This window comes from Brevibacillus daliensis (assembly GCF_021245735.1).
Classification (GTDB): domain Bacteria; phylum Bacillota; class Bacilli; order Brevibacillales; family Brevibacillaceae; genus Brevibacillus_B; species Brevibacillus_B daliensis.
Window position 1 is genome coordinate 1 of sequence record NZ_JAJISB010000012.1, and the last position, 57,671, is coordinate 57,671.

Consider the following 57,671-nt stretch of genomic DNA (forward strand, 5'->3'; position numbering starts at 1 on the left):
GTGTGAGAGGTCGGGGGTTAGTCACCCCCTCCTACTCGATTACAGGGAGCAACAATACCTAGTTAGCCCCACGCTTACTCAATCGTTTTTCCAGCCTGTTTACTATAGCTGTAAAGATAAGGACAATCACCAAATAGTAAAATGCAACAATCAAAAAGTAGGTCATTTCATCGAAAGTCTCGGCAGATAACCTGCGAGCCATTGCGAATAATTCGTCCATGGCGATGAAGGCGGCAAGCGAGGATTCTTTCAATGATAAAATAAATTGGTTGCCAAGTGGCGGAATAGAGCGTTTTAACGCTTGTGGCAAAACGATATGTCGCATAGTTAAAGCAGGTGACATTCCAAGAGATAAACCTGCTTCTGTCTGCCCTTGATCGATAGATTGAATCGTTCCACGGAATATTTCAGCAATATAAGCACCGCTATGGATAGCTAATGCCAGTGTAGCAGACCAAAATTGACCTAAATCTACGACTTTATAAAATCCAAAGTAGAGAACGAAAATCTGAACGATTAAGGGAGTTCCACGTATAACCGCAATATATACGTTGGCAATGAGTCTGGCAATTGGCAAACGTGACACCTTTAATAAAGCGAAGAATAGCCCAATTACCGTTCCAACCACAACAGACGCAACAGTCAATTGAAACGTAAGTAGTAGTGGCTTCAGAAAAAACGGAAATGTTCGAATGAATTCTTCGATGAGATGGTTGAGGTTCGGCAAAAGTAGCCCTCCTTTCGTTTATGTTATTCCTTCTTGCTGATGTCCCGACCAAAGTATTTTTCACTTAGTTTTTGATACGTACCGTCCGCTTTCATTGCGGCAAGGGCTTCATTAATTTGTTTCAATAGCTCTTCGTTCTCCTTGCTAACTGCAATTCCGTGCTGGACTTCAGATAGAGGGGAACCGCTTTTCTTGATTTTTAGCCCTTGTTGAATAGCAATCTCGCCAACCACGCTATCCGTTATGACGACATCGTGTTTGCCTTGTTCTAGAGCACGAAGCGCTGTTACATCGCTGTCATAGGTTTTGATATTGTCCGTATATTCACGAGCCATCTTTTCATGTGTTGTTCCTAGGGCAACTGCAACTTCTTTTCCTTTTAATCCATCTAACGTAGAGGTTGTCCCATCAGGGCGTATAAATAACTGACCTCCAGATAAATAGTAGGGTTCAGCGAAGTTTATCTGCTGTTTTCTCTCATCAGTGATTGCATGGCTAGCAATAGCTGCATCATAGCGCCCTTCCTTAACACCAGCGATAATACCTGAGAAGGGGGATGTTACTGCTTTTGGGGTTAGATTCATTCGTTTTGCCAACTCGTTCCCCACTTCAATGTCAAAGCCAGTCAGGACTCCATCCTTGAAGTAGCTAAAAGGTTGATACTCTCCGGAAGCAACGTAGGTGAACACACCTTGGTCTTTTGTCATAGCTGAACCGGACTTACCTTCTGCATTCGTTGAGGTAGACGCTGCACCACAACCTGTTACTACAACTGAAAGGGATAATAGCAAGGGAACCACAACTCTTGAAAAAATAGGCTGCATTTTCATTTCTCTTTTCCTCCTAATATATGTTGGTATAAGGTAAGCAAGCTGACCTAATGTGGTCAGGTATTGAACTGAACATGAAACAAAGCTGATGAGGCATAGGCAAGAAACGGCTAAAAGGCTGCATGTAAGCCAATTTTACGTGTGATCAATCACGAATAATGAGGAACATGAATTTCAAAATAGTCAATTTTGATAGAATATTCAGAATATAACTGAGAATCAGCTGATCGCAAACAATTCTTAATCTGTTCCATGAATTCATGCACGTTTTTTTGAATCTCGGCGATTTTTTTCCTTATTAAACACTTCTTACCCTCATCAAGCTCTTTGTTTTCTTCCATTGATATCACTCATCCATAGAGTGGTCTTCACTAATTCGACATTTAATTATAAAATCCCCTTCTAAATGAAGGGGAAATAATTTTGTTCATCTTATATAGATCTGAAATAATCAGGGAATTTTTGGGACAACAGCGAGCGAAAGAATGACCCGACGGCGTAGTGGTCACGAATCATCGGACTTCATGTTAATCTTCTTCGTTCACCTCCCCCTTGATATACTCTAACAAATCGCCAGGTTGACAATCCAGCGCTTTGCATAGTGCATCAAGTGTCGAGAAACGAATTGCTTTTCCTTTCTCATTTTTAAGTACTGACAAGTTAACGGGAGTAACGCCAACAAGTTCCGACAGTCTGTTCAATGACATTTTACGCTCAGCCATCATGACATCAAGTTTTATTCTTATCATTATGAGCCGCCTTCTTCATATTCAAATTGTGTTCTTATTTTCTTCTACTGCATGTACAGCTGTTTTCAAGGCAGAAGCAATAATAATAAGTATTATTCCTCCAAGAATGCTATCCACAAACGAAAAATCTGACAATGTTAGTTGTGCATTCGTAATCTCCAAGGCAGTAATCGCTTTCGATAATAGAACGCCGTCTATATAGATATAAGCTGTTCCTACAACCAAGATCGTCAGCCCTAACTTGTATAAAATAGAGACATTTTCATACATAAAGAGGTCGTCAATGTACATGTTTTTTAAAAATTTATGGAAATACCATAGGAATAAAAGTCCAAATAAAAGCGCTGCTGTATTGCAAGCTAATGATAGCATCAGAAATGATTTATCCGTGTACAGCTCTGGCTGCTGAAAAAAGTCTACATTCACATATCCAAATATCGGCTTAAATTCCCCAAAGGATTGAGTGAAGCTGCTCTCAGGTTGCCATATAAAGAAATAATGTTCTGCTACTGCAAATAACGCCAATAAAATAAGCAGGTAAAAAAGGATTAAACATAGTCTCGATCCCATTTTATATACGATTTTCAAATTCATCAACAAGGTCTCCTTTAGGCGAAAATCTATGATTTCATGATTATAAGTTTATGCTAATTTTTAATCTTAATCAATATATTTTTATCGTTTATCATTAAAAATATATTGATTAAGATTATACCACCTGCTATATTTATAGTATGAGACAACCAAATACTACAAAGACGTTTTGAACACACAGAGGTGATGATATGTATTCTCAAATTAATGAACCGCAACAACGCTTAGCAAAGGATTTTATTAAAGTAACAATCATAAACGACACGATTGAGAATATCGTCTGGTACATTATACTTGGTGTATTGTTTTATCTTGATCATATGTTGGAATGGAAAGAGTGGATTGGCTGGGTGCTGATCAGCATAGCCATCATTTCTGTCATAGCCTCCATATGGTCATTCATCAGTCCGTTCCTTGTCTATAAGAACTGGCGCTACGATGTAAGTGAAGAATTTGTCCAGTTGAAATCAGGAGCAATACGAGAAGATCATCACCTTATTCCGATGACAAAAATACAGGCGGTATCAACGGTACAAGGACCGCTACTTAAAAAATACGGACTTTGCACCATATCCATTAAGACGATAGGAACTTCTCACACTATTCCCGCACTGCCTAAAGAGGCAGCCGTCGAGTTAAGAAATCAGATTGCAGCTTTCGCAAAAATAAAGGAAGTGGAGTAATGAATGACATAAAGCGATACCACCCGCTCATTATTGTTTTTGAGTTATGGAAATTAGTTAGGAACTCAGCTTTCTTTGCTCTTTTTTTATTCGTATTAAAGTATAATTCGGAGGCTGCTTTTGTAAGGTATGGAAGGATCGCGTTTATTGTCATTTTGGGGTTTTCCATCGTTCATATCTTCATAAAATGGTTTACCCATAAATACAAACTTGATGATACTTCCTTTCATATTTACAAAGGAATATTCACCAAGTCGAAGCAAACGATACCGTTTATCAATGTTCAGAACGTAAACCGTCACACTTCTTTATTCCATCGGATATTCAAGGTTACTTCCCTTCGATTGGCAACCGGCATGGAAGGTTCAGATGCTACTATTGAATTTACAGTCATTAGTCCGACGGAAGCAGACAACATTGAAAGGCGTATGTGTGTCCCTATACTCGACGAGGCGAAGACGACTCAGCCTAGTGAGGGTGAGAAGGGGGTATCTCCTTCTGGGGTACAACCTGAGATGCAACATGCGGATCGTACAGCCCCACATCGAATGATTCATTTTAAGCCAACAAAAAAGGATGTTCTAAAAGCTTCCTTTACATCGCTGAGCTTTCTAATCCTGATACCTTTACTTGGTTCGTTATATACCAAAGTAGATGAGATCTTCAATGTGGAAAAAGAAGCGGAAGGTTTGTTGTCCACTATCTTAAGCTCTTGGTGGCTGGTTACGAATGTTGTTATTGGGCTCATCGTTATTTCTGTATCAATCGGAATCATTCGAACATTTTTAAAATACGGAGAGTACGAAATTTCTTCAGATACAAATCGCATTTACATTAAGAAGGGTGTAGTCGATTCGACTTCTTTTTCTATTTCCAAGCAAAAAGTGCAGGCTATTGAAATTACTCAATCAACGATGAAGCGTATGCTCGGGCTCGTCGAAGTGAAGCTGATTAGTGCAGGAGGAACCAATGATGAGGAAGATAAACAGGAGATTAACACCCTGTATCCTTTCTTGCCTGTTACTCGTGCATATAAGTTGATATCTGAAATATTACCGTCCTATGAAGTGACAGAAGAGATGACTCGTCTCCCACAAAAATCGTTGTGGGTTCGCATGTTAAAACCAAGTTGGTTCTGGCTCATTTCTACAGGAGCCCTCTATTATTTTAAACCAAAGCTTCTAGGATGGGAGCATACGTGGTGGGTTCTATCTATCGTCTTATTTGTCTGTGTCTATGTATCTAGATTGTTTGATTTCTTTCATACACGCTTCACATTGAACCATAATTATATTCAGATCAAGACAGGAGCCCTGACTACCTCGTTATTCGTTTCGAGACGGGATAAGGTTATTGAAGTGAAAGTAACCCGTAATCTGCTTCAACAACGTCTTGGCCTCGCTTCAATTGAAACTGTCCAGCAGGCCAAACCCGTTTGTCGCACTACTATTAATGATGTGCCTATCGAAATGGCTCGAGCGTTCTATACGTGGTATTTGGGACGCACGAATGAGATTAATGTGAAATAAATGTTTTAAAATATGCGGCCTCTGACCTCTCTCGCCGAAATGGCAGTGAGTGTAGAGGACCGCGTTACTATTTTGTCATGGGAATGAGTCTCTCTACATCTATTAGAGTTATGACAAATGTTTATGAGAATAGCATGATATTTACTGCAATATTAGTAAGTTGACGTATACTAGTAGATAGTTTGAATTTTATAAAAATCATTCTTTTTCAAAGGAGGACGAGGGGAATGCATCGTGTTAGCAACAAGCATTTGATTTATGCCATGTCACCAAAGAACGAACCCGTACTGACAGTAGAAGCAGGTAGTGTCGTTACATTTGAGACATGTGATTGCTTCGAGGATCAGATTCAATCAGCTGATGTTGTCTTTAACGAACTGGATTGGAATCGTGTTAATCCGGCAACGGGACCTGTCTTTGTAGAGGGAGCCGAGCCAGGAGATATTCTAGCGGTAGAGATACAAAAAATCAAGATAGGTACGCAAGCAGTTATGGTTACAGGACCAAATTTAGGTGTCTTGGGCTCCGTTTTGACCGAGAACATTGTTAAAGTAATACCTGTTACGGATAATCACGTTCAGCTTGATTCCTTTTCAATCCCATTAAATCCAATGATTGGTGTTATCGGTACTGCACCAAAGGAAGGCAGTATTTCCTGTGGGACACCTGATATGCATGGCGGAAATATGGATTGTAAACAAATGCGTGAGGGAACGACTTTACTATTACCAGTTAATGTACCGGGGGCACTTTTTGCGCTTGGTGATCTGCATGCTGCGATGGCAGATGGGGAAGCCTCTGTGTGCGGAGCGGAAATCGCTGGGGAGGTTACAGTTAAACTAACTGTGATCAAAGGTAAAAAATGGCCTCTGCCAATGGCGGTAAATCAGGAGCATGTAATGACGATCGTCTCTCACAAAGAGTTGGATGTGGCTGCTGATCAAGCTGTCATTCATATGGTTAACTTCTTGCACGATGAATATCATGTACCTAAAGCAGATGCCATTTCGCTCATTTCTCTTGCTGGTGATGTACGGATATGTCAGATTGTTGATCCGCTAAAAACAGCACGGGTAGAGCTTCCGATCCAATATCTTGAGCAGGTTGGATTTTCAAGAGAAATGTTGAAATAAAAATCATACAAAACGGTCATGACCGTTTTGTTGGACCGCAAGCGGTCACATCCAATTTCATGAAAAACGTCGAGACGTTTTTTACAGAAAAAAACGAGTAGAAAAGGGCTAAAACCCGATCCTACTCGTTTTTCATTCAGCTATTATTCTTTACTATGCCTAATATTACTTATTAAACACCGCAGTCACTTTGAAATAATCACCATCAATATCTATAAAGAGTTGACCACCTTGCAATTCTACGATACTTTTCGCAATCGCGAGTCCTAGGCCTGATCCTTCAGTGTGGCGGGATTGATCACCACGTTTAAAGCGTTCGAACAGTTCATCTATATCGAAATCTATTTCATAAGCAGATACGTTTTTGATAGTGAAGAAAACGTGATAATCGTCTTCTGTTAACGAAAGATAGACTCTGGTGTTAGGAAGAGAATACTTTACTGCGTTGCTGATAAGATTTTCAAAGACCCTCCATGTTTTGCGTCCGTCTAGCGTCGCATAGATGTTTTGATGTTGTACCTGTAAGCGGAAAGTCAGGCTTGATTTTTTAATTGTTTCATTAAATTCAGCCAAGGCCTGATTTAACAAGGAAACTACATTGAGTCTCTCCGTGTGTAGGTCAACAGTTCCGCTTGCTACCTTGGAGGCTTCAATTAAATCGTCAATCAGGATCTTAAGACGTTGTGTCTTCTTATCGAGGATATCCATGTAGTTTTTCTTCTCTTCTTCAGTAATATCCTCTCGTTTTAACAGGTCCACATAATTGATGATCGAGGTAAGCGGAGTGCGTAAATCATGTGATACGTTCGTAATCAGCTCTGTTTTTAGCTTCTCACTCTTTATCTGATTCTGCATCGATTTTTGCATACCGACTCGCATATTATTCAGATTGCGGGTAAGATCCACAAAGTTCTTGTCTTTCGGTTCTTTTATCGTCATCTGTAGATTACCTGACGCCATCTCTTCCGCTGCTCTCATGATCTTATTTAAGGTACTGATTTTTCGTAGTGTAAGAGGCACAACGACTATGAGATAAAATAGGTTGTAAAGAACTGAAATGAGCAGGAATAACTCCTCGCGAGCGGAAAGCGATACGATGGACAACAGAAGACTTAGCGCAAATCCGCCTGTTAGAAACCCGAAGATGATCACTTTCATTAATAAGCTCTTGTTTACTTTACTCTCTGCCCATAATGTTCGCAATTTGCCAAGAAAGCTGCGTTGCCATTCTGCTTGACGTTCCCTTTCGTTGGTAGCAAGACGATAAAACTCTCGTATCTGAAGAGCGATATAACCGAGTAAGCTGGCTATAAATATCAGGGCAAAGAAGTGAGCTATCTCAATGGGGAGATAAAAGAAGCTTACATTTGATGCATAGCGCATGGTAAACAAACTGATGATCCCAAAGAGAATAATCTGTAAATCAAGCGGAATTATTCGGATTATAGAAGAAGCTGTGTCCAGTGTATGTGCTGGATTTTTTTTGTTTCTCCAGTAATAAACGAAGAGTGCGACTGCTCCCGCCAGACTAATGATACCCAAGACGTTTACCCACATTAATCTATCCTTAACATTCGCATAATAGTAGTAATCAGCATGGACGGGACTATGGTTGCTTGCGGCATCGGGAACGACCAAATAGCCAGTCCAGTTCCGTTCACTTAAACTACTAGTAACAGCTAATAACTTAGGGTTCGAAGAGTAAGATGGTATTTTAAAGTAGTAAAGAGCATCATTATCCAGACTAGCCTCATCTGGTGGATTTATATTTGCGACCACCCTGCCCGTATCTTGATTTTTTAGATAGTATTGGAAGTGATTTTCCAGTTTTATAAAGTTCATCTTGACTTGCTTATAGCTTCTATCTTTTTCTGCAATCAGATTCGGAATAATATTATTTACAGATTCGGTATAAGAAGTGTTTAAGCTCTGTAACTCTTGTTCTTTTTGTTTTTTCAGTAATGCCAGCTTTTCCGTATTATTTTGTTCTTCGGCCAGTTGAATGTTTGACTTATATTTATAATACAAATTCTCTTCGTCTCGTCGGAACCGTTCATCCACCTTCTGTTTTATTTCTGCAATTTCTTCTTTCGTATATTTTTCCTCGTACGTTAACTCTTCGTATCCTCTAAAATCTGAGTAGTATTTAACAAATGCAGTGGTAAATTCATCAACTCGTGAAGCAAATTCACTGCTAGTAAAATAAGCATGACTATCGAGCTTTTCTCTATTGTCATACACATCCACCGCAGCAAGCAAAGTAAAAGTAAAAAGAAATAGACTGAGCACTAAGGCTACCGTAGGCCAAAAGCTAGCCTTCGATTTTGTATCCAATGCCCCACACCACCTTTAAGTATTTGGGCTCTTTTGGGTTGATCTCGATCTTTTCACGAATGCGGCGCACATGGACAGCTACTGTATTTTCCGCATTGTGATAAGTTTCCTTCCATACTTTTCCATAGATTTGTTCAATGGAAAAAATATGGCCTTTATTTACCATAAGAAGCTCCAGGATTTTATATTCGGTTGCTGTTAAACGAACTTCTTCACCATCGACCAATAGGGACTTGGCTTGGATGTTGAGAGTAAGTCCACCTACATGAATCTCCTCTTCACTCGCTTTGTAATTGCCCAGATTGGTATAGCGACGAAGCTGTGATTTGACACGCGCTATCAGTTCAATAGGATTAAACGGCTTGGTCACATAATCATCAGCCCCCACATTTAATCCGAGAACGATATCCATGTCTTCTGATTTGGCTGATAGCATGATGATTGGAATGTTTTTCGTTTCTCTGATTTTGAAAGTTGCCTTAATACCATCCATCTCAGGCATCATAATATCTAATAGAATTAAGTGAATCTCCACATTATCAAGAACCTCTAGTGCTTCTCTGCCGTTCTTGGCTTGAAAGACGGTAATATCTTCATTGCGAAGATAAATATTGATCGCTTCTCTGATTTCTGCCTCATCATCTACGACGAGAACATGATATTTAGACATTCATTTCCCACCTTTTTTCACGTTCCTTTCATTGTGGCATGAGATTACGATTTGGTATAGGCATATCTTATAAACAACTAGTTACAAAAAAATGGGGAAGAATCTTACGAATGTATGACAAAAGGAGAAAGGAATTATTATATTCAATTAATTCTTGTTTTAGCTGTTACCTTTATCCTTGTATAACGTCTTAAAGGGTAATAAATAGTTACAGGAGGATATCATGAAAACAAATAAAAAGCTGCAAGCATCAGTTGCAACCCTAATGGCTGTTAGTATGGTAGCTGTCACACCGGTTTGGGCAAATGAACCTACTACTACAACGCAAGCTACGGAGATAAAAACGGGGCAGGAGAAAACAGCTATCCCCAAAGCCGTGGAACAATCACTGGAAACATTGTATCAGGCAGTGCCTGAATTAAAATCACTCACCATTAGACAACAACAAGAGGTCAAGAATGAGGTAGGTTCTCAATCTGTGTTTTCTATTTCTTTTAGCAATTATGATGAGAAAGAAAAGTACGACATGAAAAAACATGTCTCTGCCTATGCCAGCTTTGATAAAACAACAGGTGAATTGCTGAGCTTCAACCTCGAAAATCCTGCATATGCCTCAGACAAAGCTCCATCTGATGAACTGGCTAAAGAGAAAGCAAGAGATTTCGTAAAGCTGGTTACAGGAGATAAATTCTCTACCTATCAAATGAGTGAATGGGTAGGGAAAGCGGGAATGGGTACGGTCTCCGAAGATGGAGAGGAAATGAACTGGACCTTCTCAACGGTAAGCTTTGAGCAATTGATCAACGGCATTCCATTTCGTAATAGCGGGTATTATGTATCTGTAGATAATCAAGGCCATGTCACCTCGTTTGATAAGAGTGATAGGGGAGAGGTCAATGATCCTTCCAAATTCCCAGATCCTAAAAAGGCAATTAAGAAAGAAGATGCCGAAGCCACTTATCTAAAGACGTTAGATATGACACTGATGTATCATACCCAACAAGAATATTCATTCGTTACAACAACCGATTCAAAAAAAGCAGAGCCAATTTTAATGTATCTTCCTGTATCAAACGATTTAATTGATGCAACAACGGGGAAAACAGTTGAGATTTGGGGAAGTCCGAGAGATTTTAAACCTAAAACAATTTCGGTTTCTCCAAAAGGTGAGACCGTGACAGTCAAATCTCAAAAGGAAGCGGAAGAATATCTATCAAAACAATTCGGAATCGATATGACCAATATGGAATTCCGCGAAAATAATCATAAGGTAGACGGTAAAGTTAAATATCTGGACTACATGTGGCACAGCAAAGAAACAAATGATAAGGATAACAATAGGCTCTATGTTTCGCTAATGATCGATCCACAAACATCTCAAATTACTTCTTTTAACATCCAGGATGATTCTAAAGAAGGGGAGAAAATAAAAATTTCCGAAGCAGAAGCGCAGAAGGAAGCAATTGCCTTCTTAGAAAAACATTTGCCTCGTAATTTGAAAGAAATTTCATTAGAGCATATAAGCTCAACTAAAGATGATCATATTCCGGCATGGGTAGATAAGAGTAAGCTGAAAGATAGAAAAGTGATTCCACAATATTATTTTACATTTAATGAGCTTCATCAAGGAGTCCAGATAGCTGATAAATCGTACAGTGTTCAAGTAGATGGTGTAAGTGGCAAAGTGAATGGTTACTATTTCAATACGAATGATAAGGATGTAAAACTGCCAGATAATAAAAACCTGGCTTCCGTTGAAGAAGCAAAGAAAGCATACGTGAAAGCCCATTCTCTTGAACTTGCCTACGTATGGCCAGAGTACCACGATCAAAAAGCGCCTGCACCTCTTCTGGTATATGTACCAAGTAACCAAGCAAATGGAACCGTAATTGATGCGACGACAGGAAAACCTGTGAAGTAAGTAATAAAAGAAGACCTTCAGAAATAAGGAAGGTCTTCTTTTAAATTGTATTTGCAATAATTCAATTTTTTTGTAAGACATTCGTAAGATTCTTCCCTGTTTTTTTGTAACTAGTTGTTTATAAGATTTACCTATATCAATTCTTGTCTAACGTACGAAAGGATAGAAAAAATTTACAGGAGGGTATTATGAAAACAAATAAAAAGCTACAAGCATCAATTGCAACTATAATGGCTGTTAGCATGGTAGCTGTCACACCGGTTTGGGCAATGGAAGGTGCTTCTACTACAACGCAAGCTAAAGAGATAAAAACGGAGCAGGAAAAAACAGTTATTCCTAAGGTCGTGGAACAGTCACTGGAAACATTGTATCAGGCAGTGCCTGAATTAAAATCACTTACCATTCGAGAACAACATGAGGTAAAGAGAGAGACAGGCTCTTCATCTGTAATTACTATTACTTTTAGTAATTATGATGAAAAAGAAAAGTTCAACGTGAAAAAGAATGCCTCTGCCTATGTTAGTTTTAATAAAACAACAGGTGAATTGCTGAACTTCGACTTCGATAATCCTGCATTTGCCTCGGACAAAGCTCCATCTGATGAACTGGCTAAACAAAAAGCAAGCGATTTCGTAAAGCTGGTTGCAGGGGATAAATTCTCTACTTATAAAATGAGTGAATCGGTAGGGCAATCGGGAATGGGTACGGTCTCCGAAGATGGAGAGGAAATGAATTGGACTTTCGCATCAGTAAGCTTTGAGCAATTGATTAATGGAATTCCATTTAAAAATAGCGGGATTTATGTATCTGTAACTGAACAAGGTCATGTTACCTCTTTTAATACTAGTGATAGGGGAGAGGTCTATGATCCTTCCAAGTTCCCAGATCCAAAAAAGGTAATTAAGAAAGAAGATGCCGAAGCGACTTATCTAAAAATCTTGGATATGTCACTGATGTATCATACACAACAAAAATATCCAGTCGGTAAGGCAAAAGATCTAGCAAAAGCAGAACCAATTTTGATGTATGAATCTGTAACAAGAGGTTTGGTTGATGCAACAACGGGAAAATTGGTTGAGGATTGGGGAAGTCCGAGAGAGTTTAAACCGAAAACGATTTCGCTTTCTCCAAAAGGGGAGTCACTGATAGTCAAATCACCAAAAGAAGCGGAAGCGTATCTATCAAAACAAATTGGAATCGATGTAACCAATATGAAATTCGAAGAAGATAAACAAGAGCGGGACGGCAAAGTGGAGTATCTGGACTATTCGTGGCATGATACTAAAAATGATGACATGCTCTTTGTCTCGTTATCAGTTGATCCGAAAACATCTCAAATTACCTCTCTAACTATCCAGGACGATTCAAAGAGAGGAGAGAAAATAAAAATCTCTGAAGCAGATGCTGAGAAAACAGCGATTAATTTTTTAGAGAAGTATTTGCCTAGTGGTATAAAAGAACTATCATTACAGAATATGGATGCAACGGAAGACCAATTTATCCCATCTTGGGTAGACAAGAGTAAGCTGAAAGACAATAAACAGGCTCCAAAATATTATTTAAGATTTACTGATCTTCATCAAGGAGTCCCTATACAAGATAAATCGTACAGTATTGAGGTAGATGGTGTGAGTGGGAAAGTGATTAGCTTCTATCTTCATAAGAACCATAAAGATGTAAAGCTACCAGATAATAAAAACCTGGTCACAGTTGAGGAAGCAAAGAAGGAGTATGCAAAGGCAATTTCGCTTGAACTTGCCTATATATGGCCTGAATACCGTGATCAAAAGGCAGCGGCACCACTTTTAGTATATCTGCCAAGTGAAGAAGCATTAGGTATGGTGATAGATGCGACGACAGGAAAACCTGTGAAGTAAGTAATAAAAGAAGACCTCCTGAAAATGGAAGGTCTTCTTTTTGGTTTATTACTGTATCAGTACAATTTGTCGAACGGCTTGGAAAAGTAATATTTTCTAATGACTAGCTTGCCAAGGCCGCTTTGGTGAAGCTTTTCCTGCTGCTGTTGTAGCAGAATGAGAGTGAGTGCCATGCCCACATGAATGAGAGTGAGAATGCTCTCGTTTTACCACTTTCGGCATAGCGCTCTCTTCTATTCTTTTTCGAATGACAGATGAGGATGTAATAAGACCTGGCGCAGTATAGAGTCTAGTTGCCTCCTGCTCGCAGAAAGGGCAATCTATTCTCTCTGTTACTTGGCTCATACTCATTGTCTCTTCAAACGGTCCACATTCTTGGCATTGAAACAGATAAGTCGGCATTGTGTTGTTATAACCCCTTTCTTCATGAACCTGCTACTTCGGTAAAATATCTCGATCAAAAATCGAAGTAGGAATCCACAAAGTACAACATGCGTTCGGTACATCTACTACACCGCTGATTCTTCCTTCCACAGGAGCCGTACTTAGCAGCATATAAGCTTGCTCACCTGTTAATCCCGCTGTTATTTTTAAATATTCAATCGCATTGAGGCATGCGCGACGGTAAGCGATGTGTGCATCTAAATAATGTTGAGTTCCGCTGAATTCGTCAACAGAAATCCCTTCAAAAACCAAAAATTCAGAGTAGTTTGGATCAACTGGACCTGGTTTAAAGATCGGATTTTCTGTTACGTTGTATTTTGCCATTCCGCCTTTAATGATATCAACATGCAGATCTATCCAGCCTGCCATCTCGATACCACCACAGAAGGAGATTTCTCCATCACCTTGAGAAAAGTGCAGGTCTCCAAGTGAAAGCTTTGCCCCGTCTACGAATACAGGGAAGTAGATGCGAGTTCCTTTTGACAGGTTCTTAATGTCACAGTTTCCGCCGTTTTCACGTGGAGGTACTGTACGTGCAGCTTCCTTCGCAATACGATCAAACTCGGCACCTTGCAGTTTTCCGAGTACGGCACTGTCGGCAGTAGGCAGGTTAGCATAAGTAGGATTACGAGTTGGATCTGTTGCTACCAAAGCAGCCTCACGTTTATTCCATTTGTCCAACAGCTGATGGGATGGTGCGGTTCCAATTAAACCAGGGTGAATAATTCCAGCGAACTTGACCCCTGGAATGTGGCGGGAGCTTGCATAGATCCCGTGGAAATCCCAGATCGATTTAGCTGCTTCCGGATAATGTTCAGTCAGGAAGCCACCTCCATTTTCTTTTGCAAAGATCCCGTTAAAACCCCATTCAGATTCTTGCAAGGCACCGATGTCTAGGATATCGACAACGAGTAGATCACCTGGTTCTGCTCCATTAACCCATACAGGGCCGCTTAGTACATGCACTCGATTAAGATTAACATCGCGAATGTCACTTGGGTCATCGTTATTGGAGATTTGACCGTCAGTCCAGTCTTTGCACTCCATACGAAATACTGCCCCTGGATTAACGGAAACGGTTGCAGGAATATCCGGGTGCCAACGATTGTGTCCGGGTGTTGCTTGCTCCTCCATAGGCTTGTTCAAATCAACTTTAAATAGCACTTCTGGCATGACAATTCCTCCCTTAGACGATTTAACTGCAAATTAGTACAAAATAATATGTACTATTCTGATAATATACTTGTTTTGTCATATTGTGCAACAAATTGAGAAAAAAGAGAAGAAAGGAAGGGATTTCAGAATGAATTTGCATAAAATGGAAAAGGATAGTGGGACGGAAGAAGTTAGACATGTGTTGTACAAAATGTAAGGTTCTGTCGGGAACTAGACTTGTTATCATGACCGAGCAAAAGAAGAACGAGTACAAGGAAAAATTCGCGAGTTACTGCGTTATTATGCAGTATTTCACGAATTTTTTCATGTTTTTTTATTTTTTATTAATAAAGTTTTCCTGAAAAGCAGTAAGGGTAAAGGACTTATCTGATATTCTATCTTGTACCTTTTCCTTCCACATTTCATTAGTTAGCAATTCTGATAGATTTTCACCAAACACTCTCTTCATATCAGAACGGGTAACGGTAAATGAATCTCCTGAGAAAATATAGTGTATTTCTTCGAGATTATCGATCAATGAAAAAGCAGCAACAGAGTTATAAATGAGGGAAGCTTTCAGACGGAATTCATCTATGGCACTCACCTTTTCTTTATAGGTTATCTCCACAGTAAATTTTTCTGGGAAAAAGTGATATGTCTCCTCCAGTTCTGCAAGAGGTAAGTGCTGATACAAGTTAATCAGGTTAGTAGCCTTCCCCATATATTTGTATTTGTATGGTAATAGGGACTCAAGATCATGTGTAACTGGATTTTGTTGATCTAGGAGGTACTGTTCCTGCTTAGCTTCCATTTGTGGAAGAATGATTCCTCTGATAATCCCAAATAGGATAATCCCGACCACGATTAGAAGTATAAGCAGCTTATTCCTTGTAGCCATCATTTTCACCTACTTCATATTTCATTATCAGTTTTGGAGCGATGTGGAAAATCACGGGAACTATGATAGAAGCGAAGGGTATCAGATATTTGATTGCAATCATTGCAAATTGATAGGGACCAGAGATGTCAACAGGTCGGAAAAACCAGATATTACTTCCAAATTGCAGAGCAGTCGTAATGAAAATGCTCATACCAATAAAAATGAACCAGACAAGCCATACTTGTTTTCGTAAATCAAAGACTGCATTCAGATTGAATGCCTTAATTTTTTGCATGTTGATGTTCTTTCTGTTAGCAAGTAGAACGAGATAGACTACGCCAATAATCGCACTGGAAATAAGAAAAAGCCAATGGATAAATCCCGTTCTTATGAATTGAAGTGGCATGGCAACAATCCAGCCAATGACCATGTAGAGAAGAGTAATTTGAACATATTCCAGTCTAAATTGATTGATATAAATGGTTCGATTCCCATCAATCAGATGATCGATAGATGGAAGGTTTTCCTTTGCCATTCTGACTGCTTCGTCATAACCCACTCCGTTAGCCGTAAGATCGGCAACCTTCGCTTCGAGATTACCTAGAACTTCAAATCTCAGGTCCTGGATTTGTATACTTGCTTTATATTTTCGAAACAGGTGGTCAACATAGAATTCCAAGCTGTTCATATGGCTCAATCCTGCCTTTCTATTAGTTTGTCGATTAGATCCTTTGCTATTTTCCAGTCTGCAAGGGATTTTTCATAGGCTTCTTCGCCCAGAGAAGTTACTTTATAGTATTTGCGCCTGCCACCCTGGCTCTCATCTCCCCAATAGGAAGAGATAAGCTTCTGTGTCTCCAACCGTTTTAAGCTGGTATAAAGAGAAGGTTCCTTTAGCTCATATTTACCATCACTGTTTTTGGCGATCGCTTTGATAATTTCATATCCATAATTGTCTCCTTCGCACAATACACGAAGGATAATGGCATCAATATGCCCTCGAATAATGTCTCTGCTGATGCTATTGTCACCCATTTGCTTCACCTCACGAGTACAATATAACACATATTACTATGTGTGACAATGTAATTTGTGTAAAAGGGTATTTAGGACATAAAAAATAATATGGCAATAGGCGTGTTCCGACGCCGGTGCCGACATTCTCGCATTTCCCACCAATTCAACGGCGCAATCTATTTCTGTGCTTCCAGATGGCAAGTTTCTATCACGTACTTGCTGGCAGCCTTCGTATCTCTTTCTTTTAAGTAATTGTCAACATAACCTATACTATTTCACGCATGTTAAACGCTGGATTGTGAATAATCTGTTAAAAAATCAAAGTTAGCCGAGAAAATACTGTTTTGATATGGCTGCTTTCCCTCTGTTTTCAACTGCTACGTGATACGATAGAGAAAGAATAGGGGGGAACAACAATGAGGGTCTTACCCAAAACACTCAGGAACCAGATAACTCTCCTGATGATAATCGTCATAAGTGTACCAATACTGATTGTCGGGTACATTCTAAATGATAATGTTAGTGAGGCTCTTCTCGATGAAAAGCGGCAAAAGCTGATATCTGCGGCTACTATGCTGGATTTGCGTTTAAGGGGTTCTTATGAGGATATATTGAAAAAAGAGAAGGTAGAGAATGCTGATCGACAAACTAAAATCTATACATTGTACAAAGTATTAGTTGAGCAGACGGATATGGTAGCAAGCGCATTCCCCACTAGTGGTGTTGGTTATTATTCAAAAGACTTGGATGCTGTGGTTACCTATGGCCCCAGTTTTCTTTATTATAATAAGGTCGGATTAAGTATAGAAGACTCCCATCCGGGACATCAGGTTATGACAGATGCAAAAGAAATGACCACATTCGTGTCTGTCATTCGTGGGAATGTAATGAACGCGATGCATCCAATTATTCGAGACGGAAGAGTAATTGGTTATACGTGGGCAAATGAGCCCATGGATCTAGTAGATAAACAATTGAAAGAAATCCAGACAAAAATCTTCCTTCTTATGGGCACAGTTATGATGGTTGTCATTATTCTTACCCTGCGAATTACGAGAAGCCTAACCTGGAACGTAAATGTGGTAAAAGAGGGTTTGAAAGAAATGGAGAAAAACCCTTTGAAAAAAATAAAGGGAGTTCCCGGAGAGATTGGGGAAATAGTTACAGCGATTAATAAGATGGCTGATTCCCTACTAGATGCCAACCAATTAACGAAAAATATCGTGAGTAGTATATCAGAGGGACTTATTACCGTTAATATGCAAGGACAGATTATTTCAGCTAACTCCTCAGCGGTTAAAATGACAAATATAACTCGTGAGGATTTATTAAATAAGTACTTTGAACAAATATTTGGATATGAAAGCACTCTGGTAGGGCTAGTTATTGATACAATGCGAATGGGCACAAAACATTATGAAGTCGAAATGAGTTTGCCTGTTAACAATAGAATGATACATGTTAGTGTAAGTACGACCCCTCTTCGAAACGCTCAGGGAGAAATAATCGGGGGGATTTTGGTACTAAGGAGCATGGAAGAAATTCAGGCTATGAAGCAACAGGTTCTTCGTGCAGGTAGACTAGCCTCATTAGGAGAGTTAACCGCCTGGATTGCTCATGAAATTCGTAACCCGCTAGCCAGTATAAAAGGATTTGTTCAATATCTACAGGATGAGCATACAGAGGAAGAACGAGTAGAATTCATGGGGATCATTGATAAAGAGGTAAACAGAATCAATCGGATCATAAGGGAGCTTCTTTATTTCTCAAAAACACGTCCAGCATGTTTACAGCTTACCGACATTAACAAGGTGATTGAGCAGACATTAGTATTAGTTCGTAATCAAACAACAAGTGCCCAAATCATGATTCATCAAAACTTGGAACAGAATTTCCCTGCTATTCAAGCCGACGAAGATCAGTTAAGACAAATTATACTTAATGTCATCATAAACGGCATGCAAGCGATAGAGGGACAAGGTGTTATTTATATTGAAACCAGAAACATCCGTAACAATTATGTAGAGATAAGTATTAGGGATACAGGTAAAGGATTCTTGGAAGATGACTTGCAAAAACCTTTTGATGCTTTTTACACATCCAAGGAGAAAGGGACAGGATTAGGTCTAGCAGTAGCCAAACAAATTGTAGCAGCGCATAACGGTTCCATCTTATTAAATAATGCTCCTGAGGGAGGCGCTATTGTTACAATCGTCCTGCCAATACAACAGGAAGGTGGAGAAACAGCATGATCAAACAGAACAAGGTCATCCTGGTAGTGGATGATGAAGAAAACGTTCGACGGCTATTAATAGCTGTACTTAAAAGAGAAGGTTATCAAGTAGAAACAGCAGAGAATGGTCTGGAAGCACTGGAGAAGGTAAAAGAAATACAACCTGATTTGGTACTGATGGATATTCGTATGCCAGTCATGGATGGAATAACAGCATTTAAAGAAATGAAGGCTCATCATGAGGATGTCATGGTGATATTGATGACAGCATATGCCTCCATCGAGTCAGCAGTAGAGACGATGAAGCTGGGTGCCTATGACTATATAATGAAACCATTTGAAAACGATGAGTTAAAACTAACAGTGCAACGTGCATTGCAAGTAGAAACATTGAAGAATGAAGTAGGAATCCTGCATCGTGAATTGAATCAACATTATCGGTCTGATCGATTCTTGACCAATTGTCCAAAAATGATGGAGCTTGTAAAAGTAGTGGAACGCGTTGCACCGTCCAATGCAACTGTATTAATTACAGGGGAAAGCGGAACAGGGAAAGAAGTTATGGCGAACATGGTTCATTACAACAGCAAGAGAAGAACAGGGCCATTTATTAAGGTAAACTGTGGCGCATTGTCGGAAGGACTGCTGGAGAGTGAATTGTTTGGTCATGAAAAAGGCGCATTTACAGGAGCAATGGTACAAAAAATAGGTAGATTCGAACTTGCTAGTGAAGGGACCATTTTTTTAGATGAAATTGGTGAGATTTCACCTGCCATGCAAGTAAAGCTATTACGAGTCTTACAAGAACGTGAATTAGAGAGAGTAGGCGGAACAGAGACGATTAAGACAAATATCCGTATCGTAGCGGCAACGAATCGTAACTTACGAGAGATGGTGACACAAGGGACATTTCGAGAGGATTTGTATTATCGTTTAAATGTAGTAGAAATCTCATTACCACCCTTACGTGAAAGAAAAGAAGATATTCAAATCTTGGCAGATCATTTTTTACAAAAGCATGCTTCAGAAAATGATAGTAATATGAAGGGATTTGATCCCGATACCATACGTATCATGCAAGACTACTGTTGGCCAGGAAATCTGCGAGAGTTATCTAACGTAATTGAACGTGCTGTAATTATGGCAACTTCCTCTATTCTTTATCCTGAGGATATCTCTCCATCTTTACAAAATGACGTATCTGCACGCGAAGAAGAGAATCTAACTCTGGAAGAGAATCGTACTCCGTTAAAAGAAAGGGTAAAATGCTTTGAACGGGATCTTATTTTACACGCGCTAGAGCAGCATGACTGGAATCGGGTACAGACGGCTAAAGACTTAGGGATAAGCAGAAGGTCCTTATTATATAAAATAGAAGAGTATCAATTATCGTAAGACGTGTGCAAAAAATGCACAGGGGTAGGCAAAGAATGTTACACACATAGAAACAATGAGAGCGCTTGCATGAAAAAATGCAAGCGCTTTTGTCATGTTATATAGGGTTTTTTGTGAATATTTTCGCAAAGTTTAAACGTTTTAATCCATATTTTTACTTTTCTATGATTTTAAAAAGTTGGCACGAAGCTTGCGTATATAAATTAGCGTAACGGGTTATTGAACTTACTTGATAAACGGAGGTGTTACGAATGGAAAAAGTAATTTCCATGGAAGAATTGCCACAATACTATTCTGACGGAATGAGCGTTATGGTTGGTGGATTCATGGGTGTAGGTCAACCAATCGAAATCGTGAAAAATATGGTAGAAAAACAGGTGAAAGATTTAACGCTAATCTGTAATGATACAGCAGTGCCTGATCTTGGTGTAGGTACATTGGTTGTTAATAAGCAGTTGAAAAAAGCAATTGTCTCACACATTGGAACAAACCCGGAAACAGGAAAGCAAATGATTGCAGAAGAGTTAGATGTAGAACTTGTACCGCAAGGAAGCTTGGCTGAACGTATTCGTGCAGGCGGAGCAGGGCTTGGAGGAGTTTTGACACCTACTGGGGTAGGAACGGTTGTTGAAGAAGGTAAAGTCAAAATGAACGTTGAGGGCAAGGAATACATCCTAGAAACACCACTACGCGCTGATGTGGCTTTACTAAAAGCACATAAAGCAGATAAAGCAGGTAACCTGGTTTATCGTCTTACTGGACGTAACTTCAACCCAATGATGGCACTGGCAGCAGATATGGTTATTGCTGAAGTAGAAGAACTGGTTGAAGTTGGAGAGCTTGAACCTGATGAAATTATGACCCCAGGCGTTTTGGTAGACAAAATTGTTGTATGCGGAAAGGGTGAGTAGGAATGGCGACAGTAGCATTAAATACTAAAGATCGAATTGCAAACCGAATTGCAAAAGAACTTAAGGACGGTGACCTTGTCAATCTAGGTATCGGCTTACCCACCAAAGTAGGTAATTTTTTACCTGAAGGTGTAGAAGTTATGTTGCAATCAGAGAATGGATATATCGGAATCGGTCCTGTTACTGAAGTGGACCCTGACCTTGTGAATGCAGGCGGGCAACCAGCAGGTATGGTAACTGGAGCTGCTATGTTTGATAGTTTCATGTCCTTTAACTTAATCCGTGGAGGACACGTAGATGCTACTGTACTTGGAGCTTTGCAGGTAGACCAAAATGGCAACCTAGCAAACTGGATGGTTCCAGGAAAAATGGTTCCAGGTATGGGTGGCGCTATGGACCTTGTAGTTGGTGCGAAAAAGGTAATCATCGGTATGGAACATGCAGCAAAAGACGGTTCACCTAAAATTCTTAAACAATGTAATTTGCCTCTGACTGGTAAGCAAGTAGTAGACATGATCGTGACTGAACTTGCTGTATTTACTTGCACTGATAAAGGTCTGGTATTGGAAGAAATTAGTGAAGACACCGATCTTCAAACTGTTCGTGAAAAAACGGAAGCAGATTATATCGTTAGCAAAAACCTGAAAAAATTCTAATCAGAATATAAGGTCGACCAAAATTTGTTACGAGGTGAAGATAAATGTCAATGCAAGATGTAGTGATTGCTAGTGCTTGTCGTACACCAATGGGAAATTTCAACGGTACTTTAAGCGATGTTGCAGCTGTAGATTTAGGATCTTTAGTTATCAAAGAAGCTATCAAGAGAGCGAACATCAAGGCCGATCAGGTTGAAGAAGTTGTCATGGGCTGCATTTTACAAGGAGCGCAAGGACAAGGTCCAGCTCGTCAGGCAGCAGTCAATGCAGGGGTCCCTGTTGAGAGCCCAGCTTATACGATCAATTTAATCTGTGGATCAGGAATGAAAGCTGTTCATCTAGGTGCTCACGCGATCATGGTTGGCGAAGCTGACGTCGTAGTAGCAGGTGGAATGGAAAACATGAGCCTATCCTCTTATGCTATGCCAAAAGCACGTACAGGCTATCGGATGGGTAATGCGACAGTGGTTGATACCATGATCAATGATGCGTTGACTTGTGCATTTAACAACTATCACATGGGTATCACAGCGGAAAACGTAGCAGAAAAATATGGTATTACTCGTGAGGAACAGGATGAATTCGCAGCCTGGAGCCAGCAAAAAGCTGAAAAAGCAATTAAAGATGGCAAGTTTAAAGACGAGATCGTTCCCGTAACCATTCCGAAGAGAAAAGGAGACCCAGTCGTATTTGATACAGATGAGTTTCCTAAATTCGGTGCAACGAAAGAACAATTGGCTAAACTTCGCCCAGCCTTTAAAAAGGATGGAACAGTTACAGCAGCTAATGCTTCCGGTATCAATGACGGTGCTGCCGCTTTGGTATTAATGAGTCGCAAAAAAGCTGAAGAGTTAGGTGTAAAACCTTTGGCAGTAATTAAAGCAATGGCTTCTGCCGGTGTTGATCCAAGTATTATGGGTATTGGTCCGATTCCAGCAACGAAAAAGGTGTTAGAAAAAGCTGGATTAACTATGAAGGACATGGAATTGGTAGAGGCAAACGAAGCGTTTGCTGCTCAAGCTTTGGCAGTTGGTAGAGAGTTGGAAATTCCAAATGAAATTCTAAACGTAAATGGTGGAGCAATCGCACTTGGTCACCCTGTGGGAGCGAGTGGAGCGCGTATTCTGGTAACCCTCTTACATGAAATGAATCGTCGAGACGTTAAATACGGATTAGCTACATTATGTATTGGTGGCGGTATGGGTGTCGCTACAGTGATCGAAAGATAGAATTGGAAACAGTTCGGCTTACAGCCGAGAGGAGTTGAAACACATATGCAAGCTGTCTCAAAGTTTTTTACCGCAATGGTAAATAAGTACCTACCTGACCCGCTAGTTTTTGCAATGTTACTAACTATACTAGTATTTATTTTGGGAATTACCTTAACTCCTAACTCAGCAATGGACATGGTAGGTATGTGGGGCGATGGCTTCTGGGGTCTGTTGGCATTTGCGATGCAGATGGCACTGATTGTAGTAACCGGTCATGCAATGGCTAGTTCCCCACTAGTACGTAAAGGATTGAAAAAAGTAGCATCAATCGCTAAAACACCAGCACAAGGTGTTATGCTTGTAACTTTTGCTTCTGGTATCGCTTGTACGCTTAACTGGGGATTCGGTTTAGTAATAGGTGCTCTCTTCGCAAAAGAAGTAGCGCGTTCTGTACCTAAATCAGATTACCGTTTGCTGATTGCATCAGCATATATCGGTTTCTTAACATGGCATGGTGGTTTGTCTGCATCTATACCTTTAACAGCAGCTACACCAGGAAACCCGATGGAAAAAATGAGTGGGTTAATCCCGCTAACTGAAACAATCTTTACTCCTTACAATATTTTCATTACTGTAGCATTAATCGTAACATTACCATTCCTGACTCGCATGATGATGCGTCCGGAAGAAGAAATTCCACCAATTGATCCTAAACTTCTGGTAGAAGACCCTTCTATGGCTAAGGTACTTGGTAAGGATGCTACCATTGCAGAACGTATGGAAGAAAGCCGTATCCTTGCTTATCTAATTGCTGGTTTAGGTTTTATCTATCTTGGCACTTACTTTATGGAAAAAGGCTTTGAATTAAATATCAATACAGTTAACTTGCTGTTCTTCATGATGGGTCTGCTCTTGCATGGAACTCCAATGTCATACATGCGTGCTGTATCTAACGCAGTACGTGGTACAGCTGGTATCGTAGCACAATTCCCGTTTTATGCGGGTATCCAACTGATGATGGAACACTCCGGTCTGGGTGGTCTTATCACAGAGTGGTTTATCAATATCTCAAGTGCGGATTCTTTCGCAATCTTGACATTCTTCAGTTCTGGTCTTATCAACTTCGCAGTTCCTTCCGGTGGTGGTCACTGGGTAATTCAAGGACCATTCGTAATGCCGGCTGCTGAAGCACTCGGGGCTGACGCTGGTAAGGCAGCCATGGCGATTGCATATGGGGAAGCCTGGATGAACATGGCACAACCATTCTGGGCATTACCTGCACTAGCGATCGCAGGTCTGGGCGTACGCGATATCATGGGTTTCTGCGTAACCGCTCTATTATGGTCTGGTGTAATCTTCCTTGCAGGACTTTATTTCTTCTAAAATGTAATAAAAACTTGTAAATATAAGCAGGGTATCTATTGGGATGGGGATTCATAGATACCCTGTTTTACTTTTTTTGAAGTAGAGTAGAAGATGTGCTTGTTATTATCTCAAAAAAGTCATTCCATTTCTGTTATAGTTCCGTTTGATGATAGGATTTTTCTCTATTCCTTTTTTGAATGTTACTTTCCTTGATGATTAGAAAGGAAATAGGATAAATGTACAGAATTATTTGCATTTACTAGGGTGACAGGGGGGATTAGATTGAAAGCGATCGTAGTTACAGAATTAGGTGGTCCAGAGGTTTTAACGTACACAGAGATAGAAATACCAGAATATTCTTCTAGTCAGGTATTAATTCGAGTAGTGGCAACAAGCGTGAATTTTGCTGATATTAAAGCCAGATATGGGCAAAAAGGTGGCAAACTACCCTTCATTCCTGGTCTCGATGCAACCGGAATTATTGAGAAAGTAGGATCAGATGTTACTAGTCTACATGTAGGGCAACGGGTAATAGCTTTCCCATCTACGGGATCTTATGCAGAATATGTGGTAGCGGACGAGAATCTCACTTTTGCTATTCCAGACCAAATAGATGATCGAACTGCTGCAGCGTGCCCAATCGTTTCTTTTACTTCATATAAATTGTTGGCAGATGTTGCTCAGTTAGAAAAAGGAGAAACGATCTTGATTCACGCAGCAGCAGGGGGAATTGGAACTACAGCGATTCAGATGGCTAAGCTGTTAGGAGCTGGAAAAGTTATTGGCACTGTTGGTCACGAAAGAAAAGCGGCGACAGCTTACGAGGCGGGTGCAGATCATGTGATTTGTTATACGGACGTGGATTTTGCTGATCAAGTAAACAAGGTTACGAATGGCGCAGGGGCAAATGTAATTCTTGATTCGATCGCAGGCTCCACATCGGAAAAAAGCTTGAAATGTCTTGCTCCATATGGCAGACTGGTTCATTTTGGCAATTCTAGCGGGGAGATAGGCAGGTTTGAAACCAAGGATTTACACGCGAGCTGTCGCTCCGTTCTTGGATTTAGTTTTGGTACGACACGAAAAATGCGTCCTGAGCTTTTATTAAATACGGCGAGAAATGTTTTTCCCTATTTGGCTGATGGGAGTTTACAAATGAAAATCGGTGGTAGTTTTACATTAGAAGAATCTTCTAAAGCCCATGAATGGGTGGAGAGCAGACAGAGTACAGGTAAAGTAATAGTGGAGGTTCATTCAGGAAGGTAATTTCCGAGTGCAGGGGTATGATGCCTCTAAATAATTTAGTAGCTAAGAAGAAGTTAGTAATAGGTAGAGGATGATAATATTGAAAAAATCATGAAGATTTGACGATTGTTCAGAGAGTAATGATCATTCAATTGTTATAGGAGAGACCTATTTTTATTGAAATATAAACAGATATCCAAACACTTTCTAATCTGGAGAATATCATAGTTCAGAAAGGGGGGTGTATAAATCTGTTATGGATAATATGAAAGAGTTTTTACGAGGTTTTGCGAATGATGAATTATCCGATTTTTTGCGTAAAGATCCACTTTTTCTAAGACATTCATCATCTAGTTCCTACAGCATTTCTAGCTACTATTGTTCTCCTATTACTGGAATAACCGGACCAACATGTCCAACTGGTCCTGGAGGGGGTGGGCCTATTCCAATTCCCCCATATATTTATGCTGAATGGGTACGTATCCTAACAAAATTGTCCAATGTGTTACCAATTTTCTTAGCAAATCAGACGCCTGCAACGGTTGCATCACTCAATGCTGTTTTGACTGAATTACTGAATCTTGTTAAGAGAGGATGTCTGGGATTACCACTCCAATCAGCTTTGGAATCAGTTATTGCTAACCTGTTGCAAATTCTAAACACGCCATTGCCAGAAGAAGAAAGTGATGGTGATGCATTAGGTTTAGAGCCATTCGGGGGTTTAGTAAATATTGAATTATTCTACATTGAATTTCAGAACCTGTTAAACATCTTACTAGAGGCTATTTTGCAATTTTTGATATTACCTTCTCAGCGAGCTACTCTGATCGGGCTCATTCAAACGTTGCAATTACAGTTAATTAGCTGGACAACTGAAGGCGGTTATACAGGAGCAACCGGAGAGACAGGATCGACAGGAGCAACCGGATCACCAGGTGAAGAGGGAGCAACTGGATCGACAGGAGACACGGGAGCAACTGGATCGACAGGAGACACGGGAGCAACCGGATCGACAGGTGATACCGGAGCAACTGGATCGACAGGAGATACGGGAGCAACCGGATCGACAGGAGACACGGGAGCAACTGGATCGACAGGAGACACGGGAGCAACCGGATCGACAGGAGAAACGGGGGCAACTGGATCGACAGGAGAAGCGGGAGCAACCGGATCGACAGCAGAAACGGGGGCAACTGGATCGACAGGAGAAGCGGGAGCAACCGGCTCGACAGGAGATACGGGAGCAACCGGATCGACAGGAGACACGGGAGCACCTGGATCGACAGGAGACACGGGAGCAACCGGATCAACAGGAGAAGCGGGAGCAACCGGATCGACAGGTGAACCGGGGGCAACTGGATCGACAGGAGAAGCGGGAGCAACCGGATCGACAGGAGATACGGGAGCAACTGGATCAACAGGAGAAGCGGGAGCAACCGGATCAACAGGAGACACGGGATCAACCGGATCAACAGGTGATACGGGAGCAACCGGATCGACCGGAGCAATTGGATCAACAGGTGACACGGGATCAACCGGATCGACGGGAGCAACCGGAGCAACAGGTGATACGGGAGCAACCGGATCGCCCGGAGCAATTGGATCTACAGGTGACACGGGAGCAACCGGATCGCCCGGAGCAATTGGATCTACAGGTGACACGGGAGCAACCGGATCGCCCGGAGCAATTGGATCAACAGGTGACACGGGATCAACCGGATCGACGGGATCAACGGGATCGACCGGTGACACGGGAGCAACGGGAGCAACCGGATCAACAGGTGATACGGGATCAACCGGATCGACGGGATCAACCGGATCAACAGGTGACACGGGATCAACCGGATCGACGGGAGCAACCGGATCAACAGGTGACACGGGAGCAACCGGATCGACCGGATCGACAGGTGACACGGGATCAACGGGATCGACGGGATCAACCGGATCAACAGGTGATACGGGATCAACCGGATCGACGGGAGCACCCGGAGCAACAGGTGATACGGGAGCAACCGGATCGACGGGAGCTCCCGGATCAACAGGTGACACGGGAGCAACGGGATCGACGGGATCAACAGGATCAACAGGTGATACGGGATCAACCGGATCGACGGGAGCACCCGGAGCAACAGGTGATACGGGAGCAACCGGATCGACGGGAGCAACCGGATCAACAGGTGATACGGGATCAACCGGATCGACGGGAGCAACCGGAGCAACAGGTGATACGGGAGCAACCGGATCGACGGGAGCAACCGGATCAACAGGAGACACGGGAGCAACCGGATCAACTGGAGCAACTGGAGCAACTGGAGCAACAGGTGACACGGGAGTAACCGGATCGACCGGAGCTACCGGATCAACGGGATCAACAGGTGATACGGGAGCAACGGGATCGACCGGAGCAACTGGAACAACAGGTGACACGGGAGCAACCGGAGCGACGGGAGCAACCGGATCAACAGGTGATACGGGAGCAACGGGATCGACGGGAGCAACCGGATCAACAGGTGACACGGGAGCAACCGGATCAACTGGAGCAACTGGAGCAACTGGATCAACAGGTGACACGGGAGTAACCGGATCGACCGGAGCAACCGGATCAACGGGATCAACAGGTGATACGGGAGCAACGGGATCGACCGGAGCAATTGGATCAACAGGTGACACGGGATCAACCGGATCGACGGGAGCACCTGGAACAACAGGTGATACGGGATCAACCGGATCGACGGGAGCACCTGGAACAACAGGTGATACGGGATCAACCGGATCGACGGGAGCACCTGGAACAACAGGTGATACGGGATCAACCGGATCGACGGGAGCACCTGGAACAACAGGTGATACGGGATCAACCGGATCGACGGGAGCAACTGGATCAACAGGTGACACGGGATCAACCGGATCGACTGGATCAACAGGAGCAACAGGAGCAACCGGTGATACGGGATCAACCGGATCGACGGGAGCAACTGGAACAACAGGTGATACGGGATCAACCGGATCGACGGGAGCAACTGGATCAACCGGATCGACTGGATCAACAGGTGACACGGGAGCAACCGGAGCAACCGGATCAACTGGATCAACCGGATCGACGGGAGCAACTGGAACAACAGGTGACACGGGATCAACCGGATCGACGGGAGCATCTGGATCAACCGGATCGACTGGATCAACCGGTGACACGGGAGCAACCGGAGCAACCGGATCATCTGGATCAACCGGATCGACGGGAGCAACTGGATCAACAGGTGATACGGGATCAACCGGATCGACCGGAGCAACTGGATCAACAGGTGATACGGGAGCAACCGGACCGGGAGTTACAGTAAATAGTGCGTATGGTTCGAATTTTTCTGGTACTTCTATTTCAGTTGTTGGAGGTGGAACGCTAATACCATTTCCTGATTCCCCAAATATTGGACCAGGTATTACGCCTAATGGAAGTTCAGACACATTTACCGTAACGAATGCAGGTACGTATTATATTGCCTACGATATTACTTTGGATGCAGCAGTTGCTGTAAGCTCCAGACTATTGGTAAATCGTACTCCAATTGCAGCAGCTACTATTAATTCATTACTTGGTCTTACAAACTTTCAAGCGCAAGCTATTGTTAATGTTGGAGCGAACCAAACCGTTCAGATAGAATTTTTCGGCGCAGTAACCATAGCGAACTTGCTTGCATCACAACCAAGTTCACTTACAATTATTCGCCTAGCCTAGATATCCATCACAAGTATAGGCATCAAAAGAAAAGCTGTTTCCACACTCTGTACAGGGTGGGAAACAGCTTTTTTGTAAGGGATTATGTAAAAGCGAGAGAACATAACTCAGGATCGTGCAAGGGAAATTGTAAATGCACCCCTGAACTAGAGTCCGCATATAAGATATTTTCATCACATGACATCTCCACAAATGATTCGGAATTTGCGAAAAAGGCAACCCAGATCAATCTTCTATCAGGAGCTAGTGAAGCAACAAAACCTTCTGAACCGTTACTTCCTTTTCCTAGCGTGTAAAAGCACTGATTATCTTCGTGATAGGTCTCGTTCAAGATATTTATGGTAGTAAAATCGAAAGGAGATTTTACTAAGAAATCTTGTAAAGAAAAGGAGTCATTAACCGTCAATTCTATGTGAGGATTTATTCCTAAGGAGCAGGCGATCGAGCGTCCATCTGCAAAATAGATTCCGTCTTTCATGGGGAGTTTGCCTTTCATCCACAACAATGAAATTGCGGAATGGTTCATGGATATAACCTCCCTTCCGTTGAGAAGACAAATACATTTCTGTGATGAGAAATATACTAAAAATTAGTAAGATTTATTGGCTAGGGGAATAGGATTCTATTTTACAGCTTTTATCAATTAATAGCCACCTTGCTCAATTAATAAGTAATTAACTTGTCAAAAAAAGAAAGCAAAAAAAACACGACTGATAGCGGTTACAAATAAGTGTATTGCAGGTAGTTGAATAATGATAAAAGATATAATATAGTTCTAGAACATGGAAAAAAATACTGGAGGGGATGGCATACTATGATCATGGTTATGAACACCATTCAGGTGAAAAACGGATGTGGAGACAAACTGTTAGAGGGATTTCAAGAACCTAAAGGCGTACAGGATTTTCCAGGTTTTGTCCGAATGGAAGTGCTAGCAACTGAAGGTACGGAAGAGTTTGAAGAATATAAAGTTTGTACCACCTGGGAGAGTAAGGAGCATTTCCAGGCATGGGTTGAGAGCGATTCCTTCAAGCAGTCTCATGCAAAAAGAGCAGGCGCAGGTCCTTCCGATCATATGCTAGGGGCAAAAATTAGCTTCCATCAAATTGTAATCTCTCACTAAACATAATGATGATACAAAACAGCCTTGGAAAGTCAGCTTTCTTGGGCTGTTTTTTTATTGCTGCTGTTATTCAGTGAAAAACAAAAAAACGTCCATAGAGAAAAATTACATAAGTGGTTGAAATGAGGAGGAAAAATGGTAGAAAAGGAACGGATAAAACAAGAGAATCAACTCATAACAGGTGAAAAAGTATATCTTCGAATGGCACGAGAATCAGACGTGGAAGAGTATTATGCGTACTTGAATGACTTAGAATGCAATAAATTTACAGGTTCATTATCTATGACATTTACCAGAGAAATCACGGAGAATTGGCTTAAAAAGATTATAGAAGTGCACGAAGATCGAATAGATTTGCTGGTTTGTGTCAACGAATCGGATGAGTTTATTGGAGAAGTCGTATTGTTGGATATTGATAAGGTTACAAGAGCTGCAGGTATACGTATTGGACTTATTAGTAGTCGCTGTGAAAAAGGATATGGTAGCGAGGCGATGCAGCTCATGCTCAACTATGCGTTTACCAAGCTGAATCTGCATCGAGTTGAATTGGAAGTGTATGCATTTAATATACGAGCCATTCATGTATATGAGAAGTTAGGCTTTGTAAGGGAAGGTGTGAAAAGAGACTTTCTTTTTCAAGAGGGTACTTACCATGACATGGTTATGATGAGTATGTTAGAGGATGAGTATAGGAAGAAGTATGGGAAGAAACTAATCTAAATCAGATATAATGGGCAAAAACTAGTATTTGCTTAAGCAACAAGTACCTATTTATCCAAATTTTTGGCACGAGTAAGTAGCTAAAGATGCAGTAACAAAAAGGCGGTAAAAAGAGAATCAGCGAATAGAAATGGTTACAATTGGATAGGTTACAACATAAAAGCGTAGGAGTAATAGATACATATTACTTACCTACGCTTTTGTAATGCCTACACGTAATTGTTATGCACCCTAAGGGATAAATTTCATACATATAAGTGCAAGGAAAATATAATTCCTACTTTACAGATAGGAATTTATGTATTATAACATTACTATGCATAAGAAAAAGTCATAACCATGTAAGAACAGGAGGGACTCAAATGACAACTGTCTGGGTTCTAGTCAATATCGCAATCTTTTTAGTCATTATTTATGGTTTGTATGCAATGCAAAGGAAACATGTTTCCTTTTCCAAGCGGGTCTTTCTTGCACTTGGATTAGGGATTGTATTCGGGATTGGCTTACAGTTTATCTTTGGAGCCAAGTCTGACATTATGAAAGCAACGATTGATTGGTATAACGTTGTTGGGCAAGGTTACGTAAAACTGTTGCAAACAATCGTAATGCCACTTGTTTTTATCTCGATTTTGGCTGCTTTTACAAGAGTGAAGCTAACGAACAACATTGGTAAAATTAGTTCACTCATTATCGGGATACTGATTGCGACAACTGCGGTAGCTGCAGCAGTTGGGATTGCTACTACTCTAGGCTTTAATTTGGAAGCAGTGCAAATTGAACAGGGTGAAACCGAATTAAATCGTGCAGCACAGTTAGAAGAAAAATTTGCAGGTATTCAGGACATATCACTTCCGGCAAAACTTGTTGAGTTGCTACCAGTTAATCCATTCCTAGATTTAACAGGGGGACGACCTACATCCACAATCGCTGTAGTAATTTTTGCAGCATTACTAGGTCTTGCATTCCATGGGGTAAAGAAAAAACAGCCGGAACAAGCTGAGATGTTTACCAAAATGGTGGATGCAGTCTATAGTATCGTAATGAGAGTCGTAACCATTGTACTGCGCTTAACACCATACGGAGTCCTGGCTATGATGATTCGGGTTACTGCAACTAGCGACTATCTGGCAATCTTGAATTTAGGTAAATTCGTCGTAGCTTCTTATGTAGCATTGATCATCATGTTCTTGATTCATCTTGTATTGCTAGCGATTTCTGGACTTAATCCAATTACGTATGTGAAAAAAATAATTCCGGTTCTTGTATTTGCCTTTACATCTCGTTCAAGTGCAGGTGCACTACCGATTAACGTACAAACGCAGCGTGATCGGTTAGGAGTACCGGAGGGTATCGCTAACTTTGCTGGTTCATTTGGATTATCAATCGGGCAAAATGGATGCGCTGGTATTTATCCTGCCATGCTTGCTGTCATGATTGCACCAACAATTGGAATTGACCCACTTACACCAACTTTTATTCTGACACTTATTGCAGTGGTAGCAATCAGTTCGTTCGGGGTTGCTGGTGTTGGTGGTGGAGCAACGTTTGCAGCACTACTCGTTTTATCCAGCATGAATATGCCTGTTGCTTTGGCAGGTCTACTAATTTCTGTTGAACCGTTGATTGACATGGGACGTACTGCACTTAATGTAAGTGGTAGTATGGCGGCTGGAGTTATTACCAGTAAGGTAACCAAGGAACTCGATATTGAGGTATACAATGACCCTACTTCTAAGGAAGTAACGGTATAAAGGAAAATCGTAAAAGAGCGCCGAATTTTTCGGTGCTTTTTTACTTTGTATGAAAGTATAAACTCCTGAGGATTACTTCGTGAATTATTATCACTTCTTTTATGGTTTCAGAAGACAAACAAATCCAATAGCATGAAAAACCAGCTTCTATTTTTCTCACAAAAAGCAGAAAATTAATTGTACGAAAAAATAAGTTTCATATGAATATACGAGATCGCAATAACATATATCCTTAGTAGCATGACAAAAGGAGTATTTGTTTCTTTTTCTCAAGTTGACAAGATCGTAGTAACGACATATAATTCAGAACAATAAGAAATAGTAATGAATGCTAAAGTAATGATATGAATGGTGTAGATGAGGATAAGTATATGGAAGCGCTAGTGTCAGAGAGCCGTCTCATGTGCTGAGAAGACGGTCACTAACTTGCATGGAATATCACCTCGGAGCTTTGTTTTTGAACAGGAGTATAGATTACCCGTTACTCCTCTTAAATAACAACGGCCTGTCTCCGTTATTGGACAAGAGTCTGTGCAGAAGGAATCACTGTATAAACAAGGGAATTGCACAAGACTCATGGAGTCCGTATTTCGTGAGAAGACGGAGAATGCTGAGTGGTAACGCGATGATATCTCGCCTAAGCATGAAAGGAATAATCTTTCATGAAAGGTGAGTTTTTTTTTTTCAACAGACAGGAATTTATGAAAATTCTTATCTGCATAGGTGCAACTAAGGCTTTATCTTCGCCAGAGGCTTGGGGCAAAGCCAAGTTTTCTTATAGAGAGAGTATGGGCGTATTGGGAAGAGAGACGAGAATAAAACATGGAGGGACAGATAAACCATGAATCTGACAACAAGCAAAATGACGATTGAAGACATCCTGGTAGCAGGTCATTTACTTAGAGAAGTGATCGTAAAAACGCCGTTGCAGAAGAATGCTGTATTATCAGAAAAGTATAATTGTAATGTCTTTATTAAGAGGGAAGATTTGCAAATCGTCCGGTCGTTTAAACTTCGTGGAGCGTATTATTTTATGCGCACGTTGTCAGAAGAACAGTTACAACGTGGTGTTGTCTGTGCGTCTGCTGGTAATCATGCACAGGGCGTAGCCTTTTCTTGTCAGGCTCTTGGGGTGAAGGGAACTATTTTCATGCCTAATACAACCCCACGTCAAAAGATTACACAGGTAAAGCTGTTTGGCGGTGATAAAGTAGAAGTAGTGCTCACAGGTGATACATTTGATGATTCCTTTGCGGAAGCAACGAATTATTGCAATAGCAAAGGGATGACGTTCATCCATCCGTTTGATAATGAAAAAATTATTGCTGGACAAGGCACTGTCGGAATGGAAATCTTAAATGATATGACAGAGTCGCTCGATTATGTATTTGTTGCAATCGGTGGCGGTGGTTTGGCTGCTGGAGTAGGTACCTGTATCAAAGGGATCAGTCCTCTCACTGATGTCATTGGTGTAGAGCCTGAAGGTGCAGCATCAATGAAGTTGTCCCTAGCCAATAAGCGTGTGGTTCCGATGCAGGAAATCGATTCGTTTGTGGATGGTGCCGCAGTTAAGCAGGTAGGTCAGCTTACCTTTGAGATTTGTGAAGATGTACTGGATGATATTGTGACGATTCCAGAAGGACAGGTATGCAGCACGATTCTCGATTTGTACAACCAAAACGCCATTGTTGCTGAACCAGCTGGAGCACTTTCCATTTCCGCACTGGAAACCTATCGCGATAAAATCCAAGGAAAGAATGTCGTCTGCATCATGAGCGGCGGAAATAACGACATTGACCGCATGCAAGACATAAAAGAACGCTCGCTGATGTATGAAGGCTTGAAACATTACTTTATTATCAATTTCCCACAACGTGCAGGTGCGCTTCGTGAATTCCTAGACGATGTACTGGGACCAACAGATGACATTACCCGTTTTGAATACACCAAGAAAAATAATAAAAATAATGGTCCAGCACTAGTTGGCATCGAATTGAAGCAAAAGCAGGATTATGAAGCTCTGATTGAGCGCATGGAGCAGAAAAATATTAATTATATGGAAATTAATCAGAATCCAGCTTTGTTTAACTTGCTGATTTAAATCGTGTAAAATTTAGCTAGCATTTCGTAAAAAAGTAAGACTCTAAGCTGAAAATGCTTATGGTCTTACTTTTTTGTTAGGATAGAAGAATGTAAACGACGCAAACGATATTGTAGACTTTGTCTGCTAATCTGTAAGGCATGAGCAGCCTGTGAAATATTACCATTATGCTGTTGTAACACGCTTGCTAGATAACTGGTTTCAAACTGGAGGAGCGCGTCTTTCAAAGAGAGAAATTGAACGTGTTCAGCACCTTCCCTTGAATGGTTAGTAGATACTGTAGTAGTAAAAGGAGAAGCTTCTCCTTTTGCCTCATGTAGGGTTCGATTCATTTTCTCTGCAATCATTCCTCTTCCGTCCCTATGAGAGAACGGTAAGTGAGCAAGCCCAATACATGCTTCATCTGCCATGAGATTCATTGCTCCCTCAATGAGATGTTCTAACTCTCGCACATTCCCCGGCCAGTCGTATTCTAAGAAAAACTGAGCAACCTCATCATCAATTCCCTGTACGTTCATCTGGAATAGATGATTAAGGTCCTCAATAAAACGGGTAACCAAGAGAGGAATATCTTCCTTTCTTTCCCGAAGAGGAGGAATTTGGAGGGTTACAACGCTTAGTCGATAATACAAGTCTTTACGCAACTTTTGACTGGAGATAGCCTCGATGGGGTCTTCATTAATGGCCGCAATGATCCGAACATTGATTGGACGATCTGAGGTATCGCCAATGCGACGTATTGTTTTTTCCTGTAGCGCTCGCAAAAGTTTTGCTTGTAATGACAACGGGAGGGAATTCATTTCATCGAGAAAAAGTGTACCTCCCTCTGCCTGCTCGAACAGTCCTGGACGCTCTATCGCACCAGTAAATGCCCCTTTTGATGTTCCGAATAATAAGCTTTCAATAAGACTATCAGGCAATGCAGCACAATTTTGGGAAATAAACGGACCTTTTGATCGTGAGCTGGCATTATGTATGCTTTGCACGAACATTTCCTTACCTGTTCCGGTTTCTCCAGCTACCAGAACGGAGGAGGAGGTACGTGCTGCGCGGGTAGCGAGTTCAATTAACTCAGTAAGGGCAGTACTTTTTCCAATGATACTGTCAAACGTAAAGCGCGCCACATCAGGTTCTTTAGTACGATAGTTCTCCCGAAGTAACCGTTCCATTTTGGTTACGTCACTTGCAATTTCCATAACCCCAAGAACCTGGCCTTCTTTTAATAACGGTAGCGTGCTATTAATGGTAGTGATCTCTTTTCCTTTGTCATTAAAATAGGTTTGCCTCACCTGTTTCATACTGGACCCACTTGAAAGTACCTGAAGCATAGTGCTTTCCTGACCAGTCGGAAACTGAAATACGTCCCACAATTTTTTACCTAACACTTCTTCTTTCTTCATACTTTCCAACTCGGCCATTTTTCGATTATAGATAATGGAAGTTCCGTCCTGATTAATGACGTGGACTCCTTCATTTAAGGCATCAAGTATTTGATCCTGCATGGCTACAATAGTTAAAGGATGCAGATGTGATAGGGGAGACATGGGAGACACCACCTTTCTTTCGTTCCTATGCGTTAGTTTTATTGTAGATGTTTACGTAACTATGTGCAAAATATTTTTGCATGCAAATTTATTATGGGCTGAAGTGCAAAATTTATTGTCACTTGATATGGATACGAACGCCTTAAAAACGTAGATTATACAGAAAATCTTGTTACTTCAACTTGTTGATGCAATTGGCATGATAGTTGCATGAAGATTATAGGTAGTTGAAGGGGGAGGGATTACTCATGGCTATTTCCAATAAGATCATTTCGCAAACAGAAAAATTTGGTGCTCACAATTATCATCCATTGCCAATCGTTATCTCGAAAGCCGAAGGTAGCTGGGTAGAAGATCCGGAGGGCAACCGTTATCTGGACATGTTAAGTTCTTATTCTGCACTTAATCAAGGACATCGTCATCCTAAAATCATTCAGGCGCTGAAGGATCAAGCTGACAAGGTTACGCTTACATCCCGCGCATTTTATAACGAACAACTTGGATTCTTTTATGAAAAAGTAGCAGAATTGACCAAGAAAGAAATGGTTCTTCCGATGAATACGGGTGCAGAAGCAGTTGAGACAGCTATCAAAGCTGTTCGTCGCTGGGCTTACGATGTTAAGAAGGTACCAGAAAATCAAGCAGAAATTATTGTTTGTGAGGGGAATTTTCACGGGCGCACAGTAACGATTACGTCATTCTCATCCGCAGATGAATATAAGCGAGGATTCGGTCCGTTTACACCAGGATTCAAGATTATACCATACGGAGATATAGAAGCATTGCGTGAAGCTATTACACCTAATACGGCAGCTTTCCTCGTTGAACCGATTCAAGGTGAAGCTGGAATTATCATCCCGCAAGAGGGCTTCTTAGGGGAAGCACGTGCTATTTGTGACGAGCATCAAGTCTTGTTAGTGGCTGACGAAATTCAGACAGGATTTGGGCGGACAGGTAAGATGTTTGCTACGGATTGGGAAGAAGTATCTGCCGACATGTATATTATGGGTAAAGCACTTGGAGGAGGCGTAATGCCAATCTCTGCGGTTGCGGCTGATCGGGAAGTGCTAGGTGTTTTTGAACCAGGTTCACATGGCTCTACTTTTGGCGGTAATCCTCTTGCATGTGCGGTAGCGATTGCTTCCATTGAAGTGTTAGAGGAAGAGAAGCTAGTAGAACGTTCACAGGAGTTAGGTCAGTACTTTATTGATCAATTAAGACAAATTGAAAATCCGCTTATCGTTGATATTCGTGGACGTGGTCTATTTATTGGAGTAGAGCTGGATACGCTAGCCCGCCCATACTGCGAACAATTGAAAGATCTGGGTCTACTCTGTAAGGAAACGCATGAGACTACTATTCGTTTTGCTCCACCTCTGGTTATTTCTCGTGAGGATTTGGATTGGGCGATTGAGCGAATTAAACAGGTATTGAGTGTGTAAATAATTCGCGGCATAGGGTAACAACTAAAACTAAAAAAATATAAGCCAACGTGAAAGGATTTGTCAGTGTAGAGGGCATCCAAACACAGTTGGCTTTTTTACTTTTTAGTGACGGGCAGTCTATCATTAGAAGAATTTTAAGATTGAATGATTAGACATTCAGGGTGATTTCCATATGAAATACCTGTTTAAAAATAGTCTTGTAGCAGCTAAATTTGCTGTCGCATGACTATTTTTTTGTAAATATGAAAGTCGATGTGCTGAAAATGTGCAATTCTAGAAATTTTTAACTTGAAATGATAATGATAATCGTTTACATTTAGTTACGGGATTATTTTCCATAATTTCTCATAAATGCTAAGAGTACCCTCGAGCTTGGATGAATAAAAAAATGGATCTAGCAAAGGGAGATGTAGCATGTACGATGTCAAGCAGACTGCAGAACATGCAACGATGCAGAGCTTTCTAAATTGTTATCTCCGAGGAACTGGGAGTGGCGAGTGGATTAAAGGCGAGGATGCAATGATTCAGGATCTATTGAAAGTAATACGACCAAGTCCGGCTGGTATGTATCTTCATTGCAATCTTCCCAATCAGGGAATATCCATCTATGCTGGGGTCAATTATTGGTCACGAACAGGGAGACATTTGTTCCAGTACCCGGCTTGTTATCGAAGTGGTGAGCAAAACTCCTTGATTGAGGCTGATTATGTCACAATGTCCGTATTGCTCATTAAAGAACTTACCCTTCAATATGGCGGTAACGCTGTCCCAGATGAATTAGTGCTACGTATTATCCAAAGTTGCCAAAGCATGGAGAAATTTATTAGCACGCGGAGAAACGATGCCAAAACCCTTTACGGATTCGAGCAAAAGTTCATTGAGGCAGAGCAGGCACTTTTGTTCGGACATTTGTTTCATCCAACACCGAAAAGTCAGCAAGGGATACCTGACTTCAAGCAAGATGTGTATTCGCCAGAGTGTTGTGGTAAGTTCCAACTCCACTTTTTTGCTGCCCATCATTCGATTTTGCAGGAAAGTTCTGGATTGAATGTATCCACGACTGCATTACTAAAAGGGGAGTTTCCTTATTTAGCTGACGATGATGAGGCTTTTTCGATCGTGCCGATTCACCCGCTACAAGCCAATTGGTTACTTGGGAATGCGACTGTGCAGTCCTTACTCGAGAAAGGATTGCTACGGTACCTTGGGGCTATGGGTGAGGAGTATATGGCGACTTCTTCGCTACGTACGGTTTATCATCCTGAAAAGAAATACATGCTGAAACTCTCCGTTCCAGTCAAGGTGACCAACTCCATGCGGATTAATAAGCTAAGCGAGATGGAAATTGGTATCGAAGCAAAACAGTTGATTGACACAAGTATTGGCGAGGTAAGCCGTATCTATCCTGGTTTTGACTTTATGGCTGATCCTGCTTATATCACGGTCACATTCGGTCAGCCGGCTGAAACAGGTTTTGAAGTGATTCTTCGCGAGAATCCGTTTATGGGGGGCGAGGCAGAGAATGCTACGCTGATCGCAGCACTCGTACAAGATCCACTACCTGGCTATAAGAGCAGACTGGCAACGATCATCTATCATCTGGCGGAACAGGAAGGAAGAACGCTGGAATCGGTAAGCCTTGAATGGTTTAGACGTTATCTAGACATCTCGCTGAAGCCGATGGTTTGGCTATACCTGACATACGGCATTGGTTTGGAAGCCCATCAGCAGAACAGTGTTGTCACATTAAAAGCAGGTTATCCAGACCGTTTTTATTATCGCGATAACCAAGGATACTATTTTTCAAAATCAATGGAACATGTATTGGCGAGTGAATTGCCTGGTATCGGTAAAAAGAGCGGAAACATCTATGACGATCATCTCATTGACGAAAGATTTAGCTATTATATGATCTTCAATCATATGTTTGGGTTGATTAATGGATTCGGAACAGCTGGTTTGATTGACGAACAACTGTTACTCAATGAAATGCGTGTGGTTTTGATGGAGTTCTTGCCTATGAACAGAGAGCCATCGAGATTCCTACATAATCTGCTGACATGTGAAGAGCTATTGTGTAAGGCGAATCTACTTACACGATTTTATGATCTTGACGAATTGGCGCGTAAAGAAGAGAGAGCATCTGTTTTCGTTCATGTAGAAAACCCCTTGGTAAAGGTAAAGCAGACGGAGGCGACGAGACTGCTTGCTATTCGATAGTTTGGATATAGCTGACTTGGAGGGTACGGGATGGAGCGAACAAGACAAGACCTAACCATACACGATAGGACGGTTGAAGAGGCATTGCGTTCTTTGCAATATGTTCAGGTGAGGAGAAGAGTGTTTCGACAATGTATAGAGTCCTTACTCTATGAGGGAATTATACAGCCTGAGACTGAGCAATCGGGAGAGGAGACAATATATACTCTGCATGGACTTGATGAAGCTGATCAGCCAGTCGCTTATCGCTGTCATGGACGACGCAGTAATACTTTTGGGCGCATTTATCTGCGAATGGAGCCGGTGATGCGTTTAGTAGGAGAGAAAGAGGATGTGCAAGCTCACGAATCAGAGGCAGAATCCCTCACACGTTTTTTAATGGAAGTATTCCGTATCGTTAAGGTTGATGAAAACCAACTCAAATCATTTGCGAATGATCTGGAACAAACTTTATTGAAGGATACACTGGCTCAATACTATCGGGTACAAAATGATATTCGTATGCAGGGGAAAACCTATGATGAGCTGGAAGGCGATCTGATGGACGGTCATCCGTACCATCCTAGCTATAAATCCAGAATCGGTTTCAATTACGTTGATCATTTTTCGTACGGTCCAGAATTTAAGCAGGAAGTCCGCTTTTTTTGGTTAGCCATACACAAACGACATTCACATGTGTCGATCGACCAAGGAAGACAGTATGAACAGCTTCTCTTAGATGAACTAGGCGCCATACAAAAAGAAACATTTCGTGAGGTTATTGTAAATCAAGGATGCGATCCAGAGCAGTATGCGATGGTGCCTGTCCACCCGTGGCAATGGCGCAACCATATAGTGTCTGGGTTTCTACATGATATTCATGAAAAACAGATTCTTTTGTTAGGCGTAGCAGAAGATAGGCACCGTCCGCAGCAATCAATACGGACGTTTGCAAATAAAAGTAACCCAGATAAGCCATATCTAAAGCTCTCGATCAACGTGGTGAATACGTCTGCGGCTCGACACCTCACACCACATTCGTTGGCAAGTTCGCCATTGGTGTCACGTTGGCTCAAGGAAATGACGGACGAAGACACTTATCTATGTGATGAGCAAAAAATAATTATGTTACAAGAGTTTGCAGGCGTAGCGTACGATCCGCCACCGTCCTCGGATCTGGTGGAAATGGTCACATTTGGCGTCATCGGTTGCATGTGGAGAGAAAGTCTAATTCCTCACTTAGAAGAAGAGGAAGATGCGGTTCCCTATAACGCATTAGCAGCCATTGAAGTAGATGGAGTCCCGTTTATTGACCCATGGGTGAAGGAGCAAGGCCTAGAAAATTGGCTGACGAAACTTTTGGAGACAAGTATGTTGCCTGTCGTTCACCTACTGGTAAAGCATGGGATTGCAATGGAGTCACATGCACAAAATATGATTCTCGTTCATCGAAAAGGCGTCCCTACTAGAGTTGCGCTAAAAGATTTCCATGAGGATTTGATTTTCTGCCAACCGTTCTTGCATGAACCTGACAAATGTCCGGATTTTGCAGAGGTACACGAATATTACGCAACAAAGCCAGCTAATACGATGTTTCACATGGACGATGATACATCTACCGTCAGAGATTTGACGCTAGAAACGTTATTCCTCATCAATCTAGGGCCAATTGGCACGGCTTATGGATGAATGTTATGGGTTTGAAGAAGAACGCTTCTGGACGCTTGTCGCAAAAGTATTGGAACATTATCAACAACGTTTCCCTGAGCTGGCAGCAAGGTTCAGTGAATTCGATCTGTTTGTTCCTAGCTTACAGGCGGAAAAACTGACACTGCGAAAACTTCACACGGATAACACGAAATATCACATGCATGAGGTGCCTAATCCTTTATATGAGGCTCGAAAAAGACTACACCAAATGCCTGTAGGGGGTAAAGACCATGTTTACGATAAACCGAACAGACATTTCTTCCTACGAATTTGAATGCCATACGCAGAAATATATGAATATGGAACATTTCCTATCACCTGAGAGAAAGAGATACGCCATCTGCGTAGCTGATCCCCTAACTGTCATTAGTTTAGTTCTATACTTACGTGATCATGATGGCTCTGTCTTACTGATTCATGGCGAGACGCCAATGGAAACTGCCTATCAAATGGCTGTCAAAGCAGAGTGCTATGGACTTGTTTATCAGGACCCTAAAGCTTTTAGAGTAATTGAACCAAGAAGACGGGTAGAAGAGCCATCCATTTATCAATACAGCTCAGGAACAACAGGGGATGCAAAGCTAGTGCAGCGAAGCTGGAAAGAGATTCAGGCTGAAATAGATGCGTATAACAAGCTTTTTCATGCAGATGCTGCATTAACACCGATTGTGCTCGCGTCCGTGACACATTCCTATGGGCTCATTTGCGGCGTCTTGTCTGCTTTGGCACGCGGAAGTAAGCCTTTGATTGTAACACACAAAAATCCGAAGTTTGCTTGGCAAGTGATTCAAGACACACCAGAACATATTGTTTATGGTCTCCCGATCTTTTATCACATTTTGACTAGCTTTACGCGTGAACATCTGCGCTTTCATCGGATTATGACATCAGGTGCTCCAATGCCAGAGGGATTATTTACTAAGCTACAAGGCATGAGCGATGTTTTGATGCAACAATATGGGTGCTCAGAGGCTGGCTGCGTCAGCGTGAGTCAACAAATGATGTCTCATACGGACCTTGGGAAGCCGCTGTCTCATGTGACATTGACGGCGGGCACGAACGATGAACTACCTGCCGAGATTATCATTACGAGTGAAAATAAACAGATCGCAACGCAAGATTTGGGTTTTTGGACAGAAACGGGACGTATTCAGTTTGTGGCGCGTATGGATGATGTCATCAACGTGTCGGGGCTAAAGGTGTTTCCTCTAGAAGTAGAGGATGTTATACAAAAAATGGTCGGGATTAAAGAGGTTGTTGTTTATCGTGGGCGCCATCCGGTTATGGGAGAGATCGTGCGGGCACAGGTCGTTACGATGATTGGAGTTACGCCTGAGCAGATCAGAGAATGGTGCCAAGACCTGTTGCCAGGGTACAAGGTTCCATTTGAAATCAAGTGCGTGACGAGCATTCCTAAAACACCCACTGGAAAAATTAGTCGTAGATTGTTAGAAATGGGGGACATTTCTGTATGATGCGCAGGGAACGTATGAAGCAAGTCTATGAAATTATGACGAAGAAATTAGAATTGTCGCATATTGGGGCGTTAGATGAATCTATGCGGTTACAAGAAGACCTGCATATAGATTCCATCATGCTATTGCAGTTGATTGTGTATATCGAAGAGGATTTGCAGGTAGTGGTGCCAGCGAATGAGCTAGACTCACGAATCTTTCAGACAGTCGGAACACTTGTTACGTTTATTGAACAGCTACAGCCTGTGACGACCGCAAATACACGCTAACGTTACGACGGCCGCTAGGAAGTGCCTATACTTACATCGAGCGGAGGATAAAGATGATTAAAGTCCATTGCATCATTTCTTGCTTATGTGAAGTGGTTAAGCGTTACACAAAAATAGATTACCGTCCCTATTACTTCGGTGTCTGGGATTCTGAGTATTCCATTACAGAGCAAGGTGCTGTTACATATTACATCGACGACCATAGTTCTATCATCGGTGGTTTTGAGAGTTTATTCCAAGCGAAAGTAACGGAATGGTATGACCATTCAAAAGACAAAGAGTCGAATCTACACACATTTTTACAACTGATTGATCAGCGGACCGAGGATCAATTTGTGCTTGTACAGATCGATATGTCGCTGATTCCAGAGCGGGACAATAAATTTTCACTTAAACCATTTCCTCATTTTCTCATGATCACAAAGACAGATCGGGAAGACGAATACTTCATGTTTGACCCTGACTTTCGCTGGGAGGGGAATGTGAAGAAGGAGTCAGTGATTCAAGCGATTTTGGAAAATCCGTTTGGTGGTGGTTTCTTGCTGGATGCAAGTGAGATTAAGGAACCGACCCATGAAATGATCCATGACTATTTCTATGAGATGCTAAGAAGCGACCATAATCCGTTTACACATCAGTTGAAAGAATTGATTATAGATATGGCGGAAGAGCGTAACGGATATAATTTGGACATGTTATTACCTGCTGTGAAACAAGTAAAAGTGATCGCGATTCGTAAATACAGTTACGAGTATGCGTTTCAATATTTGAAAGATTACTTACAATACCATCAAGATGAGTTTTTGCGTTGGGCTTATAAGGTGGAAGATATTTATCAAGGCTATATGACTGCCCAGTATCTGGCGGTCAAAATGTCGATGACGAAAAATATGGCGTTGCTACCTCCGATCATCGACGCACTCGATGAGATTGATGTGATTGAGCTTGAAGTAAAAGCAGAGTTAGAGCGTCAGTTTGTTCGATGGACGCAAATGGATAAAAATCTGGTTCAAGTTGATGAAAAAGGGTGGAGGTAGGGAATGAAATTATCATTGTGCACGATATCATTTCGTCATCAGCTCATCTCTTTTGCAGAGATCGTGAAGTTTGCTAGGCATCATCAGTTTGACGGTATTGAATTGTGGGGAGTTCATGCGCAACATTTGTATGATTGGGATCAGGCTGGGGCCTTTGAACAACTACAAGTTCTAAAAAATGAGGGCATGAAAATTTCCATGCTCAGTGATTATTTAGACATTTCAGCCCCAGACAATTTTTTGCGCTCGTTAGAGAAAGGGAAACGATTGATTGCACTGGCTCATTGGCTAGATACAAAGCATCTGAGAACTTTTGCAGGACAAAAACCGAGTGAAGCGATATCTCCAAATGAACGCAATCAATATGTTCATCATCTGCGCATCTTATGTGAGCTATGCTATGAAAACGGAATCGAACTCTTGCTCGAAACGCATCCAAATACGCTTACAGATAATTTGTCGTCGACGCTCGCCTTAGTAAAAGAAGTTAACCATCCTACCCTTAAAATTAATTTAGACTTCCTGCATATTTATGAATCAGGTGCCGATCCGATCGAGAGCTTTCATCAATTGAAGCCGTGGGTTGCTCATTATCATTTGAAAAATATAACTTCCAAGGATCATTTCTCAGTGTTCGAGCCACACAATGTGTATGCACCAAGCGGCATTCGTGAAGGGATGGTATCTCTAGGTACAGGTGTCGTAGATTACGGCTCTATCTTAGAGACGATTTCAGATACAAAGTACTTTGCCTCCATCGAATGGTTTGGGCAAAGTCCAGCGCGTGTATTAGAGGAAGAGATGGAATGGCTGCGAAGGCAAATTCCTTTTGAAAACCATTCGCTTGTTCAGACGATTAATTAGGTCGTGAGTAAATAATTCCCGGCAAATAGGGCGACAACTAAAACTAAAACTAAAACAATAAAAGCCAACGTGAAAGGACTTTCCCAGTAGAGGGCATCCAACACGATTGGCTTTTTTGCTTTTTAGTTACGGACAGTCTATCATTAGAAGAATTACAAGATTGAATTATTAGAAATCTAGGGGTAGATACAATGAGTGACCTTGGACTTAATATCCTTCCCATAGCCTTCGGATTAGGCTTGATTATACTTTTGGGAATCGTAGCCTTCAAAATGTTTGTAAGAAAACAGGATGTTTCTCCACGCTATACTCCTTTCGATGAAATAACGGGGAACACAGCAAGGGCCTTCTATGAAGAAAAAGAGCTGAAAGAGGAGCAGAAGGAATCTGGTGACGACGATGAGCCGCCATATTTCTTAAGCAAAAAGAAATAACCGAAATACAAGATAGCTATCATCAAACTGGTTTATTATCCGATATTGGTTAATATAGATAAATAAATAAGTACACCCATAAACGAAACGGAGGGCATCAGATGAAGCGAGCATTAACCGATGGAGTAAAACTTCATAATGGTATTATTAAACCCTGGATTGGTCTTGGTGTTTACAAAGCCGAAGAAGGTGCCGAAGTTGAGTTTGCTGTAAAAACAGCATTGGAATTGGGCTATCGTAGCATCGACACTGCTTCTGTCTATGAAAATGAAGCAGGAGTAGGCAAAGCAATTGAGCAAAGCGATGTTCTCAGGAAGGACATTTTTGTAACAACAAAGGTATGGAATACAGATCAAGGTTACGACGCAACGATGAGTGCTTTTGAAACAAGTCGTACAAAGCTTGGACTGGAATATATCGATCTGTATTTGATTCACTGGGCAGTTCCAGGCATGTACAAAGAGACATGGAAAGCGTTGGAGAAACTATGTAAAGACGGATATGTACGCGCCATTGGTGTGAGTAACTTTCATATTCATCATCTAGAAGATTTATTACAGGATTGCGAGGTTAAACCGATGCTGAATCAGGTAGAGCTACAGCCGTTCCTGACGCAAAAAGAGTTGCTTGCCTACTGTAATGAGCAACAAATAGCAGTAGAAGCGTGGCGCCCCCTTATGCGTGGGAATCTAGATGTACCTCTGATTAAAGAGCTTGCCGCCAAGTATGAAAAAACGCCTGCTCAGATCGTCCTGCGGTGGGATATTCAAAATGGCGTACTTGTTCTTCCGAAATCGGTTAATCGAGAACGAATTGAGGAAAACTCGCAGTTATTTGATTTTGAATTAAGCCATGAAGATATGCAAAAGATAGATGGGTTAAACAGTAATAAACGTTTTGGACCAGATCCTGATACCAAGACATACTAGCATACTAACACATAACTGTCCTCTTCCGTCAGAAGCTCCTTTGCTTTTGAGAGAGGGCAGTTTTTTGTTCCATTATGGTTTGTCAGTTGAAGCTAAAGTTACCATCGTTTTTTAAAAAGCGAGCAAAAAATGAGATAAAACAGCGGATACGTCAGCATGAGAAAAACGGAAAAACTCCCCATAAACAGCATACCTTCATTGCTGATTAGACCAATGATAGAATCTGCGATGATTTGCCCAGGTTGGTGTAGAATATCCCAACTGTTAAATCGCTCAAACCGTCCCAAATAAACCCCAAGTGCAGTCAACAATTGAATGATGAAGGCAAAAATCCAGCCTGTCATCTCGTTCCAGTTTTCTTTCACGATGGTTTGGATCATGGCTAGTGATAAGAAGCCGAGTGCAACTCCTGTAAAAGCAAAGGTAAAATTAAGAATGACATCATAGTAGATAAAAAAACGTGTATCCATATATGTGAGATGAACGATATCGGTCACAATATATGTTGCGTTAGGTAAGAATAGTAGCCAAATAAGCCCAACAGACATCATGGAGAGCGTGATTCGTTCTTTTTTACTCCACCAATATATAAGTAGCATAGATAGCAAAAATGGAATCCAGGCTAATACGAGATTGAGATAAAGCAACCAACCAAAAGTAAAATAACCCGTTGTAAGAAAGCGAAAACCCCAAAGAATCGCACCACCAAGCGAAGCTAGACCCATAACGAAAAACAGTCGAATCAACAGAGGCGTAATAAGATAAGTCATGGTAATCTCCTTTTACAGTATGTGGTAATTTGCTTATTTTAGTATAGCCAACCACTGTATCATCGTCAAAATTTTCCGGGAAATAAACAGGGATAGTAAATTAAATTCCGTTGTTACGTGGAAATCTAGATGTAACACTGCGTAAGAGCTTGCAAGCAAATAGTAAAAAACACATTATTTGAAAAACTGTCCTCTCTAATTTGGCAAGCTATATGTAGCTTGTGTTGGAGAGGACACTTATTTATTTTAAGTTTACACGGCTCCTATTTTTGCCCAATACAGTTCAATTCCTTGCTGAGTTAACAACAATTGATAAGCTTTTCGCTTCGCTTCATCTGTAAGGACTTCACGAGGTTTGTAGCCTTTTTCTAAGCAAAAAGCAGCCAATATTCCTACTGCCTCGCCGATATTCCATTCTACAGGATGTAGACGATAGCAACCGTTGGTAATATGTGTTGTTCCGATGTTTTTGCAAGCAGGTAGCACGTTTTCTACTCGAATTGGAATCAAACTGCCAAGAGGAATCTGGAAGGGATAGGTGGAAACATCGATGTAATTCACCCCTTCTGTGGTAGGATGCAGGTCGATGCGATAACTTCCAAGTCCGACCGTATCTACAAACGGAATGGCTCCCTGATTATCACGAATATCCACACTCACATGCTGCTCTAATACGGTAAACTCTGCTTTTATACGTCGAGATTCCCTGATATATGGGTATTTAGCTAAACCGTCGGTAGTACCTACTACATCTTTTCGAAGTCGAAGCCCGGGATATCCCACTCCACCATCGGGACGTGGAAGCTCCATCTGCATCCAATACAACAAGGATAAGCTCAATTGCTTGGCCTCATACAGGTTCTTCTCAATTTCTTCATTGCTTACTTCGTAGAGTGGAGCTAACCAGTAGTCATTTTGTGGCCAGTTAACCAATGTGATATCACTTGGAAAAGTACCTTCTTTAAAGTAGCGTTTGTCAACGGTTCGACGGTAGGTAAAGAGTGAGAATTTGCTTGTTCCTTCAAAAAGTTCATATTGGATAGGCTCAAGTGTTCGAGGGTCAGCAGCTGTAAAACTAAGTTGTTTATCTGGCCAAAAATCTGGCTTATAGGAACGCCAAAAATCGTAATCAGTTGGTTTATCAATTATATGGGATTCACCTTCCATATAATCCATGGCAAAAACAAAGGTGGAAGCTTGGATATTAAGAGGCCTTGATTCACCGACCACTGCATGAGGTTCACCTGTCTCTTGCTGTGACTCAGCTCCTGTTACATATTCAATACCAGCTAACGGTAACAGATCACCGCACTCAGTAGCATCTAGAAAGTAAGGAGCACGAATAGTAAAGTGGTTACCATCTTCCAGTGAGCAAAGCGTTACGGTATAGACGGAATCAAGGTCAGTCTCAGCTTTTACCAGTTTGGTACGCAGTAGGATTATAATTAGACCACTGTGTACATAAGGGGCAAGCATCTGCTCCATTACGGAGAGGTAAACGCGAGGGTCAGCACACAGGCGACTCACGCTACCGTTTCCTGGGTCAAAATGGACGATTTGTCTAGCATCTGCTGTCAGAGGGAAGTGCTGACGATAATAATTTCGAACACCTTCACGGAATTGGCGATAGGTTTGGGTGCATCCGAATTGCTCAATCCAGCGATGCTCATCTGGTGGAACAGCTTGACTGGTAAACTGACCGCCAATCCAGTCTGTTTCTTCCGTCATAATTACCTTTTTACCTAGCCTGGCAGCACCGAGAGCAGCAGCAACTCCACCTGTACCACCGCCAATAATGGCAACTTCTGTTTCCATGTCTTGTAGCATATTGCATCTCCCTTCATTTTCAGAGTAGAACCATTTATTGTTATCCGTTTGGTTTGGATTACACCAAACGTTGGTTCACCAACGTCATGAGAGAACAGATCGCCAATAAGATAAAACATGAGATAATATCTATCTTTTTTACAGGATGTGGAAATTAATTTTAAGTATAAACAACAATCCATCTATAGTCAAAAATTTCACATAAATGCAAAATTTATACCTTTTTATTATTGATAGGAAAGCAGAAAAATTATCCTTCGTTTCTAATCCGAAAAAATCGTATAATAGAGAAGTTACTTCTTATCGCAGAAGTATCACCAGAAGAAATCCATGCAACCTGCATGGGAGAGGTTCGCGAACTCCCTCTATAAAAAACTACCTGGATAAAGTTAATTAGAACAGTTCAAGAACTCTCTTTCTTCGTACATCATTGAAGATTTTTCTTCAAGAACAAGAAAGGGATGGATCAGATGAAAAAGGAAAAAGCGGTTGTTGTATTTAGCGGAGGACAGGACAGTACGACGTGTCTGTTCTGGGCGTTGAAACAGTATGGTGAGGTAGAAGTAGTCACTTTTGATTACGGACAACGCCATAAGCTGGAGATTGAGTGTGCCAGTCAGATTGCAAAAGAGCAGGGTGTCAAGCAAACCATCATGGACATGAGTTTGTTGAACCAGCTTGCGCCGAATGCATTAACTCGGGATGACATTGCGATTGAACAGGAAGATGGGGAGGTCCCCACCACGTTTGTGGATGGTAGAAACCTGCTCTTTTTGTCGTTCGCTGCGGTTTATGCCAAGCAAATAGGCGCAAGACATATCATTACAGGCGTTTGTGAAACCGATTTTAGCGGATATCCAGATTGCCGGGATTCTTTTATTAAGTCGCTGAACGTCACGTTACAACTAGCGATGGATTATCCCTTTGTTATCCACACACCGCTTATGTGGTTAAACAAGGCAGAGACCTGGAAGTTAGCTGACGAACTAGGAGCATTTGACTATGTACGTGAAAAAACCCTGACATGCTACAACGGAGTGATTGGCGATGGTTGTGGCGAGTGCCCAGCTTGTCAATTACGTTCAGCAGGATTAACCACCTATCTGAAGGAGCGAGCATAATCATGGGACAGTTCTATGATTTTCGCATTGTTGACCGTTTGCAGACCTATGGGGAAGATATCCAATCCAATCAGCTTCGTTATCATCGTAAACGGGTACTTGTCAGTAAGGAGTTTACCTTTGATGCAGCTCATCATCTGCATAATTACGAAGGGAAATGTAAGAACCTGCATGGACATACCTACAAAGTTATCTTTGGGATAAGCGGCAAGCCGAATGAAATTGGGATTACCGTCGATTTTGGCGATATAAAGACAATTTGGAAAGAACAGATCGAGATTTATCTCGATCATCGCTATATTAATGAGACCCTACCACCGATGAACACAACTGCGGAAAATATGGTAGCGTGGATCTTTGAGAGAATGGAAGCTGCTTTGCATGAGATACCTGCTTACCAGGAGCAAGGTGTTCGTGTTGAATTTATTCGTTTATTTGAGACTCCCACCAGTTATGCCGAGATAAGACGGGAGTGGATGTATGATGAGTAACATTCCAGTGTTGGAGATTTTTGGACCTACCATTCAAGGAGAGGGAATGGTCATCGGACAAAAAACAATGTTTGTCCGCACCGCAGGCTGTGATTATCGCTGTAGCTGGTGTGACTCCGCCTTTACCTGGGATGGATCGGCCAAGGATCAGATCAAAATGATGTCAGCAGAAGAGATTTGGCAGGAGCTGAAAACACTTGGAAGTAACTGTTTTTCGCACGTTACGATCTCTGGAGGAAATCCACTGTTACTGTCCGCCTTGGATGGATTGGTTGACCTACTCCATAAAGAAAACATTCGCATTGGCATAGAGACACAGGGGAGTAAATGGCAGGATTGGCTAATAAAAGTGGATGATATTACGATATCCCCTAAACCACCCAGTTCAGGAATGGTAACCGTGTACGAGATTCTGGATGACATGGTAGAGAAGCTAAGTCAGCCTTCTATGCAAGGGAACGTAAGTATGAAAGTGGTTATTTTTGACGAGCAGGATTTCGAATATGCCAAATCGCTGCATCAACGTTATCCGAAAGTCCCTTTTTTCTTGCAGGTAGGTAATGCTGAGTTGGCGGATATAGAGACAGATCGAACTGCCTTGTGTGATCGACTGCTTACATCGCTTGAGTGGTTGATAGATAAGGTTGCTCTCTCTCCTGAGTTAAATGATGTAAGAGTATTGCCTCAGCTACACACCCTTCTCTGGGGGAATAAGCGTGGCGTATAACGAATAACGATGTGACTAACCAATGGGACGGATCTACCTACAACTAAAAGGAGTGAAGCAACATGAATCATGAGTCCAATGAGAAGGACAAGCAACTAGCGAATTTAACCCTATTGGGCAATCAGAATACCAAGTATCATGATCGATATAATCCAGAGGTACTTGAGACATTTATGAATAAACACCCATACCGTGATTACTGGGTAAAATTTAACTGTCCCGAGTTTACAAGCCTTTGCCCAATTACAGGTCAGCCTGATTTTGCGACGATTTATATTAGCTATATTCCTGGAGAAAAAATGGTAGAGAGCAAATCTTTGAAGCTATATCTGTTCAGCTTCCGCAATCAGGGTGATTTCCATGAGGATTGCATGAATATTATCATGAATGATCTGATCAAGCTGATGGACCCGCAATACATCGAGGTGTGGGGTAAATTCACTCCGCGTGGAGGTATCTCTATTGATCCATATTGCAACTATGGAAAGCCAGATACCAAGTATGAAGAGATGGCTTCCTTTAGATTGATGAATCATGACATGTATCCGGAGAAAGTGGATAATCGATAGATAAATAGTTTTAGATAAAAGCGGTAAACTCCTTGTTGTCATCAATAAGGGGGTTTACCGTTTTTTGATATTCGTTACTGTAGTGGGTTGCAGTGAAAAAAAACAAACAACACCAAAAATATGAAAAACCAGCTTCTCTTTTCACACAGAGCGTCTTGGCGAAGCCCGACTCAGCGGAGCACTATTCATCGGGATTAAAAAGCGAAACCCAGCAAGTCTTACAGTGAATACATCGTTTTGAGCTTTCCCGATGAATAGTACGGAGCGGACAGTCTAACCCCTTGCGGGGCGAAGACTCTTAGCGAGGGGTGAAAAGAGAAGCTGGTTTTCTCCACGAAAGTAGGATTAAATTTTTTATAAAGTGTCAATCCCCTAATGAAGCCACGAATATACCACCTCCGGTGTCTCCTCATCTGCTCCTGCTGGTAGCAGGAATGGTACTGAATTATTCCATTGGCGTATAGATGGCGATTGACTTGAAATGATGAGTTCGGTACCTGGTGAGACGAAGCTATACAGTTCTTCCACATTTTTATTATGCAAACGTACACAGCCTAGCGAGACAGAGTGCCCAATACTTTCAGGATGATTCGTTCCGTGGATGGCATAACCACTATTTAAAAAGGTTAAACCTCGGGTACCGTAAATATTGTCATGTCCTTTTGGACGATTAATTTTTTGCAAAATTGTAAAATGTCCCTTCGGAGTTGCATTATTTTTTCCAAGTGCAACTGGATATCTACGTACCAGATGAGAGCCACTCATTAATGACATGGTATGGGTTGCTTGATGTAAATGAATCTGTAAAGGCTCAAGAGGTGTAGTCGGTTCAGGATATCCTGGTAAAGGAAGCACCTCTTTCATGCTGTTCCAGGCATCATTAGAACGGAAATAGGAAGGGCGATATAAATACGAAATGGAAGAAGACTCCTTTTTAACTACAGATAAAGACTGAAGCAACGGAATCTCGGGTAGCGCATTTGTCGGAAATGGACCAGCGAGATCGGATAAACGCTTAGGTAATTGACCCGTTTTCTGATAATGGCGATACAGCGAATTACGGAGTGTTATTATGTGCTCCAGTATGCGCTGTTCATGTGCCAGATCAATCTTTGCCTTGTGTACCAGTTGATCTTGTTCACAAATACATGCCTTATTAAACCATTTTTGCTCAAGAACTTTCCGTTTTACTGGATCATATCGTAGTACCCCATATATCTCTTTTGGATGAAAAAAAGGTAACGGTGTAAATAGTGGTACACCTGCCTTTTCTGGAACAACAATAATGGAATAGGGCCTATTAAGTAAGGGACGATGTGGATCTATATAACGTAGTACCTGGGCACTAAGCTGTTCTGGACTCAGTCCGTTCGGTACAGCGATTACTTCTACATGTGATGGATCGCCAGGAAAGTTGGGTAGTGCAGATAGATTTTGCTGAAGAGCACTCTTTGTATCTGGATCTGTTAATGGGCTTGGTACCATCCATAGCAAAGAATAGAGAAAAAAGAGAGCTGTAAACAAGGAGCGCAATTTTTGCATAAGCCGTTGATGTTTTCGCTTCCGAAGCAGATTATGATAGGCTTCTAGCGCATCTACCTGGAATGAATCAGATTCGGCATGCACGGACTCTCTGTAGGCTTCCAAAGCTTTTTCATTATTCCCTTGTTGTTCATACTCACGACCGAGATGATACCAGCCAATTGACATGTCGGGATGATGCTCAGTAAACCAGCGGTAAAAAGTGAGATCGCCTTGCTCTGGATATTTCATGTGGAATAAACTTTTTTCCTGAAAAAAGAGTACTTTTCCCACGTGCCCTCCTCCTCTCCTCAGTGAAAGTATCGGTAAAATAAGCATTTCATGTGAATATTGTGAGTTTGGAATGAGAAGGATTTATCTTTCATGCTGTGTGCTTTTACATCGCTGTCGAAAAAAATACATGGAAAAGAAATAATCATCCTATCAATTAATACTGCTTTGGAATACAATAATGAGTGAGTACTCACATCAATTTTATATCATTTATCGGAGGTACCTACCATGAAGGCAAATCAAATGTTATTTCAGTTCTCCATTCTTTGCCTTACCTTTGCTCTTTCTGCTTGTTCTCTGCAGGATGATATGTATGTATATTCTGGTACGTTAGAAGCAGATGAGTTACCGATTATTGCAGAGGTAGGTGGAAAAGTAGAGAGCATTTCTGTTGATGAAGGAACTAAGTTATCAACGAATCAGGAACTTATTCAACTAGATTCACGAAGCTATGAGCTTAGTGTTATGGAGGCAGAAGCGGCTCTGGTACAGGCAACAGCCAAGCTGGAGGAAGCACAAGCAGGTAACAGAAGTCAGTTGGTTCAAAAAGGAGTAGCAGGAACCGCATCAGCAGAAGCAGGTGTAAAAATGGCTGAGACGAGGGGAAAACAGGCTGAAACCAGTTTGGAACGTGCAAATAAGCAAGTCGCTCAAGGTGAGCAGCTTTTAGCAGGTGCCAAAAAAACGCTGCAATATGAACAAAAACGTCTCCAAGATGCAGAAAAACTGTTTCAGTCAGGAGCCATGACGAAAAGAGAAGTGGACGTACAAGCAGAGCTAGTTAACAAAGCAGAAACACAGGTTGCCCAGTTAACTACTCAATTAGAAATGACGAAGACCCAGTTAATAGTTGCTACACAGGATGTGGAAGCGGCCAACGTGCAGGTCGCAACAACAAAGGCACAGCGAGATGTTGCCTACGCTGACCTGGATTTATTACAAGAAGGAAGTACCGATTATCAATTGAAAAGTCTCTTGGCTGCACAAAAACAAGCGTCAGTTAAATTGGATAACGCAAAGCTCCAGCTAGAAAAAACGAAGCTGGTTGCACCAGAAAACACGATTGTGTTACGTAAAAACGTCACAGCAGGGGAAGTAGTAAAGCCAGGCGCTACCGTCTTTACATTAATGAAGCAGGATAAGCTAGAGGTAAAAGTATATGTGCCAGAGGCAGAATTGGGAAAAGTGAAAGTGGGACAAAAAACAAGCATTAAGGTAGATGCATATCCAGATGAAGTTTTTTCAGGGACGATTCAACATGTCTCAGATAAGGCTGAATTCACCCCGAAAAATGTCCAAACCAAAGATGAACGAACCAAGATGGTTTTTGCTGTTACGATCCAGGTAGAGGAAGGATTGGATCGACTCAAACCGGGCATGCCAGCAGATATATTGCTTGAGGATGGGGTGCAGACACCATGAGCAGTGAAGTGTTTGCCATTACCAGTGAAAATTTGACGAAAAAATTTGGCGATAGAGTGGCGGTTAATCAGTTGTCTCTTTCTATTCGGAAGGGCTCCATCTATGGCTTTCTAGGTCCAAATGGATCGGGAAAAACAACGACGATCCGTATTCTGTGCGGTCTATTGGCAGCTACTTCAGGTAATGGAACAGTTTTGGGTTTTGATGTAATGACCCAGAGTGAGGAGATTAAAAAAAGAATTGGTTACATGTCACAAAAGTTTAGTCTATATGAAGATTTAACAGTAAATGAGAATCTTAACTTTTACGCAGGTATCTATGGAATTCGTGGACAGCAGAAGGAGAAGAGAAAAAAGGAATTACTTGAGATGGCAGGATTAATCGGGAGAGAAGATCAACTGGCAGGTTCCTTATCTGGTGGCTGGAAACAGCGCCTGGCCTTATCCTGCGCTTTGTTGCATGAACCGGAAGTACTCATTCTTGATGAACCCACGGCAGGCGTAGACCCGGTATCCAGAAGGATTTTCTGGGATACGATTCACCAGCTTGCGAAGCAGGGGATCACCGTTCTTGTCACCACTCACTACATGGATGAGGCACAGACCTGTGACTGGATTGGCTTTATCTTTTTCGGTAATATGCTGGCTCAAGGGACTCCAGAATCACTGATCCAAGAATATGGCGGTGAAAATTTGGAAGATGTGTTTATCATGTTAGTAGAACAAGAAGAACGTAGAGTAAGCGGTGCTGATCAGAAAACATCAGTTTCGGGTGAAGTAGGTGGCAACCGATGAAGCGAAATCGCTTGGATCTATTCTCAATGGGGCGCTTTTTATCTATTGTAAAAAAAGAAATTATTCAATTTAAACGAGACAAACCAAGCTTGGCAATTGCCTTAGCTATGCCGATCATGATGTTGATGTTATTTGGTTATGCCATAAGCACAGATGTGGAGAACATTAAAACCACTGTCTGGGATCAAAGCAGATCTGCTGACAGTAGGGATGTCATCGCCAGTCTGGAGCACACACAATTGTTCGAGGTGGTATCCTATTCGTTAAGCGAACAGGAGGTAGAAGATCAAATTGATCAGGGCAAGGCTGATGTGGCGCTCATTATTCCGCCTGATTTTGCTCATAAAAGAGATAACGATGAACCAGTTGCCCTACAAATGCTGATAAATGGCTCTGATCCAAATATTGCAAGAACAGCAACGGCTAATGCACAATTAATTATTCAACATAAAGCTCTAGCTGTTCAAGAGAAGATATTGGCGTCAAAAGGGATGGGTGAACTAGAACAACCTATGAGTCTGGAAACACGAGTCCTGTTTAACCCGGATATGGATAGCAATGTGTTTAATATACCTGGATTAATTGGTCTTATTATGCAGAACGTAACAATGATTTTGACAGCTTTTTCGCTGGTTCGTGAAAAGGAAAAAGGAACGATGGAACAGCTGAATGTAACTCCCATTAAACCAGTGGAACTGTTTCTAGGTAAGATTACTCCTTACTTTTTTATTGGGATGTTTTCCTTTTTGGTTGTCTTGATCCTTGGCATTTACTGGTTTCATGTACCAGTTAAGGGAAGCATGTCACTTCTCGTTACGCTATCCGGGATGTTTTTAATTACGACGTTAGCTCTTGGAATGTTTGTCTCCATTATTTCTAAAACGCAGTTGCAAGCGATGCAGTTGGCATTTGCCTTTATTTTGCCTAGCGTACTGCTCTCAGGTTTTCTATTTCCGCGCGATACGATGCCAATGGTGATACAATGGATTGGGGCTATTGTGCCACTCACCTATTATTTGGAGATTTTGCGTGGTATTTTCCTGAAGGGTGTCGGCGTGGAAGCACTGTGGCAAGATATAATCAACTTGATGATTTTCTTCGTGTTACTGCTGTCCATAGCCGTCTTGCGTTTCCGTAAAAAAGTTGAGTAAAAGAGTGCTGAGGTGATAACAATCATGCAGGAGAAGGAACAGGAAGAAATGCAGATCGATCATGCTCTGCAAGCATTCTTTAATGAATATA

Annotated in this window: 52 protein-coding genes and 1 riboswitch (1 of these 53 running past the window's edge); of the genes, 36 read left to right on the forward strand and 16 right to left on the reverse strand. The window is 41.6% G+C overall.

Annotated features, from left to right (window positions below; all coding sequences use genetic code 11):
* Positions 1–58: 58 nt before the first annotated feature.
* From LM917_RS11380 to LM917_RS11395, 4 genes are all read right to left on the reverse strand, one after another.
* The gene (locus tag LM917_RS11380; RefSeq protein WP_232697636.1) at positions 59–727 is read right to left on the reverse strand and encodes an amino acid ABC transporter permease; all 669 of its coding nucleotides are present in this window, start codon (positions 725–727) and stop codon (positions 59–61) included.
* 23 nt (positions 728–750) lie between these two features.
* Positions 751–1,557 (reverse strand): transporter substrate-binding domain-containing protein, encoded by an 807-nt coding sequence (locus LM917_RS11385; protein WP_232697637.1) that lies wholly within the window; start codon positions 1,555–1,557, stop codon positions 751–753.
* A 527-nt stretch (positions 1,558–2,084) separates the two neighbouring features.
* A complete protein-coding gene (locus tag LM917_RS11390; protein WP_232697638.1) occupies positions 2,085–2,306 on the reverse strand; it encodes a helix-turn-helix domain-containing protein in 222 nt (73 codons plus the stop codon).
* Between the two features lie 21 nt (positions 2,307–2,327).
* Entirely contained in the window at positions 2,328–2,900 is a 573-nt protein-coding gene (locus LM917_RS11395) for a DUF2975 domain-containing protein (protein ID WP_232697639.1), read from the reverse strand.
* Positions 2,901–3,091: 191 nt separating this feature from the next.
* Between LM917_RS11395 and LM917_RS11400 the strand changes: the two genes are divergently transcribed.
* The 3 genes from LM917_RS11400 (at position 3,092) to LM917_RS11410 (ending at position 6,245) form a co-directional block, all read left to right on the forward strand.
* On the forward strand, positions 3,092–3,583 hold the full coding sequence (locus LM917_RS11400; protein ID WP_232697640.1) for a PH domain-containing protein: 492 nt from the start codon (positions 3,092–3,094) through the stop codon (positions 3,581–3,583).
* Positions 3,583–5,112, forward strand: a complete 1,530-nt coding sequence (locus LM917_RS11405) for a PH domain-containing protein (protein WP_232697641.1) — start codon at positions 3,583–3,585, stop codon at positions 5,110–5,112. The genes LM917_RS11400 and LM917_RS11405 overlap by 1 nt, the downstream gene beginning before the upstream one ends.
* Before the next feature lie 227 nt (positions 5,113–5,339).
* Complete coding sequence (locus LM917_RS11410) at positions 5,340–6,245, forward strand: acetamidase/formamidase family protein (protein ID WP_232697642.1); 906 nt, start codon at positions 5,340–5,342, stop codon at positions 6,243–6,245.
* A gap of 165 nt (positions 6,246–6,410) precedes the next feature.
* On the opposite strand, the gene LM917_RS11415 is transcribed toward LM917_RS11410, so the two are convergent.
* Positions 6,411–8,579: a sensor histidine kinase gene (locus tag LM917_RS11415; protein WP_232697643.1), complete on the reverse strand. Its 2,169-nt coding sequence runs from the start codon at positions 8,577–8,579 to the stop codon at positions 6,411–6,413.
* Positions 8,557–9,249 carry a response regulator transcription factor gene (locus LM917_RS11420; protein ID WP_232697644.1) on the reverse strand — a complete coding sequence of 231 codons (693 nt, stop codon included), beginning with the start codon at positions 9,247–9,249 and terminating at the stop codon, positions 8,557–8,559. The genes LM917_RS11415 and LM917_RS11420 overlap by 23 nt, the downstream gene beginning before the upstream one ends.
* 223 nt (positions 9,250–9,472) lie before the next feature.
* Between LM917_RS11420 and LM917_RS11425 the strand changes: the two genes are divergently transcribed.
* Together LM917_RS11425 and LM917_RS11430 are read left to right on the forward strand one after the other, a co-directional pair.
* On the forward strand, positions 9,473–11,170 hold the full coding sequence (locus LM917_RS11425) for a YcdB/YcdC domain-containing protein (RefSeq protein WP_232697645.1): 1,698 nt from the start codon (positions 9,473–9,475) through the stop codon (positions 11,168–11,170).
* Positions 11,171–11,358: 188 nt separating this feature from the next.
* Positions 11,359–13,047 (forward strand): YcdB/YcdC domain-containing protein, encoded by a 1,689-nt coding sequence (locus LM917_RS11430; RefSeq protein WP_232697646.1) that lies wholly within the window; start codon positions 11,359–11,361, stop codon positions 13,045–13,047.
* A 96-nt stretch (positions 13,048–13,143) separates the two neighbouring features.
* On the opposite strand, the gene LM917_RS11435 is transcribed toward LM917_RS11430, so the two are convergent.
* The 5 genes from LM917_RS11435 to LM917_RS11455 form a co-directional block, all read right to left on the reverse strand.
* Positions 13,144–13,449: an FmdB family zinc ribbon protein gene (locus tag LM917_RS11435; protein ID WP_232697647.1), complete on the reverse strand. Its 306-nt coding sequence runs from the start codon at positions 13,447–13,449 to the stop codon at positions 13,144–13,146.
* Positions 13,450–13,482: 33 nt separating this feature from the next.
* Entirely contained in the window at positions 13,483–14,664 is a 1,182-nt protein-coding gene (gene fmdA, locus LM917_RS11440) for a formamidase (RefSeq protein ID WP_232697648.1), read from the reverse strand.
* 316 nt (positions 14,665–14,980) lie between these two features.
* Positions 14,981–15,544 carry a DUF4825 domain-containing protein gene (locus LM917_RS11445; protein ID WP_232697649.1) on the reverse strand — a complete coding sequence of 188 codons (564 nt, stop codon included), beginning with the start codon at positions 15,542–15,544 and terminating at the stop codon, positions 14,981–14,983.
* Positions 15,528–16,214 (reverse strand): hypothetical protein, encoded by a 687-nt coding sequence (locus LM917_RS11450; protein WP_232697650.1) that lies wholly within the window; start codon positions 16,212–16,214, stop codon positions 15,528–15,530. Before LM917_RS11450 ends, LM917_RS11445 begins: the two co-directional genes overlap by 17 nt.
* Positions 16,215–16,219: 5 nt before the next feature.
* On the reverse strand, positions 16,220–16,561 hold the full coding sequence (locus LM917_RS11455; protein WP_232697651.1) for a PadR family transcriptional regulator: 342 nt from the start codon (positions 16,559–16,561) through the stop codon (positions 16,220–16,222).
* 398 nt (positions 16,562–16,959) lie between these two features.
* Between LM917_RS11455 and LM917_RS11460 the strand changes: the two genes are divergently transcribed.
* The 8 genes from LM917_RS11460 (at position 16,960) to LM917_RS24885 (ending at position 29,292) form a co-directional block, all read left to right on the forward strand.
* Positions 16,960–18,795 (forward strand): ATP-binding protein, encoded by a 1,836-nt coding sequence (locus LM917_RS11460; RefSeq protein WP_232697652.1) that lies wholly within the window; start codon positions 16,960–16,962, stop codon positions 18,793–18,795.
* Positions 18,792–20,171, forward strand: a complete 1,380-nt coding sequence (locus LM917_RS11465) for a sigma 54-interacting transcriptional regulator (protein ID WP_232697653.1) — start codon at positions 18,792–18,794, stop codon at positions 20,169–20,171. The genes LM917_RS11460 and LM917_RS11465 overlap by 4 nt, the downstream gene beginning before the upstream one ends.
* A gap of 251 nt (positions 20,172–20,422) precedes the next feature.
* The gene (gene atoD, locus LM917_RS11470; protein ID WP_232697654.1) at positions 20,423–21,082 is read left to right on the forward strand and encodes an acetate CoA-transferase subunit alpha; all 660 of its coding nucleotides are present in this window, start codon (positions 20,423–20,425) and stop codon (positions 21,080–21,082) included.
* Positions 21,083–21,084: 2 nt separating this feature from the next.
* Positions 21,085–21,738, forward strand: coding sequence for a 3-oxoacid CoA-transferase subunit B (locus LM917_RS11475; RefSeq protein WP_232697655.1), 654 nt, complete (start codon positions 21,085–21,087; stop codon positions 21,736–21,738).
* Between the two features lie 44 nt (positions 21,739–21,782).
* On the forward strand, positions 21,783–22,967 hold the full coding sequence (locus LM917_RS11480) for an acetyl-CoA C-acetyltransferase (protein ID WP_304502587.1): 1,185 nt from the start codon (positions 21,783–21,785) through the stop codon (positions 22,965–22,967).
* Positions 22,968–23,012: 45 nt separating this feature from the next.
* The gene (locus LM917_RS11485) at positions 23,013–24,332 is read left to right on the forward strand and encodes a TIGR00366 family protein (protein WP_232697656.1); all 1,320 of its coding nucleotides are present in this window, start codon (positions 23,013–23,015) and stop codon (positions 24,330–24,332) included.
* Between the two features lie 264 nt (positions 24,333–24,596).
* Entirely contained in the window at positions 24,597–25,580 is a 984-nt protein-coding gene (locus LM917_RS11490; RefSeq protein WP_232697657.1) for a quinone oxidoreductase family protein, read from the forward strand.
* An 805-nt stretch (positions 25,581–26,385) separates the two neighbouring features.
* A complete protein-coding gene (locus LM917_RS24885; protein ID WP_444876692.1) occupies positions 26,386–29,292 on the forward strand; it encodes a beta strand repeat-containing protein in 2,907 nt (968 codons plus the stop codon).
* A gap of 82 nt (positions 29,293–29,374) precedes the next feature.
* On the opposite strand, the gene LM917_RS11505 is transcribed toward LM917_RS24885, so the two are convergent.
* Positions 29,375–29,818 carry a hypothetical protein gene (locus LM917_RS11505; RefSeq protein ID WP_232697659.1) on the reverse strand — a complete coding sequence of 148 codons (444 nt, stop codon included), beginning with the start codon at positions 29,816–29,818 and terminating at the stop codon, positions 29,375–29,377.
* 288 nt (positions 29,819–30,106) lie between these two features.
* On the opposite strand from LM917_RS11505, the gene LM917_RS11510 reads away from it, so the two are divergent.
* The 5 genes from LM917_RS11510 (at position 30,107) to ilvA (ending at position 34,987) form a co-directional block, all read left to right on the forward strand.
* Positions 30,107–30,415 carry an antibiotic biosynthesis monooxygenase gene (locus tag LM917_RS11510; RefSeq protein ID WP_232697660.1) on the forward strand — a complete coding sequence of 103 codons (309 nt, stop codon included), beginning with the start codon at positions 30,107–30,109 and terminating at the stop codon, positions 30,413–30,415.
* Between the two features lie 135 nt (positions 30,416–30,550).
* Positions 30,551–31,135, forward strand: coding sequence for a GNAT family N-acetyltransferase (locus tag LM917_RS11515; RefSeq protein ID WP_232697661.1), 585 nt, complete (start codon positions 30,551–30,553; stop codon positions 31,133–31,135).
* 362 nt (positions 31,136–31,497) lie between these two features.
* The gene (locus tag LM917_RS11520) at positions 31,498–32,886 is read left to right on the forward strand and encodes an L-cystine transporter (RefSeq protein WP_232697662.1); all 1,389 of its coding nucleotides are present in this window, start codon (positions 31,498–31,500) and stop codon (positions 32,884–32,886) included.
* Between the two features lie 662 nt (positions 32,887–33,548).
* Positions 33,549–33,731, forward strand: coding sequence for a hypothetical protein (locus LM917_RS11525; protein ID WP_232697663.1), 183 nt, complete (start codon positions 33,549–33,551; stop codon positions 33,729–33,731).
* Complete coding sequence (ilvA, locus tag LM917_RS11530; RefSeq protein ID WP_232697664.1) at positions 33,728–34,987, forward strand: threonine ammonia-lyase IlvA; 1,260 nt, start codon at positions 33,728–33,730, stop codon at positions 34,985–34,987. Before LM917_RS11525 ends, ilvA begins: the two co-directional genes overlap by 4 nt.
* Before the next feature lie 65 nt (positions 34,988–35,052).
* On the opposite strand, the gene LM917_RS11535 is transcribed toward ilvA, so the two are convergent.
* Positions 35,053–36,531: a sigma-54 interaction domain-containing protein gene (locus LM917_RS11535; protein ID WP_232697665.1), complete on the reverse strand. Its 1,479-nt coding sequence runs from the start codon at positions 36,529–36,531 to the stop codon at positions 35,053–35,055.
* Between the two features lie 248 nt (positions 36,532–36,779).
* Here LM917_RS11535 and LM917_RS11540 point away from each other — a divergent pair, with 248 nt between their 5' ends.
* The 10 genes from LM917_RS11540 (at position 36,780) to LM917_RS11580 (ending at position 46,893) form a co-directional block, all read left to right on the forward strand.
* Positions 36,780–37,973 (forward strand): ornithine--oxo-acid transaminase, encoded by a 1,194-nt coding sequence (locus LM917_RS11540; protein ID WP_232697666.1) that lies wholly within the window; start codon positions 36,780–36,782, stop codon positions 37,971–37,973.
* A 417-nt stretch (positions 37,974–38,390) separates the two neighbouring features.
* Entirely contained in the window at positions 38,391–40,196 is a 1,806-nt protein-coding gene (locus LM917_RS11545) for an IucA/IucC family protein (protein WP_232697667.1), read from the forward strand.
* A gap of 30 nt (positions 40,197–40,226) precedes the next feature.
* Positions 40,227–41,864, forward strand: coding sequence for an IucA/IucC family protein (locus tag LM917_RS24425; protein WP_255668238.1), 1,638 nt, complete (start codon positions 40,227–40,229; stop codon positions 41,862–41,864).
* Positions 41,857–42,159 carry an IucA/IucC family C-terminal-domain containing protein gene (locus tag LM917_RS24430; RefSeq protein ID WP_255668239.1) on the forward strand — a complete coding sequence of 101 codons (303 nt, stop codon included), beginning with the start codon at positions 41,857–41,859 and terminating at the stop codon, positions 42,157–42,159. Before LM917_RS24425 ends, LM917_RS24430 begins: the two co-directional genes overlap by 8 nt.
* Positions 42,116–43,360, forward strand: coding sequence for an AMP-binding protein (locus LM917_RS11555; RefSeq protein WP_232697668.1), 1,245 nt, complete (start codon positions 42,116–42,118; stop codon positions 43,358–43,360). Before LM917_RS24430 ends, LM917_RS11555 begins: the two co-directional genes overlap by 44 nt.
* Positions 43,360–43,629, forward strand: coding sequence for a petrobactin biosynthesis protein AsbD (asbD, locus tag LM917_RS11560; RefSeq protein ID WP_232697820.1), 270 nt, complete (start codon positions 43,360–43,362; stop codon positions 43,627–43,629). Before LM917_RS11555 ends, asbD begins: the two co-directional genes overlap by 1 nt.
* 53 nt (positions 43,630–43,682) lie before the next feature.
* On the forward strand, positions 43,683–44,666 hold the full coding sequence (locus LM917_RS11565) for a DUF6005 family protein (protein ID WP_255668240.1): 984 nt from the start codon (positions 43,683–43,685) through the stop codon (positions 44,664–44,666).
* A 3-nt stretch (positions 44,667–44,669) separates the two neighbouring features.
* Entirely contained in the window at positions 44,670–45,530 is an 861-nt protein-coding gene (locus tag LM917_RS11570) for a sugar phosphate isomerase/epimerase family protein (RefSeq protein WP_232697669.1), read from the forward strand.
* Between the two features lie 191 nt (positions 45,531–45,721).
* Positions 45,722–45,964: a DUF3951 domain-containing protein gene (locus LM917_RS11575; protein WP_232697670.1), complete on the forward strand. Its 243-nt coding sequence runs from the start codon at positions 45,722–45,724 to the stop codon at positions 45,962–45,964.
* Between the two features lie 101 nt (positions 45,965–46,065).
* The gene (locus tag LM917_RS11580) at positions 46,066–46,893 is read left to right on the forward strand and encodes an aldo/keto reductase (RefSeq protein WP_232697671.1); all 828 of its coding nucleotides are present in this window, start codon (positions 46,066–46,068) and stop codon (positions 46,891–46,893) included.
* A 98-nt stretch (positions 46,894–46,991) separates the two neighbouring features.
* Here LM917_RS11580 and LM917_RS11585 read toward each other — a convergent pair whose 3' ends face one another.
* Positions 46,992–47,663 (reverse strand): DUF1361 domain-containing protein, encoded by a 672-nt coding sequence (locus LM917_RS11585; RefSeq protein WP_232697672.1) that lies wholly within the window; start codon positions 47,661–47,663, stop codon positions 46,992–46,994.
* Between the two features lie 252 nt (positions 47,664–47,915).
* Positions 47,916–49,490, reverse strand: a complete 1,575-nt coding sequence (locus LM917_RS11590; protein WP_232697673.1) for an FAD-dependent oxidoreductase — start codon at positions 49,488–49,490, stop codon at positions 47,916–47,918.
* A 341-nt stretch (positions 49,491–49,831) separates the two neighbouring features.
* A riboswitch (PreQ1 riboswitch) is annotated at positions 49,832–49,875 on the forward strand.
* 85 nt (positions 49,876–49,960) lie between these two features.
* Between LM917_RS11590 and queC the strand changes: the two genes are divergently transcribed.
* From queC to queF, 4 genes are all read left to right on the forward strand, one after another.
* Entirely contained in the window at positions 49,961–50,611 is a 651-nt protein-coding gene (queC, locus tag LM917_RS11595; RefSeq protein WP_232697822.1) for a 7-cyano-7-deazaguanine synthase QueC, read from the forward strand.
* A 2-nt stretch (positions 50,612–50,613) separates the two neighbouring features.
* Positions 50,614–51,102, forward strand: coding sequence for a 6-carboxytetrahydropterin synthase QueD (gene queD / locus LM917_RS11600; protein WP_232697674.1), 489 nt, complete (start codon positions 50,614–50,616; stop codon positions 51,100–51,102).
* Positions 51,092–51,829, forward strand: coding sequence for a 7-carboxy-7-deazaguanine synthase QueE (queE, locus tag LM917_RS11605; protein WP_232697675.1), 738 nt, complete (start codon positions 51,092–51,094; stop codon positions 51,827–51,829). Before queD ends, queE begins: the two co-directional genes overlap by 11 nt.
* A 62-nt stretch (positions 51,830–51,891) precedes the next feature.
* Positions 51,892–52,398, forward strand: a complete 507-nt coding sequence (gene queF, locus LM917_RS11610) for a preQ(1) synthase (protein WP_232697676.1) — start codon at positions 51,892–51,894, stop codon at positions 52,396–52,398.
* A gap of 372 nt (positions 52,399–52,770) precedes the next feature.
* Here the strand turns inward: queF and LM917_RS11615 are convergent, their stop codons facing one another.
* Positions 52,771–54,213: a L,D-transpeptidase family protein gene (locus tag LM917_RS11615; protein WP_232697677.1), complete on the reverse strand. Its 1,443-nt coding sequence runs from the start codon at positions 54,211–54,213 to the stop codon at positions 52,771–52,773.
* Between the two features lie 228 nt (positions 54,214–54,441).
* On the opposite strand from LM917_RS11615, the gene LM917_RS11620 reads away from it, so the two are divergent.
* The 4 genes in view from LM917_RS11620 to LM917_RS11635 are tightly spaced (at most 24 nt apart) and all read left to right on the forward strand, a layout consistent with a single transcriptional unit that may run on beyond the window.
* Positions 54,442–55,635 carry an HlyD family secretion protein gene (locus tag LM917_RS11620; protein ID WP_232697678.1) on the forward strand — a complete coding sequence of 398 codons (1,194 nt, stop codon included), beginning with the start codon at positions 54,442–54,444 and terminating at the stop codon, positions 55,633–55,635.
* Positions 55,632–56,429: an ABC transporter ATP-binding protein gene (locus LM917_RS11625; protein WP_232697679.1), complete on the forward strand. Its 798-nt coding sequence runs from the start codon at positions 55,632–55,634 to the stop codon at positions 56,427–56,429. The genes LM917_RS11620 and LM917_RS11625 overlap by 4 nt, the downstream gene beginning before the upstream one ends.
* Before the next feature lie 11 nt (positions 56,430–56,440).
* Entirely contained in the window at positions 56,441–57,580 is a 1,140-nt protein-coding gene (locus LM917_RS11630; RefSeq protein ID WP_373688786.1) for an ABC transporter permease, read from the forward strand.
* A 24-nt stretch (positions 57,581–57,604) separates the two neighbouring features.
* Positions 57,605–57,671, forward strand: the 5' end (the start) of a protein-coding gene (locus LM917_RS11635; protein ID WP_232697681.1) for a TetR/AcrR family transcriptional regulator. 629 nt of this gene lie beyond the right edge of the window; the window shows 67 of its 696 coding nt (coding positions 1–67); the start codon lies at positions 57,605–57,607; its stop codon lies beyond the right edge, outside the window.

Coding starts and splice junctions, on each gene's coding strand:
- LM917_RS11385 (WP_232697637.1), bottom strand. CDS start 1,557: ATGAAAATGCAGCCTATTTTTTCAAGAGTTGTGGTTCCCTTGCTATTA.
- LM917_RS11390 (WP_232697638.1), bottom strand. CDS start 2,306: ATGATAAGAATAAAACTTGATGTCATGATGGCTGAGCGTAAAATGTCA.
- LM917_RS11395 (WP_232697639.1), bottom strand. CDS start 2,900: ATGAATTTGAAAATCGTATATAAAATGGGATCGAGACTATGTTTAATC.
- LM917_RS11400 (WP_232697640.1), top strand. CDS start 3,092: ATGTATTCTCAAATTAATGAACCGCAACAACGCTTAGCAAAGGATTTT.
- LM917_RS11405 (WP_232697641.1), top strand. CDS start 3,583: ATGAATGACATAAAGCGATACCACCCGCTCATTATTGTTTTTGAGTTA.
- LM917_RS11410 (WP_232697642.1), top strand. CDS start 5,340: ATGCATCGTGTTAGCAACAAGCATTTGATTTATGCCATGTCACCAAAG.
- LM917_RS11420 (WP_232697644.1), bottom strand. CDS start 9,249: ATGTCTAAATATCATGTTCTCGTCGTAGATGATGAGGCAGAAATCAGA.
- LM917_RS11425 (WP_232697645.1), top strand. CDS start 9,473: ATGAAAACAAATAAAAAGCTGCAAGCATCAGTTGCAACCCTAATGGCT.
- LM917_RS11430 (WP_232697646.1), top strand. CDS start 11,359: ATGAAAACAAATAAAAAGCTACAAGCATCAATTGCAACTATAATGGCT.
- LM917_RS11435 (WP_232697647.1), bottom strand. CDS start 13,449: ATGCCGACTTATCTGTTTCAATGCCAAGAATGTGGACCGTTTGAAGAG.
- fmdA (WP_232697648.1), bottom strand. CDS start 14,664: ATGCCAGAAGTGCTATTTAAAGTTGATTTGAACAAGCCTATGGAGGAG.
- LM917_RS11445 (WP_232697649.1), bottom strand. CDS start 15,544: ATGGCTACAAGGAATAAGCTGCTTATACTTCTAATCGTGGTCGGGATT.
- LM917_RS11450 (WP_232697650.1), bottom strand. CDS start 16,214: ATGAACAGCTTGGAATTCTATGTTGACCACCTGTTTCGAAAATATAAA.
- LM917_RS11455 (WP_232697651.1), bottom strand. CDS start 16,561: ATGGGTGACAATAGCATCAGCAGAGACATTATTCGAGGGCATATTGAT.
- LM917_RS11460 (WP_232697652.1), top strand. CDS start 16,960: ATGAGGGTCTTACCCAAAACACTCAGGAACCAGATAACTCTCCTGATG.
- LM917_RS11465 (WP_232697653.1), top strand. CDS start 18,792: ATGATCAAACAGAACAAGGTCATCCTGGTAGTGGATGATGAAGAAAAC.
- atoD (WP_232697654.1), top strand. CDS start 20,423: ATGGAAAAAGTAATTTCCATGGAAGAATTGCCACAATACTATTCTGAC.
- LM917_RS11475 (WP_232697655.1), top strand. CDS start 21,085: ATGGCGACAGTAGCATTAAATACTAAAGATCGAATTGCAAACCGAATT.
- LM917_RS11480 (WP_304502587.1), top strand. CDS start 21,783: ATGTCAATGCAAGATGTAGTGATTGCTAGTGCTTGTCGTACACCAATG.
- LM917_RS11485 (WP_232697656.1), top strand. CDS start 23,013: ATGCAAGCTGTCTCAAAGTTTTTTACCGCAATGGTAAATAAGTACCTA.
- LM917_RS11505 (WP_232697659.1), bottom strand. CDS start 29,818: ATGAACCATTCCGCAATTTCATTGTTGTGGATGAAAGGCAAACTCCCC.
- LM917_RS11510 (WP_232697660.1), top strand. CDS start 30,107: ATGATCATGGTTATGAACACCATTCAGGTGAAAAACGGATGTGGAGAC.
- LM917_RS11515 (WP_232697661.1), top strand. CDS start 30,551: ATGGTAGAAAAGGAACGGATAAAACAAGAGAATCAACTCATAACAGGT.
- LM917_RS11520 (WP_232697662.1), top strand. CDS start 31,498: ATGACAACTGTCTGGGTTCTAGTCAATATCGCAATCTTTTTAGTCATT.
- LM917_RS11525 (WP_232697663.1), top strand. CDS start 33,549: ATGAAAGGTGAGTTTTTTTTTTTCAACAGACAGGAATTTATGAAAATT.
- ilvA (WP_232697664.1), top strand. CDS start 33,728: ATGAATCTGACAACAAGCAAAATGACGATTGAAGACATCCTGGTAGCA.
- LM917_RS11535 (WP_232697665.1), bottom strand. CDS start 36,531: ATGTCTCCCCTATCACATCTGCATCCTTTAACTATTGTAGCCATGCAG.
- LM917_RS11540 (WP_232697666.1), top strand. CDS start 36,780: ATGGCTATTTCCAATAAGATCATTTCGCAAACAGAAAAATTTGGTGCT.
- LM917_RS11545 (WP_232697667.1), top strand. CDS start 38,391: ATGTACGATGTCAAGCAGACTGCAGAACATGCAACGATGCAGAGCTTT.
- LM917_RS24425 (WP_255668238.1), top strand. CDS start 40,227: ATGGAGCGAACAAGACAAGACCTAACCATACACGATAGGACGGTTGAA.
- LM917_RS24430 (WP_255668239.1), top strand. CDS start 41,857: ATGGATGAATGTTATGGGTTTGAAGAAGAACGCTTCTGGACGCTTGTC.
- LM917_RS11555 (WP_232697668.1), top strand. CDS start 42,116: ATGTTTACGATAAACCGAACAGACATTTCTTCCTACGAATTTGAATGC.
- asbD (WP_232697820.1), top strand. CDS start 43,360: ATGCGCAGGGAACGTATGAAGCAAGTCTATGAAATTATGACGAAGAAA.
- LM917_RS11565 (WP_255668240.1), top strand. CDS start 43,683: ATGATTAAAGTCCATTGCATCATTTCTTGCTTATGTGAAGTGGTTAAG.
- LM917_RS11570 (WP_232697669.1), top strand. CDS start 44,670: ATGAAATTATCATTGTGCACGATATCATTTCGTCATCAGCTCATCTCT.
- LM917_RS11575 (WP_232697670.1), top strand. CDS start 45,722: ATGAGTGACCTTGGACTTAATATCCTTCCCATAGCCTTCGGATTAGGC.
- LM917_RS11580 (WP_232697671.1), top strand. CDS start 46,066: ATGAAGCGAGCATTAACCGATGGAGTAAAACTTCATAATGGTATTATT.
- LM917_RS11585 (WP_232697672.1), bottom strand. CDS start 47,663: ATGACTTATCTTATTACGCCTCTGTTGATTCGACTGTTTTTCGTTATG.
- LM917_RS11590 (WP_232697673.1), bottom strand. CDS start 49,490: ATGCTACAAGACATGGAAACAGAAGTTGCCATTATTGGCGGTGGTACA.
- queC (WP_232697822.1), top strand. CDS start 49,961: ATGAAAAAGGAAAAAGCGGTTGTTGTATTTAGCGGAGGACAGGACAGT.
- queD (WP_232697674.1), top strand. CDS start 50,614: ATGGGACAGTTCTATGATTTTCGCATTGTTGACCGTTTGCAGACCTAT.
- queE (WP_232697675.1), top strand. CDS start 51,092: ATGATGAGTAACATTCCAGTGTTGGAGATTTTTGGACCTACCATTCAA.
- queF (WP_232697676.1), top strand. CDS start 51,892: ATGAATCATGAGTCCAATGAGAAGGACAAGCAACTAGCGAATTTAACC.
- LM917_RS11620 (WP_232697678.1), top strand. CDS start 54,442: ATGAAGGCAAATCAAATGTTATTTCAGTTCTCCATTCTTTGCCTTACC.
- LM917_RS11625 (WP_232697679.1), top strand. CDS start 55,632: ATGAGCAGTGAAGTGTTTGCCATTACCAGTGAAAATTTGACGAAAAAA.